The organism is Pseudomonas rubra, assembly GCF_028656935.1.
GTDB classification, from domain to species: Bacteria; Pseudomonadota; Gammaproteobacteria; order Pseudomonadales; family Pseudomonadaceae; genus Aquipseudomonas; species Aquipseudomonas rubra.
In genome coordinates, this window is record NZ_JAMDGZ010000034.1 from 1 (window position 1) to 57671 (window position 57671).

The window sequence follows — 57671 nt, forward strand, 5'->3', positions numbered from 1 at the left end:
GTGCCATGGCCTGTGAGAGCGGCGTTGTCAGCCTTGGTGCAAGGCTAGAGCGATTGTCGATAAATTAACGCAAGCGCGACCTGATCCGGTGGCACACATCCAGCACCTGCTCCACCTCCCCCTCGCCCAGGTCGATCTTGCAGGCCATGTTGCCGAATACCTGCGCTGCCAGTGCCTTGAGCTCGCGGCCCTTGTCAGTCAACAGCAAGTTGCGCCGGCGGCGGTCGCTGGGGTCGAGATAGACGGTGACAAAGCCGTTGTCAGCCAGGCGCTTGACGATCGGGGTCAGGGTGCCAAGGTCGAACAGGGTCAGCTCGCTCAGGACACTCATCGAGACATCGTCCTGGCCCCACAACCCGGCCATCACCAGCAGTTGCGGGTAGGTCACCCCACGCGCCTTCAGCGGTTCGGCATAGTCGCGGACCATGGCATTGGCGGTGGAGTACAGCGAAAAACACAGCATCCGGTCGAAATCAAAGGTCGGATCAAGCATGGGCACCTCCGCGCACGCGACTGAATTCATGCACCGCCTCGACCAGGGTCGTGACGGCCTCTGGCGAAGTTGCCGGGCAGATTCCGTGGCCCAGGTTGAAGACGTGGCCAAAACCCCGCGTCGCAGGGCCGAAGGCCTGCAAGGTGCGCTGCACTTCGCGGCGGATGCAGGTGGTATCGCCGAGCAGCACGCTGGGGTCAAGGTTACCCTGCAAGGCCACGCTGTGGCCAACCAGATGCCGGGCCATGCCCAGGTCACAGGTCGGGTCAAGGCTCAGGGCGTCGGCGCCACTATCGGCCATTTGCGCAAGCCAGGGGCTGCCGCCCTTGGTGTAGAGGATCGATGGCACCCGCTGGCCCTGATGGGTCTTGTGCAAACGTGCCAGTACTTCACGCATGTAGAACAGCGAGAAACGCTGGTAGGCGCCGTCGGCCAGGGCGCCACCGCAGGTGTCAAAGATCATCAGCGCCTGGGCACCGGACTCGATCTGCGCATTGAGGCTGGCCGCCACCGCTAGGCTTGTGACCTGGAGAATGTGCGTGAGCAACTCCGGGCGGCGGTAGAGCATTTTCTTGATCAGTTGAAAGTCACCCGGCGGCCCGCCTTCGACCATGTAGCAAGCCAGGGTCCAGGGGCTGCCGGCAAAACCGATCAAGGCAGTCTTGGGGTCCAGCGCGCGGCGCGTCTGAGCCACGGTCTGGTACAGGTACTCCAGAGCTTCGGGCGCGGGCACGCGCAGGCGCATGATGGCCTGTTCGTCACGCAACGGGTGGCGAAAGCGCGGCACCTCGCCGCGCCCAAAATACAGGCCCAGGCCCATGGCATCGGGCACGCTGAGGATGTCGGAGAACACGATGGCCGCATCCAGGTTGAAGCGGCGCAAGGGCTGCAATGTGGCTTCAGTGGCGTAATCGGGGTTTCTCGCCAGGCTCAGCAACGATCCGGCCCGGGCCCGCAGTTCGCGGTATTCGGGCAGGTATCGCCCGGCCTGGCGCATGAGCCAGACCGGCGTGTGCGCGGTCGGCTGACGCAGCAAGGCCTTGATGAAGGTTGTAGTGTGCAAGGACAGGTAACTCGTACAGGATTCGCGAGAATCGTTGGAAAGACCGCCTATCAGTGGCGGTTGGGCACAGCTTGGGCAATCTCGCGGCGCAAAGCCTCGATGGTAGCGCGGTAATCGCTCTGGGCAAAAATCGCTGTTCCGGCGACGAACATATCGGCGCCTGCGGCGGCCACCTGGCCGATGGTTTCAAGGTTGACGCCACCGTCCACCTCAAGGCGGATCGCCCGGCCACTGTCATCGATCAGCTTGCGCGCTGCAGCAATCTTGGGCAATACCGAGTGGATGAACTTCTGCCCGCCAAAGCCCGGGTTGACCGACATCAGCAGGATCAGGTCGAGCTTGTCGAGCACGTATTGCGCAGCATCGAGGGTGCTGGCCGGGTTGAACACCAGGCCCGCCTTGCAGCCCAGGTCCTTGATCAGCTGCAGCGAGCGATCCAGGTGCAAGGTGGCTTCGGGGTGAATCGAAATATAGTCGGCACCGGCCTCGGCAAAGGCCTGGATCATCCCATCCACCGGGGTGACCATCAGGTGTACATCGATGGGCGCGGTGATGCCATGGTTGCGCAGGGCCTTGCAGAACTGCGGGCCCATGGTCAGGTTGGGCACATAGTGGTTGTCCATCACATCGACATGGATGACATCGGCACCGGCGGCCAGTACCTGCTCGGCTTCAGCGCCAAGGCGGGCGAAATCGGCGGCCAGAATCGACGGTGCAATCCAGAACTCTTTCACGGGTGTACTCCATTACTCATTGACTAATCGTTGTCGCGGCCCGGCCTCACGCTGGAGCAGCGCGGCGTTGATCTGCTCGATCAAGGCCGCGCTGGGGGTTTCCAGGTGAAAATGGTGGCCGCCGTCATGCCAGTGCACCTGAGTAGCCCAGGGCAAGGCGTGTTTTCTTTTGTCGAACTGGGCGCCGGCAAACAGGCCCTGGCGCCCGAGCATCAGGTGCAAGGGGCAACTGATCTGGCGTAAAAAGTCGCACGCCTGGCGCTCGGTCAGTTGCATGGCCTCCGGCAGCACCAGGCGCGGGTCGTGGCGCCAGCGATAGCCATCGCCAACGCTGAGCAGGTCGCGCATGGCCAGCAATCGCGCACCCTCGGCACACAGGGTGCCGTCAATGCTGTTGCGTCGCTCGTTGATGGCCGCTTCCAGGCTGTCGAACTGCGCCGTTTGCGGCGCCGAAAAGCCATGCAGACGGGTGCGCAAAGCCAGACGCAGCAGGCGCTGGGATTTTTTCAGGTGCTCGACGGTGTCTTCTTCGGCAATGGTGAACGGCGCACCCATGCCGTCGACAAACACCATGCTGTCGATCGACTTGTTCAGCGCCGCCAGAATCGAGGCCACGCCACTGCCCATGGAATGGCCAAGCACGGAAAAACGTTTCCAGCCCAAGCACTCGACCAGGGCGTTCATGTCATCGGCGTGCTCCCACAGGTAATAGCCGCTGTCACCGCGACGATGCTCGGAGCGCCCGTGCCCGGCAAGGTCCGGGGCGACCACAAAGCAATCCTTGAGCAGCGGCGCGATGCGCTCGAACGAGGCGGCGTTGTCGAGCCAGCCATGCACCGCGAGCACCGGGTGGCCGTTCTCGTTGCCCCAGATCCGCAGGGCAACATGGTTGCCATTGACGTCCAGCGATTGATCGCGCCCTCTGTTGACCAGGCTCATATGCGCACATCCCGTATGACTGACTCACCCATCGAAGGCAACACTTAACCGGCCACGGCCAGTTGTGCGTTGCGCGCCGTCTGTTGCAACTGTTGCAGGTCGAACTTGCCATTGGCGGTGCGCGGCAAGGTGCCTTCGACACTGATCGACAGTGGCACCTTGTGCGCCTCCAGGCCGTGCCGGCAACGCTCGAGCAACTGCCCAGCCGTCAGGCCCACACCTTGGCCCAAGGTCACGAAGGCCCATAGCCCCTCGCCGACCGAGGCATGTTCGACACCGACCACCGCCGCAGCCTCGACACCGTCGATGGCATAGAGAAAGCTCTCGACCTCGCTGGGGCTAACTTTCATGCCCCGGGACTTGATCACGTGGTCCATGCGCCCCTGGAAGTACAGGTAGCCGTCCTGATCGAGGCTGCAGTAATCACCGGTGTACAGCACGCTCTCGCCCGGGTAGGGGCCAGGCTTGAGTTTCTGCGCGGTGGCCTGAGGGTTGCGCCAATAGCCGGCCATCACCGTGGCCCCGCGAATCACCAACTGGCCGACCTGATGCGGCTGGTCGATTCGCCGGCCTTCGTCGTCCACCAGCCACAACTCGGTATTGGGAATGGCAATACCGACACTGCCCGGTTTGTCGTCAATGTCTTCGGGAGGCAGGTAGGTGCAGCGCTTGCATTCAGTCAGGCCATACATGGAGAAGATCTGCGCCTGGGGGAACAAGCCCTTCATCTGCGCGATATGGGTCGGTTTCAGGGCCGCGCCGGTGTTGGTCACCATGCGCACCTGCGGAAAGTTGGCCTCGCGCTTGTGCGCATACTCGTGCAGCAACATGAGCATGGTCGGCACGAACGGAATCACCGTGACCTGGTACTGGCGAATCTTCTTGATCAGAAAGATCGGCCAAGTGAATTCCTTTTCCAGCACCAGGGTCGCGCCCGCGCTCAGGGCCATGATCATCTGGTACAGGCCGTAGTCGAACGACAGCGGCAATGAGCACAGCACGTTGTCGCTCGCCTGGTAGCCCAGGTACGTGTGCAGGGAGTTGAGCGCCGCCAGCATGTTGCGGTGGGTGAGCATCACGCCCTTGGGCGCCCCGGTTGAACCTGAGGTATAGATGATCGCCGCCAGGTCCAGGTCGAGGTTGCCGCACGGCAGCGGAATGCCGGCGCCCTGCCCCAGCAGGCTTTCGAAAGTCTGAGTCACCGCCGAGTCGGCTTCGCCATCGAGCAGCACGATGGCCTTGAGGTAACTCAGCTCGGCGGTGCTGGACGACAGGCTGGCGAATTTCTCCGAGGTGGTGATCAGCACCGAGGCTTCGGCATCGCGAATGATGTAATCAAGGCTGTCGGCCGGGGTTTCCAGGCCGACATTGACCATCACCCCACCGGCCCGCAGCACGCCCCAGAACGCGCAGACGGTTTCAACCCGGTTGCCCAGGCACACCACCACCCGCTCCTGGCGCTGTAAACCATTGACCTGCAGGCCTGCGGCCAAACGCCCGCTGGCATCTTCAAGCTGGGCATAGGTGTAGGTTTCATCGGCATAGATGATCGCGGCCTTGTCCGGATCCAGGCCGTTGGGGCCTTCCAGCACTTGCTGCAAAAGGACGTCAGACGCCTTCATGCTGCACCTCGTGACGTGCCCGGCGCGGTGCGCTCGGCAGACGATGGGCGTCGATATAGCCGGCCAGGCTCGCAACGGTATTGAAGTGGCCGGGGACGATAGTGTCGGGGTTGACGAAGAACCCTTCGATATCGTCTTCGAGGTTGACCAGCAGCTCCATGGAGGTCAGCGAGTCCAGCCCCAGGTCATCGCGCAGGTGCGAGTCGGCATTGATCACCGTGCTTTCCGGCAGCTTGAGCACCACCCGCAGGATCTCGCTGAGCTGGCGCTGGGTCGCGGCCTGGGCGATCGGCGTTGGTTCGGCCACCGCTGGCGCGCCACCGAGCATGGCCGCCAGCGGTACGTCGGCATGGCTGTCGCGGATGTCCAGGGCCGTCTGGCGGGCGCGAGCGAGGAACAACTGGCCGTTGCTGACGATCACTTCGGCCGGGTGGCCGTGGCTGTGAAACAGGGTGGGTGATGCCGATGGGCCGTAGGCGCCCGAAGCGGTGACGGCAAGGATATCGCCTTCGGCCAGGGTTTCGATCTGCAGGTCACGGGCCAACAGGTCATCGGGGCTACAGAGCGGCCCGGAGATATGGTACTCGCGCAGCGCAGCGCCGGTACTGCCGGTGGCATGCACGATACGAAAGTTGCGTTTGAGTACCTGGCCGCTGCCGGCGGCGGCGCCGTGGCAGTTGGTGCCGCCGTCGGTGACGGCAAAGGTCTTGCCGTGGTTTTCCTTGATGTTGTCGACGGTCACCAGCAAGGCGCCGCACTTGCCGGCAATGAAGCGCCCGGACTCGACAATGATGCGGGTCTGCGGAAATTGCTGGTTGAACGCCTCGAACAGGGGCACCAGCAGTTGCTTGAGCTGGCGGGTGTCGAGCTCGCTTTCGTTCTCGTAGTACTTGATGCCCAGGCCGCCGCCGACGTCGACCATGCGCATGTCCAGGTTGTAGCGCCGGCTCAGGTTGCGGTACAGGCCGAGGATGTACTTGGCGTTGTCGTAGACCGACTGCGCGTCGAGGATCTTGGTCCCGTTATAGACGTGGATGCCCTTGATCTGCAGGTTTGGCAGCGCCGCGTAATCGCCGAAGTTGGCCACTGCGGTGTCTTCCTGGATACCGAAATGGGTCGGCCGACCGCCCATTTTCCACGGCGAACCGGAGGCAGAGAAATTCGGGTTGATGCGGATCGCCACCGGGGCCACGCAGCCAAGCTCGCCGGCCAGTGCCGACAGCTTGCGCAGCTCGGTCTCGGACTCGACGACGATGGCGAACACCCCGACTTCCAGGGCGCGCCGATGTTCCTCGGGCTTTTTGTACGGGCCAAGGAAAATGATGTCCTGGGCATCGACCCCGGCCTTGAGGGCGATTTCCAGCTCGCCCAACGAGCAGACTTCGGTATTGCCGCCATAAGAGCGGATCAGTTTCACCAGGGACAGGTTCGGGTTGACCTTCAGCGCATAGAAGATATCCACGCAGTCCGGCAATGCGTCGCGCAATTCGTTGAAACTGCTGCGTAGCACGGCTTCATCGTAGAGGTAGGTCGGTGTCCCGAACGTCGCTTTTGCCTGGAGGACCAGTTCCTTGGAAAGCTTCATCTGTTGCTCCCTTCGTTCTTATAGTGTGCCGCCGCTGCGCGCGTACCCCGTCCCGGCTGGAGAACACCGTCACAGGGGCGTATAGCGGGATGGCGTCAAGGTTGGTTGCGCACCACTGCCGGGTTTGAGAAGGTCCCGGCATAAAACTTTGCGCGCAAAGTTTGAGAAATTCTGCGGCCGCATTTACCGTGATGTCAAGATAATTCCACGGGGTATAGTCTGCGACACAGCGCCACGTGGTTTGCCCGATTTTTCACAGCAGCACAGAGGTAAATCGCCGCACTTGATTCATAACAGCTTCGATATAAGCCAATGAATACGGGGGTTCTATCTGATCCGGTATTAACGTCTGTTTCTGAGTCTGTTTTGTATGCCAGCAGCTTTCTAGAGTCTGCGCCTGTGCCCCTGCCCCACGGCAGGGCGAGCCATACAGGAACTGTGGAAACTAGCCATGAGCACACATCAACAGGCGCAGGCCTATAACTACAAGGTGGTCCGACAATTCGTCGTCATGACGGTGGTCTGGGGGATCGTCGGCATGGCCATGGGCGTCTGGATCGCCTCGCAACTGGTCTGGCCCGAACTCAACCTCGACCTGCCGTGGACGTCGTTCGGCCGCCTGCGCCCGCTGCACACCAGCCTTGTGATCTTCGGCTTTGCCGGTAGCGCGCAATTTGCCGCCAGTTACTACGCGGTACAGCGCACCTGCCAGGTGCGGCTGTTCAGCGACAAGCTCGCCGCCTTTACCTTCTGGGGCTGGCAGGCGACCATCGTGATCATGCTGGTCAGCTTGCCCTTGGGCCTGACCACCACCAAGGAATACGCCGAGATCGAGTTCACCGGCGCGGTGTGGATGGCCATTGTCTGGGTCGCCTACGGCATCGTCTTCTTCGCCACCTTGATGCGCCGCAAAGCCAAGCACATCTATGTCGGCAACTGGTTCTTCGGCGCCTTCATCGTAGTGATCGCCATGCTGCACGTGGTCAACCACCTGTCGATCCCGGTGAGCTGGTTCAAGTCCTACCCGGTGTACTCCGGCGCCACCGACGCCATGGTCCAGTGGTGGTACGGCCACAACGCCGTAGGGTTCTTCCTGACCACCGGCTTTCTGGGCATGATGTACTACTTCGTGCCCAAGCAGGTCGGCCGCCCGGTGTATTCCTATCGGCTGTCAATCGTGCACTTCTGGGCACTGATTACCCTGTACATCTGGGCCGGCCCTCACCACCTGCACTACACCGCCCTGCCCGACTGGGCACAGTCGCTGGGCATGGCCATGTCGCTGATCCTCCTGGCGCCCAGCTGGGGCGGCATGATCAACGGCATGATGACCCTCTCCGGTGCCTGGCATAAGCTGCGCAGCGACCCGATCCTGCGCTTTCTAGTGCTGTCGCTGGCGTTCTACGGCATGTCGACCTTCGAAGGCCCGATGATGGCGATCAAGACCGTCAACGCCCTGTCCCACTACACCGACTGGACCATCGGCCACGTCCACGCGGGCGCCCTGGGCTGGGTGGCGATGATCACCTTCGGCTCGCTCTACCACATGATTCCGAAAGTGTTTGGCCGCGAGCAGATGCACAGCATCGGCATGATCAACGCGCACTTCTGGCTGGCGACCATCGGCACCGTGCTGTACATCGCCTCGATGTGGGTCAACGGCATCGCCCAGGGCCTGATGTGGCGCGCCACCAACGACGACGGCACGCTGACCTACGCCTTCGTCGAGGCGCTGGTGGCCAGCCACCCGGGCTTTATCGTGCGCTTTGTCGGCGGTGTGTGCTTCTTGAGCGGCATGCTGCTGATGGCCTACAACACCTGGCGCACTGTGCGCGTAGCCGATGAAAAACTGGCGCTGAACAACGCCAGCCTGGCCTAGGAGGCACGCACATGGATGACTGGCTGTATGCACTGTATTGCCTGAGCGGCGTACTGTTCTTCTACCTGGTCACCAGCGCCTGCCTGCAGCGCCACAGCAGCGAAGTGGACGATCAGGCCAGCCTGATCCCCTTCGCTGACGACCCGGCGGTTGCACGCCGGGTCGAGGCTGCCACCGGCAAACCGGTGCCGGCGGTGGCGCCGGATGCGGCGCTGAAGGCGTGAACGGGCCTCATCGCGGGATAAGTATCTACACATCTCGCGATTGCGTGTGAGCCGCCAGACTTTTTGGCCTCGATACGCACTCTCGCCTGGCACCAGGCTGACAACGCCGATCTCACAGGCCATGGCACGTGGCGCTCGATCTCAAGGGCGCAGCAAATCTCAAGGCGGTACACCTAGCAGGCTTTACCCCTTCTCAAAGCCTGCGCCTTTGAACCACTACACACCTTGCGATTGCGTGATGACGGTGAGGTGTGAGGCTTGAGATGAGGTGAGGGCTAGTAGGTGTACGCCTTAGGGGTTGTGGCGTCCTTGAGATCGAGCGCCGCCCGCGCGGCGCATCGCCGGCAAGGCCGGCTCCCACATTGGTTGCAACGTGCCATGGCCTGTGAAAGCGGCGTTGTCAGCCTTGGTGCATGGCGGGAGTGCTTCGCGCGAATCAACTACCAACCCCCTCCCGCTCATCCTCGAAGAACGCCTTGCGCCCATCCACCTGGCTTGAGGCCCGTGGCAGGTTGGCCGCCTCTGCCGTGGGCTTCTCGACGTACCAGTAGCAGTGCCTGGCAGCGCGGGTAATAGCCACGTAGGCCAGGCGCAGCACCTCATCCTTTTGCGCATTGTCGAACGCCTGGGCGTCACCGTCGCGACCCAGCCCCGCCTGGCGATACACCTGGTTCTTGTAGGGTGAGTGGGTCAGGTACTGGCAGTCGCCGAGCATGAACACCGCGTCGGCCTGCAGGCCCTTGGCGCTGTGATAGGTCAACTGGCGCAGGCGCCGTTGCGCTGCCGGCAAGCCGGCCTCATGGTTGACCAGCGCCTGCAGGTGCTCGGCGATCGCCGCCTTGTCGCTGCTCTTGCGGTACAGCAGCATCACCGACTCGCCGTTGCGGTAATGCTCCAGCAAGGTCTGGGCCAGGCTCGCCTCGTCACGCTCAAGCACCTTGACCGGCAGCGGTGTCTCGGCCGCCGGGCCACAGGCCTTGGCCTTCTTGCCGCTGATGGCCGGTGCCGACTTAACGATATGCTCGGCGGCATCGATAATGTGCTGGTGGCTACGGTAGTTGTCGGCGAGCATAACCCGGGTGTTGCTCGGCGCCGGGAATTCCTTGCTGAACTCCATGAAGTACTTAGGCGAACTGCCACGCCAGCCGTAGATCGACTGCCAGTCATCGCCCACGCACAGCAACGAAGAATGCTGTGCCACCCGCCCGATCTGCATGGCCGGGCCGCGGCGACGGATCTCGCGCAGGCAGGCACGCAGCCAGGAAACGATCTGCGGTGAGACGTCCTGGAACTCGTCGATCATCAGGTGCGCCAGCGGCCGCAGCAGCGGATCAGGTAACAGTTGCAGGTTCTGCGGGTTGTTCTCGCCGAACAAGGCGAACATGCGGTTGTAGCTCATGATCGGCGGCGACTGGCTGAGCAGGTGAGCTTCCAGGGCTTTCCAGTACAGGGCCAGGGCCTCGAAGAACAGCGCGTCGCTGTCACCAGCCGGGAAGCTCATGGCGCCGACCGCCTTGTTGACCTCAAGGCCGAGGTTTTCGATAAAGCCGGCAGCGCCAACAAAGGCATCCAGCAGCGGTGCTGCGCCCAGCTCGCCCTTGACCTTGTAATCAAAGCCCGGCCCAGCCACGGCATCACCGGCCAGGGACGAGACCAGGCGCTTGGCGGCTGAATAATTTTCCATCCAAATCACAGGCTTATCGCAGAAAGCTTGAAACAGGGTGCGCTTTATCACCCACTCCGCCCACACCGGAAGCTTTGCCCCCGGACGCTTGTACTGCTGGTTTTCCTTGGGGTCGAAACCCAGTACCACGTAAGCGTCCAGCTCGGCGATATGGCCATGAAAATGAAAACGGCTGCCGTTGATCTCGACCGTTTCGCGGCTCGGCTCGATACCCTTGATCGGCCAGGCACCGGCGGCAAACCACAGGTCTTCGAGGGTGTCGCAGAGTTCTTCGTCGCGACTGGCCGACAACTGGGTCACCGCCACGCGCTTTTGCACATCGGGGTGATCACGGTCCAGTGCCTTGAGCTGCAGGGCTTCGCGGCGCAGGCTGGCGATCAGCTGGGCAAAACGCGGGCTGCTGCCCAGCAGGTCGCGGTAACACAGGTTCAGTTGCTGGCGTTGGGCGTCATTGATGCGCAGGTCGAACGGGTTGCTCTCGGCGTTGGCTTCACTGCCGCCGGGCAGTTCGCTGCCAAGGGTCTCGAACGCGCGCACCTGGCTGAAGCCCGGCAGGCTGCGCACCAGCGGCAGGATGCGCGAATGGAAGGTACGCACCAACTCGCGGGCCTGGACCTGGCCCAGATCCACCTGCCACAAGGCAAACACCTGCAGCAGGCGGCTGATGAAGTCCTTGCGCGACTCACGGGTAAAGGTCACCACGGTCATGGCGTCCAGCTCGTAGCCCAGGTAATGCCGTAGCAACAGGATACGCAGCACCAGCGAAGTCGACTTGCCAGCACCGGCGCCGGCCACCACGCAGGTCGACGGGGTATCGCTGAAGATCATCTTCCACTGCGCCGCACTTGGCTGCGCATGGGGCGCCAGGTGCTGGGCGACATCGGCCTTGAAGCGTTTTTTAAGTTCCGCGCTCAGCGGCAGGCGCCAGTCATCGAACAGGCTGTCGTCGATACCCGGCACACCATGGCCGTCGGGGCGGGTGTCGTGGATCACCAGCACCTGGCGCCCGGCCTCATAGCCGTCGATCCGCCCTTCTTCATAGCCTTCGCGCAGGCCGTCGGCATGGCCAGTGCGCTGGCCGCTGGCGTGGCCCTGGAACCACGAGTCGCGGTGTTGCGCCTGCAAACGGCTCAGGCCGCGTCCGAGCATGCGCGCCGCCAGGCGCCTGAACCACGGTAATTGCGCCGGCGCAGTCAACTCCAGGGGTAGCTTGGGACGCTCTTCAGACACACCGACTCCAACAAAATGAAAACCAGCGACCATGTTCGCTCCATCAGCCAGAAATCACCAGTCGATTGCTTGCAGATCAGTCAATTAGGCGATGAAGCGCACAAATTACCCTAGCTCTATATATCGATTTACATGATCAAAATAAGTCGAAATTTACGCTTATTTTCGATCAGTTCTTGAGGGATGATTTGCCCATCCACTCACTGTCGAGGACAGCCATCATGCTGCAACTGCGCCCCTTCAACAGCCTTGGCCACGCCAATCACGGCTGGCTCGATGCCCATCATCACTTCTCGTTTGCCGAATACCATGACCCGGCGCGCATGCACTGGGGCAACCTGCGGGTCTGGAACGATGACCTGATTGCCGCCGGCAGTGGTTTCCCGCCGCACCCGCACCGCGACATGGAAATCATCACCTATGTACGTGAAGGCGCTATCAGCCATCAGGACAACCTTGGCAACAAGGGCCGTACCGAAGCCGGTGACGTCCAGGTGATGAGCGCCGGCACCGGCATCACCCACAGTGAATACAACCTGGAAAAGGTCGATACACGCATCTTCCAGATCTGGATCATTCCTGAGCGTGTCGGCCAGGCGCCCTCCTGGGGCACCCGACCGTTCCCCACGGGCGAACGCGGCGAAGGCTTCGTGACCCTGGCCAGTGGTCGTGAGGGCGATGAGGATGCCTTGCAGATTCGTGCCGATGCACGGCTGCTGGCAGCGACCTTGCGCGCCGGGGAAACTGCCGAGTACCGCTTCGCAGCCGGGCGTCGTGGCTACCTGGTGCCGGCCAAGGGGCTGGTTGAAGTCAACGGCTTGCGCGCCGAGGCCCGGGACGGGGTGGCGATCGAGGATGAGCAGGTGCTCAGGGTGACGGCGGTGCAGGACAGCGAGGTGGTGCTGGTCGATGTAGTGTGAACGCCATCGCGGGGCAAGCCCGCTCCCACCCTGTGGGAGCGGGCTTGCCCCGCGATGCTTTCAGCGATCAGGCAATCGCCGCATCCACCAGTTCCTGGGCTTCTGCCACCAGGCGCTGCAGGTGCGCTTCATCGATAAAGCTTTCGGCGTAGATCTTGTAGATATCCTCGGTACCCGACGGCCGCGCGGCGAACCAGCCGTTGGCAGTCATGACCTTCAGGCCGCCGATGGCCTGGTTGTTGCCCGGCGCATGGCTGAGGATCTGCTCGATCGGCTCACCGGCAAGCATCGTCGACTTCACCTGCTCGGGTGCCAGTTTGCTCAGCAGGGCCTTTTGCTGCGGGTTGGCCTTGGCCTCGACGCGGGTGGCAAACGGCTCGCCCAGCTTGGCGGTGAGTTCGGCGTAGGCCTGGCTCGGATCACGACCGGTGCGGGCAGTGATTTCCGCCGCCAGCAGCGCCGGAATCAGGCCGTCCTTGTCGGTGGTCCAGACGCTGCCGTCTTTGCGCAGGAACGACGCACCGGCGCTCTCCTCGCCACCAAAGCCCAGGGAGCCATCGAACAGCCCGTCGGCGAAGAACTTGAAGCCTACCGGCACCTCATACAGGCGCCGCCCCAGAGCAGCCGTCACACGGTCGATCAGGCCACTGCTGACCACCGTCTTGCCGACGGCGGCATCGCTGCGCCACTGCGGGCGATGCTGGTACAGATAGTCGATGGCCACCGCCAGATAGTTGTTCGGTGCCAGTAGGCCATTCGGGGTGACGATACCGTGCCGGTCGTGGTCCGGATCGCAAGCAAAAGCCACGTCGAATCGCTCGCGCAGGCCGATCAGGCCCTGCATGGCGTACGGCGAGGATGGGTCCATGCGGATCTGCCCGTCCCAGTCAACCGACATGAAGCGGAAGGTCGGGTCGACCTCGGTATTGACCACTTCCAGGTTCAGCTTGTAGTGCTCGGCAATCGCCGACCAGTAACGCACCCCTGCCCCGCCCAGCGGATCGACGCCCAGGCGCAGGTTGGCGCTGCGGATAACGTCGAAGTCGATGACGTTTTCCAGGTCGGCAACATAGTTACCCAGGTAGTCATGTCGGTGGGTGGTGCTGGCCGCCAGCGCCTGCTCATGGGCAATCTGCTTGATGTCGTCCAGGTTCGCCGCCAGCAGTTCGTTGGCCTTGGCCTCGATCCACTTGGTGACGTCGCTGTCGGCAGGGCCGCCGTTGGGTGGGTTGTACTTGAAGCCACCGCTTTGCGGCGGGTTGTGCGACGGGGTGATGACGATGCCGTCGGCAAGGCCGCTGCTGCGCCCGCGGTTGTAGCAGATGATTGCGTGAGACACCGCCGGGGTCGGGGTGTACTCGTCATCCTTGGACAGCATCACCTCAACGCCGTTGGCCGCCAGCACCTGCAGGGCACTGGCCGCTGCAGGAGTCGACAGCGCGTGGGTGTCGGCGCCGATGAACAACGGGCCGCTGATACCTTTGCTCTGACGGTACAGGCAGATGGCCTGGGTGATGGCCAGCACGTGGTGCTCGTTGAAGCTCAGGTCCAGGGAGCTGCCGCGATGCCCGGAGGTGCCGAAGGCAACCCGCTGGGTGGCGATGCTGGCATCAGGCTGGCCAGTGTAATAGGCGGTCAACAATTTCGGGATATCCACCAGCACGGAGGCCGGGGCCAGTTTGCCCGCCAAAGGACTGAGCTTCATGCAAAACCTCAAGAAAGGATGTTCGGGGTGATAAAAACACGCAGTTTACTGGCAGTTTGACCAGCAAGCGACCGTCGCTATCCCCAACCCCGCGATTATTTCTGCTGCGGCGCCCACCAGGCCGGAAACATGCGCTGTACACGAGCTTCGGCAAAACGCTCATCTATCAGCAACACCGTGCCCCGGTCCTGGGTACCACGGATCACCCGACCTGCCGCCTGGATGACTTTCTGCACTCCGGGATACAGGTAGGTGTAGTCGAAACCTGCGCTGAACAGCCTGGCCATGCGCAGCTTGATCTGCTCGTTGACGGGATTGACCTGGGGCAATCCGAGGGTGGCGACAAAGGCGCCGATCAAGCGCGTACCGGGCAAGTCGACACCCTCGGCAAAGGCGCCGCCGAGCACGGCAAAACCCACGCCCTGCCCGGCAGCGACGAAACGTTCAAGAAAGCCCTGGCGCTGTCCTTCATCCATGCCTGGCGCCTGGCGCCATTGCTCAATGGCCGGATAACGCGATGCCAACAGGTTCGAGACCTGTTGCAGGTATTCAAAGCTGCTAAAGAACGCCAGGTAGTTGCCCGGCACGCGGCCAAATTGCTCGGCAATCAACTCGACAATCGGCGCCAGCGAGGCCTCGCGATGCTGGTAACGGGTCGAGACACTGCTGACCAGCCGCACCTGCAGTTGCTCGGCGGCAAAAGGTGACGCTACCTCAAGCCAGGCCGTGTCGGCCGGCATGCCCAGCAGGTCGGTGTAGTAGCGTTGCGGGCTGAGGGTGGCGGAGAACAGCGTGACACTGCGCGCGGCGCTCATGCGCGGGCCGATCAGCGCCGCCGGCACCACATTGCGCAGGCACAGGGTCGACAAGGCCCGCTTGCCCGGGCCCGGGCGCTTGCTGATATCGAACAGGAAGTGCTCATCGAACAGGTCGCTGACCCGGATGAACTGCAACGCCTGAAAGAAGAACTGCAACACCGCAGGATCAATGCCGGTCGGCGCCTGGTTGAGCTGCTCCTGGATCACTGAAACACAGTGCTGCAGCGCCTTGAGCAGGGCTTCAGGCAAACCTTCGACCACCCGGTACGGCGCCAATTGATCTTTGTGCAGGGCGTTCCACTGGCGGTTCAGGCGCTCCAGGGCGCTGACCAGGCCCGCCGGTTTGAGCTTGCGCAAGGCCAGCAACTGGCCCTGGTCGAGGCTTGCGCTGTACATCTGCCGGGCTCGCTCGACCAGGTTGTGGGCTTCGTCCACCAGCACGGCCAGGCGCCACTGGTTGGCCTGGGCCAGGCCATAGAGCAAGGCGCTCTGATCAAAGTAGTAGTTGTAGTCGGCCACCAGCACATCGACCCAACGGGCCATTTCCTGGCCCAGGTAGTACGGGCAGACCTGATGGGCCAGGGCCACTTCGCGCAAGGCGGCCTTGTCGAGCATTGCCACCGCCTGGGCGGCCTGGCGTGCTGCGGGCAGTCGGTCGTAAAAGCCCTTGGCCAACGGACAGGCATCGCCATGGCAGGCCGTGCCCGGGTATTCACAAGACTTTTCGCGGGCGACCAATTCAAGGCTGCGCAAGGCGCCCTGGGTGCCAGCGGCCATTATCTGCTGCAGCGCCTCCAGAGCCAGGGCACGCCCGGGGGTCTTGGCGGTCAGGAAAACAACCTTGTCCAGTTGCTGCGGGACCATGGCCTTGAGCAACGGGAACAGGGTGCCGAGGGTCTTGCCGATGCCAGTGGTGGCCTGGGCCATCAGGCAACGCCCGGTGCTGACCGCCTTGTACACGGTTTCGGCCAGCTCCCGCTGGCCCTGACGAAACGGCCCATGGGGGAATGTCAGGACCTGCAAACCCTGGTCGCGCAAGGCCTGGCGCTGCAACTGCTGCTCGGCCCAGTGCAGGAAGAGTGCGCATTGCGCATTGAAAAATTGCTCCAGCGCCTCGGCGCTCCAACGCTGTTCAATCAGTGTTTGTTCATCGCTGTCGACATTCAGGTAGACCAGCGCCAGGCGCAGATGCGAAAGCTTGCGCTGCTGGCACAGCAACCAGCCGTACACCTGGGCCTGGGCCCAATGCAGCTGGCGATGGTTAGCAGGCTGGCGAGCCAGGTCGCCACGGTAGGTCTTGATTTCTTCCAGGCGATTGAGCTGCGGATGATAGCCATCGGCGCGGCCACGCACATGCAGCGTGGCGTAGTGCCCCTCTAGGCTGACTTCCGTTTCGTAGCCCTCGCCGCGCCCGGCCATGACCCGCCGATGGCCGCTGATGCCCTCCTGGGCAGTGGGCGACGGGGTAAAACGCAGGTCAAGGTCACCGACCTTGGCGCTGAACTCGCACAACGCCCGGACCGCCACGTTGTAACTCATGTTGACCACTGCACATGGCAGACGTCGACCGGCAGGCCGTGCTCGGCGCAGAACTCGATCCAGCGCAACTGGCTGTCTTGCAGACGATCGCCCGGGCCCTTGACTTCGATCATCCGGTAGCGCTGCTGCTCAGGCCAGAACTGGATCAGGTCGGGCATGCCCGAACGGTTGCCTTGAAGATCCTCGAGCAGGCGTTCAAAGCAGCGTTTCAGGTGCGCCGCCGGCAGGCAGGCCAGGGCCTGCTCAAGCAGTTTTTCGCTGAGCACCTGCCAGTAAACGAAAGGTGATTGCAGACCCTGCTTGCCAAGGAAATGACGGCGTATGGTGTGAAGGTAGCGCCCATCGTCCAGTTGCCCAAGGCACTGCGCGAACAGCGCGCGGCGGCGCGGGTAAAACTCGGCGTCGTGCAGGTCCTGTGGTGCACTCTGGAACGGGTGGAAGAAGGCACCGGGCAACGGCGCAAAAATCGCTTCCCAGCACAACAGGCCGAACAGGCTGTTGAACAAGGTGTTCTCGACGTAGTGCACATGCCCGCCGTCCTGCTCCAGGTGCTGCTGCACCGCCTGCTCCACCCCCAGGGCCGCCCACTGCGCGGGCAGCGTCAGGTCGATCAGGTTGACCTTGGGCTTGGCCCGCCGTGGCTGCGGCGGGCCGCCGAGCTTGCGCTGCAAACGCGGCAACATCCGCGCCAAGGCTTGCACCTCGACTGCGTTGGCCGGTTGCCGGGCGACTTGCGAGGCCAGTTCGAAGGCCGCCGCCCATTGCTCGCTGCGTTCGAGCACGCGAATGTGGCGAATCCGTGCTTGCGGATGCTGGCTGCGCGGGTAGATGCGCAGGGCCAGTGGCCAGTCCGCCAGGCGCTCACTGTGCTGGCCAAGCTGATACAGAAGGCGCGAACGCCGCCGCTGCAGCCAGGGGTTGTCGCTGTCCAGGGCGTCAACCTCAGCCACCACCTGCTCCAGGGCAACGCCCTGCTCAAGCCATTCGCCGCACTCATGCAGGGCCAGCGCCACCTCGATATCAGAGCGCTGGCGCAACGCCCGGGAGTCGTCGCTGAAGGCGACCTGTTCATAGCGCATCAGGCCAAGGTCGGCCAACACGAACTCTGACCAGTCCTTGTACAAATTGCCAAAAAACAACAGCCGCAGACGGTCGCACAGTGCCTGCAAGCGCAACTCGATAACCGGCTCGGCAAAGCCCGGCAACCATTCATGCAAGGGCCGGGCTGGCAACTCAAGGGCTTGCAACTGCGCCAGCAACTCGCTCTTGGCCGCCCGTGGGCGGCTCAGCAACGGGCTAAAACCTGTGGCCAGTTCATCCTTGCGCAGCAGGTCAAACAACTGCTCAAGGCTCAGCGGGCTGTCGTCCACGACCCAGCCCATGGCCAGCAGCGGTTCAAGCGCCGCCTGGGGCGAGCCGATTTCGGCATACACCAGCTTGCTCGGGCGAAACAGCAGGCCCTTGCGCATCACCATGCGCACCAGCAAGGCCTGCGCAGCCCGGGGCTGCTGGCGGAACTGCTGAATGAACGCCCGTTCTTGCGCGTCGAGCAGATCGGCGTAGCGCAACTCGATCCAGCCAAGCACTTGCTGGAAGTTGTGCAGGTAATAAAACGGCTCGTCGACGGAATGGGCGATCACAGGTCACTAGGCGCTGGCGACAGGAGCACTGGTTATACATACAGATACGCCCTTCTGGCAACCTGTGGGCGACCTGCGGACGACTTTAGCCGGTCTGTACTGGCATTGGCCGTTGCCAGTTGTAGCACCGGATTAAAAACCGTCCGATTTCCTGCTGTGGAACCGCGGCTGCACTAATCTACCAGGGGTAGCAAGGAGGGTTGACGATGCGCGTGGTCATTGTGCTGATACTGCTGTGCTTGGCAGGTTGCGCCAAGGATCTTACCGGGATGGAACCCACCACCGACAAACACAACCTGACCGGAGCAAAGATCACCTACCTCGGAGTTGGCGGCTGGTTGTTGTACTGGCACGGCGAAGGCCTGCTGCTTGCACCGTCCTTTAGCAATCCGAGCATACCGCCGATTTTCGTCCGCGCGGATAAGCAGCGCATCGCCGATCACATGCCGGAGGCAAAGGACGTCAGAGTGATGCTCATTGGCCATGCGCACTATGACCATTTGCTTGATGTTCCATGGATCATGCAACACTACGCTCAGAATGCGATTGCCTACGGTAACAGGACCGCCGGCCACATCCTTGCCGTTCCGAGCCTTAACTTGAAGCATAGATTTGTCAACGTGGAGCAGAAGATGTACCGCGTGGCCTGCAGCACGCCGGAGTGCTACCAGGCAAACCCTACACAGTGGACCAAGGTGGGCCATATGCGCTTCATGGCAATCCAGAGCCAGCATGCACCCCACTTTGCGGGGCAAGATTTCCTCGAAGGAAGCTATTACGAGGACCTGGATAAGCTGCCAGTCTATGTCCGCAATTGGAAAGAGGGCACCACCTTAGCGTTTCTGATTGACCTGCTCGATGACAGTGACAGGCCTGTCTACCGCATCCATTACCAGGATTCGGCGAGTAATCCACCTTTTGGTTTCCCTCCCCTGATTCCGGATGGTAAGCGGGTTGACGTCATGATCATGTGCGCAGCCTCGACCACTCAGGTCACGCAATACCCAGACGCATTACTGCGCTACCTGCGACCGCGCCAGTTGCTCATCGGGCATTGGGAGGATTTCTTCGGCAATGACTTGAACAAGAAACCGCGGCTGCTCAGAGCCCAAAAAGAAAACGAGATGCTCATCCGAGTTAGTAATGCGTTCAAACCCATCCAGATGGTCATGCCGTACCCTCTGAGCGAAGTAGCGCTGCCAACCCCCGAGCCATGACCAATGCCGACCGGACGCGGCCACCTGTTGCCACCGACGGCTTCGACCCATTGCGGCCAAACGTGAAAGGTAGCAATCGGCCATAACTGGACAGGTCATCCAGGCAATACTAGCGTTATGCCATGCATGCACACAAATGCCGTATCCATCCATTAAGGACGTGGAAAGATGGCGAACAACTGGCAAAGTCAAATCAAGCACGTCGTTGTGCTGATGATGGAAAACCGTTCTTTTGACCACCTGCTGGGTGATTACAAGCATCTCGATCCGAACTGCGACGGCGTGGACCGCAAAGCCTTGCTCAGTAACGTTCTGGCGCCGGCAAGCGGTGGGCAAGCCACCACGATCACCCAGGCCGCAGAGCGGCCCGATGACTTCAGCCTTTGGGTGCCGCCACCTTATCTGGACATAGCGCCAGGCTTGAAGCGCGAGGGCGTCGATCTGGGCCATGAATACGAAGATGTGGTGAAACAGCTGACCGACGGCCACTCGACCAGCCTGGCGGACCCGATCATGGGCGGGTTCGCCCAGAACGCCTATGAAAAGGCCAGGAAGGATCTCAAGGCGCATAAAGTCCACGCGCTATCCATTGCCCAACGGGCGATGAGTTTCGTGCCTTTCGAAGCCAATCCGGCACACGACCCGTTACCCGCCATCCAGGGCCTCGCCCGGCACTTTACTGTCTGCGACCGGTGGTTTTGCTCGGTGCCTGGGCCGACCTGGCCCAATCGCTTCTTCGCTATGCTTGGCAGCAGTCATGGGCGCGTACTCATGCCGGGCGAAGGGACCATGCTTGCGGGCATCAAGAGCCTGATCGCCCAGTTCGGCAAGGAGAGCATCTTCTCATTGCTCAAGGCCAATGGGCACGACGCGCGTATCTACTCAGACGGCAAGGTCCCTCTTGCCACCTTGGTCAAGGAAGGGTTACGGCACTCCTCTATCGAAAAATTCAAGGAAGAGGTCGTAGCGAACGAGTTGCCAGCGTTGGCTTGGATAGAGCCAAGCTACGGACTTCTGTATGACACTCTCGGGCCGAACAACTCGCATCACCCCTCGGAAGACCTGCGGGTTGGCGACCACTTCATCGGGGAAGTCTTCAATTCGCTGATGGTCAATCCTGATGTATGGAAAAAGACGCTGTTCGTGCTGCTGTATGACGAACACGGCGGCTTCTACGACCATGTGATACCGCCACAGACTCTGGCGCCGGACACACGATCAGCCGATGTCACCTGGACAGGTGCAGCCCCATTCACTCGCCTGGGAGTTCGCGTGCCGGCCATCCTGGCCTCCCCCTGGCTGCAACCGGGGCTGGTCACATGGAGCGACAGCATCCAGAACGAACACTACGACCACACCAGCTTGCTGGCTTTTCTGTGTGACCACTTCAGGTTGCCGCGATACAAATTGGGAGGACGGGTCGAACAGGCGAAACACTTCGGCGAAGCACCCATCTGGCGAACCACTCCGGAGCTCAACAAATCGTTCCGGCTCGCCACCACCCCGTCACCGACTTACACCGCCATCCACAGGGTGGAGACAGGCCTGGCCACCAGTATCCGCCAAGTGCTGGATACCTCACTGGCATACTTCGATGGCCATAACCTGGAGCAGGCCTGGAAGGACAGCGCCAAGCAGGTCAGGCCGGCCCCTACCCCAGGCGAACGCGCGGTCGCAAGCCCCGACAAGCTGGAAGCCAAGCTTCGCCGCCTGCAGGACCTGATGCTCAATGCCAGCAACCCGTCTACCGCGCCGACGGTACTGCGTGGCGACCGGGATACGCTTTCCAAGACCCAGACAGAGCGTTTGCGCGTGCTCTGCCTGCATGGTGTCGGTCATGGTGATGCCAGCCAGGATGAGTGGAGTTCCGAGCACAGCTGGCAGGCGCAATGGCGCTCCGCGATTAGCAGCAACCTGGAACGTAACGGTCGCGACATCGCGCCAGAAGACATTGTGTTTCTGCGCTATGACGACCTGTTCGGCGATGGGCCGGACTTCGCCCAGATTGCCCGCGGGCTCGCCATGTTGCTGGACGAGACCAGCGAACGGAGTGAGGCAGGCACGCGTTCCTGGGGAGTCCCCGTCGACCAGATACTGCGCTGGACCGTCGGCATGACGGTTCAGTGGCTGGAAGACCCCGTGCTTCGAACACAACTCTGCGAACGGTTGATGGCCTGCATCAAGGATTTCCAACCCCAGATCATCCTCGCCCATAGCCTGGGCAGCCTGATCTGCTACGACGCTTTCCGGCGTGCCGTGGCCAAACCTGGTGCGGCGCTGGAAATCATCGACGGTCGGGTATTGGCAAGCTTCGGTTCGCAGATCGCCCATCCAATCGTCATGCGCGAGGTCTGGGGCGGCCGCGTCATGCGCCTGCATGAAAACGGTCGAGGTATCCGCCGCTGGTACCACCTATACAACCCCAACGATCGTGTATTTACCCGCCCCATCACCTCGCCGGACTCTGCGCGTGTCGATCTAACCACCCTGTTCGAAATGCCCCTGCGCGAAGACTTGTTGGACCTCGACCACTCCGGCGCGGCGTATCTGGCGGATGACACCAGCCGGGCGGATCTATGGCCCCAGCTTGCCCGTGGCGCCGTAGCGAATCGAGCCCTGGAAGTGCCAGCGTTCCTGTCCCGCAGTGGGCAACGCAAGCGTCGGGCCCTGATCGTGGGCATCAATGAGTACCCGGACCCCCAGATGCGCCTCAATGGCTGCATCAACGACACCTACCTGATCAGCCGCATGCTCCAGGAGAGCGGTTATGATGCCGCCGATATCCGTCTGTTACATGACGCTCGGGCTACCCGCGCCAATCTCGAGGAGCGCCTGGAGTGGCTGATCGAAGGTACCCGGTCCGCAGATGAACGTCTCATCTTCTACTCCGGTCACGGCGCGCGTCTGCCGGCTAGCAACAACAGCCGCGAAGCGGACTGCATGGATGAAACGCTTGTGCTGTACGATTTCAACTGGAATGACACCTCTAGCCACTTCACCGACAAGCTCTTCCGTCAGTTCTATAGTCACCTGCCCTTCTCGCCTGATGGGCCCGGGGCCAGGCTAAGCGTGATTCTCGACTGTTGCTACGCCAGCGGAATGACCCGCGGCAACGGGCGCGTGCGTGGCATAACGGCGCCCAACGACATTCGTCACCGTGCACTGCAGTGGGACGAAGAGTCCCGTGAATGGGAGGAACGCCTCTATGCCCAATGCGAAGCCCATCGAGACTTCACGCGAGGAACTGACCAAGGCAAACACCTGCCCCAGCGCCACCGGCGCACCCAGGGCAGTGCCATCGAACTGCGCCCAGACGATGTAAGGCAACTCCAGCGCCAGGGGCGTCTCTATGGGCATCACGGCCCCTACCTGCCCTTACTGCTCTTTGCAGCAAGGGAAAACCAGAAGGCGAGTGAATACGAGGCCGGTGCGACCAGCTATGGCGCCTTCACCTATTCACTAGTCGAACAGTTACGAAAGGCCAGGAAGGCGCAAAGCCCCCTGAGCTTTGATGAGCTGATCACCAACGTCTGCATGGCACTGGCCGAAAGATCTCCGGGGCAAACTCCCGAGCTGGTTGGTCCGCAGAGTGTTCGCCATTCGATCTGTCCATGGCGAGTACGGTAGTGATGACCTGATCTGCGATTTCAGCAATGCATTTCTTGCAGCGCCTGACGTACTCTTCAAGTCTGTCACCTGAGCTCAAGGAAACCCGATGCGCATTGTGTTGCTCTGCCTGATCGGCCTGCTGGCGGCCTGCCAATCCCATCAGGTGCTACCACCACCGGCGCCGATTGCGCCGCAAGGGCGCGATCACCCTGACCTTGGGGTGATCCGCGACTTGGCCAGCGGCCGCAACCTCACCCCACAGCAGTTGGTCGAGCGCCTGGCCGGGGTACCCAGGGTGCTGGTCGGCGAGCAGCATGACAACCCCGACCACCATGCCGTGCAACTGTGGTTGCTGCGCGAACTGGCAAGGCAACGCCCGCAAGGCAGCCTGCTGATGGAAATGCTCACCCCGGACCAGCAGCCAAGGATCGATGCGCTGCATGCCGAGATTGCCGGCGGTGCACCTGCGACCGATTTGATCCAGGCGCTGGCCTGGCAACCCAGCTGGGGCTGGAGCCTGTACGGGCCGCTGGTGACCTACGCGCTACACCAGCCCTACCCGCTCATGGCGGCCAACCTTGAGCGAGCGCAGATCATGCAAATCTACACCCAGCGCCCAACACTTGAAGGCAAGGCCTCGACCACCCGCCAGGTACAAAACACCTTGCTCGACGATATCCGCCAGTCCCATTGCGGCCTGCTGCCCGAAGCGCAAATGCCGGCAATGCTGGCAGTGCAGCAGCAACGCGACCGGCGCATGGCCGAACGCCTGCTGGCCGCGCCTCGCCCTGCCCTGTTGCTGGCCGGGGCTTTTCATGTGCGCAAGGACCTCGGGGTGCCCCTGCACTTGGACGACCTGGGCTCGGCCCAGGGCAACGCCGTGTTGATTCTGGCCGAGGTCGGCAAAACCGTCGGGGCCGAGCGCGCGGATTTCGTCTGGTTCACCGCCGCGCAACCGGAGCAGGATTACTGCGCGAGCTTGCGCCGCTAAGCGAGTCGCTCGATCAGCCCATCTGCAGGGTACGGCGCAGCTCATCACGAAGCAGACTCAAGCCGTACTGCAGGTCATCCTGTTGCCCCGCTGGCCAGCCAAGGCGCAGATACTGGTGAAAGTCGCCGCGCAGGCTGAACAGCTCGCCCGGGGCAATCACCAGGCCCTGCTGCAGCAAGCGATGGAACAGTGGCCGGGTGTCCATCGGAGCACGCACCCGCGCCCAGATGCAGCTACCCCCTGCGGGCATCTGGAACGTAAGCTGGCTACCCAATTGCAACTGCATCAGCTGGTACAGGTGGCTCAGGCGCTCTTGCAAATGCGCACGTAGCTGCTGCAGGTGCAGGTCAATGCGGCCCTTGCTGTACAGCCGCGCTACCGCCTGCTGGCGCAAGGGTGGCAAGGTAAAGCCACGCAACAGGAACTCGCGATGCAAAGGCCCTTGCCAGTGCCGGGAAAGCAGGTAGGCATAGGGCGCTTCCACGCCGATGCTGCGCTCCAGGGAAGAAAACACCATCACCCGCCGAGGGTCGACCAGCTCACGCAAGCAGGGGGCAGGCGTCGCTTGCACGCACAAGTCGGCATCCTGGTCGTTTTCCAGCAGCCACACCCCGTGCCGGTTCAGCAGTCGGGCCACGGCCTGGCGGCACGCCTCGGGCATCAGGCTGCCATGGGGGACGCTCAAGCGTGAGGCGAGCATGGCCAGGCGTACCGGCTCAGTTGCCAGCAACTGGGCAAAGCGCGCAAGGTCCAGGCCTCCGTCAGCCGCCAACGGCATTTCTATGACCCGCAGGCGCGCCGCCTGGAACACCCGCAACAGGCGCCAGGAACAAGGCGTGACGACCAGTACGGCGCTGTTGCGCAGGTCCAGGGCGGCCAGGGTGGTCTCCAGCAGTGCTCGCACGTCCGGCGCCAGGTAGACATCCTCGGCGCTCCAGTACAACTGCGCCGAGCGGGTATAGCGCGCCGCCAGCGCGGTGCGCAGCTCCAGCTCGCCACAGGGCTGAGGCGACCCGGCAAGGCGCGGGTACTGGCGTAGCAATTGGCGCTCGATACCCAGCAGCGAAGCCTCCAGCGATTGCAGGGTTTGCACCTGCCCGCCACTGAGCACCAGCATTCGTGATGAGCGGGCATGCTGCTGCAGGTCCTGGAGCAGATCACCACCACTGCTCGACGCAACCTGAGCGGGCAGCGCCTTGGCGAAATACCCGGACTTGGGCACCGGCTGCACCCGCCCTTCATGCTCAAGCAATGAGTAGGCGCATTGCACGGTGGAGATCGACACGTTCAGACGCTGGGCAAGGTCGCGCAATGACGGCAGCCTATTGTAGCTGCCTGGCGCCATCTGCTCGATCAACTCGACCAGGTAGCGGTACACCGCCCGATAAGCGAACTCGCCGTTGTGCGTGGTTTTCATCAGTGCGTGCCAGGCTGCCCGGCCTTGAGCCAGGCCCATGCCGTGGCTGGCAGACGCAGCTGGCGCAAGTCTGCCCCGCGACGCTGGATCTGCGCCAGCAATGAACGGGGCCGGGCGCAGGCTTGTGGCTCGCGTTGGTAGAGCATCTGTAGCAGCGGCAGACTCAAGCCGCTAATGTCGACCATCCATTGCACCACCGGCTCAGGGGCAGGCAACTGCTGCAAAGCCTTGTGCAGGTAAGGCAAGGCCACCAGCATGCCGGGATGGCAGCGGCGCAGGAACACCTCCAGACGCAGGCCGCGCGAGACAAAAGGCGCGAACAATTTGCACACCAATTGCGCTTCACTCAGGCCGTAAGCCTGCGAAGCAACGTCGTTGGCCTGGGCACGGCGCTGCTGCACTTGCTCGCCGCTCTGCCAGCGCCCCAACGAGCGATTCTGCAGGGCCCGCGGCAGGCCCTGGCTTTGCATCTGCAGGCGCGCCCGCCGCAGATAGGCATCAACGCCCTCACGGTACTCGCTGTCTTCGATGAACTGCGCGTGCAACCCGCTCAGGTGCGCCAATAACAGCGGGTTGGCCGTGCCTGATCGGTCACCGGCAAAATACTGCTCGTCGAACCGGCAACCGAGGAATCGGTTCAAGCGTTCATCGTGGGGCACATCGGGGTCGTGCACCAAATCGTCAATGGTGATGAAACGCATCGCTGGCGCACAGTAGTCACCGGTGAGTGCCGAAGGGACGGTACGGGTCTGGCCAAACAACTGCTCCAGATAGCGCTGGCGCAACTCGCTCATGCCCGCGCACAGCGAAGCTGCGCAACTATGGATCGGGCGGGTACTGAGCACGTCTTCCTCACGCAGGGCGCGTCGGCTCCAAGCCAGGTAACGCCTGCGCTCGGGCAGTGGCTGGGCACTGATGATGGCATCGATGCCGCCGCGCCAGCCGAGGGCCTGCCAACACAACTCGGCCAGACGCAGATAACCATGGCTGCCGAAGCCTGCACGCGGCAGCCCTGCCAGCAAGTGCCCGAACAGCAGAAATTCGTTGCGCTCCGCCTGCTGCTGGCTGGCGGACACCGGGTGCCGACTGTCGAAAGGTCGCAACTGCTGATCATCGAGCATCAGCAGTTCAACCCGTGGGTCATCATGTAGAAACAGCGCCGAGAAGCCCTGCTCGAGATTGCTCAACGCCGTAGTGCTCATGCCGGGCTGGCGCACCACGCCTATGCGCAACTGAAAAGTGCCGGGGGAACGGGCGGCAAGACTCAACTGCGCCGCCCGCAGGCACGCCAGCGCATGGCTGGCGGCCTGGCTGCCATCGTGGGCGGTCAGCAGCCTGAAACCGGCAATCCGCTCAATGCCACCTGCGGCGACGATCAAGCGTTGAATCAGCAACTGCAAGGACGCCCGCTGTGCTTGCGACAAGTGTTCGAGCAAACGCTGGAGCACTTGCTGGTAGATGTACTGCATGGCTTGGTCGTGAATGCTACCCATAACGCGTACCCAATTTACAGAAACGGCGAGCTGAAAAAAGATCTTCTATTGAAGAGCTTTCGATCATCAAAGGAGGATGAAACAATATTCACCCAAAGAAACTTCCTACAACTTCTTAGGAATACATCTTATGAGGCCTTTGCCCATAAAGTGCCTCCCCTCCTTCCGCACCGCTACACGACGCCTTGCCCCTGAGCTACGACCTTTCATGCCTCACTCCTTGAGACGACAGTTGACGAACTATTATCGGCTGCTGCCTGACGAATAGAAGATACAGATCAGTGTAAAAAAACCATTCAGATTCGCCATGGCCGAGGTCACTAATCAGACAATCAATGACTGTTTTTCCTCATGGATAAACATAACGCACGGATGCGCTTAGCAGTGTGAAAAGTTAACCGGGAAATATCCCAAACAGCGCGAAGAAAATGCTTACGAGAAACTTGGTTTTGAGCTTTTCGTAGGCAGCCGATCGCGGGCCATAACTACGGCAAGGCGCAGGTCTTGAAATGGGGTGAAGCCTACAGGGTGTACGCCGCAAGGCTTGTGGCGTCACTGAGATCGAGCGCCGCCCGCGCGGCGCATCGCGGGCAAGACCCGCTCCCACATTTGTTGCAACGTGCCATGGCCTGTGAGAGCGGTGTTGTCAGCCCGCGAGGGAAAGGTCCAGCACCAGCCGCCCACCGCAGGGACACTCGTCCATGTAACGATGCGCCGCGACCACCTGGTCGAACGGGTAGGTCTTGATGATCAGCGGGGTCAGCAGCTTGTCGGCAGTGAACTGGTTGATATCGCGCAAGGCGCGCTGCAGGGCCACCTGGTCCTGGCTGATACCCAGCTCCGGCTTGCCGGTGAAGTTACCGATGCAATGGACGAAGAACTGGATGTTCTTCTGGAACGCCGCGCACGCCGGGAACGGCGTCTGGTTGCCACCCTGCAGGCCATACAGCACCAGGCTGCCGCGTGGCGCCAGGGCATCGCCGAGCAGCGCCATTTGCGGGCCACCTAGGCCATCGAGGACCATGTCGACACCGCGGTTGTCGGTGTACTTGTTGATCTGCATGAGCAGGTCCTGCTCTTCGGTGACGATCACCTTGTCGGCACCGAGCTTGATCAGGTAGTCGCGCTGATCAGCCTCTTTGGTCGCAGCGAACACCTTCAGGCCCAGGGCCTTGCCCAACTGGACGAAGGCGGGGCCGGCGCAATGACTGGCGTCGGTGATCAGCGCGGTTTGCCCGGCCTTGGCCCGCGCCAGGTCGACGAAGGCGAAATAGGCAATCAGCAGCGGCGTGTAGTGCACGCTGGCCTCGACCGGCGAGAGAATCTCCGGGTAACGGGTCAGGGCGTTGCGCGGCATGACGATGACTTCACCGTAGACCGGGTGCTCGTTGGCACTGCTGGCCGGGAAGCTGGCGACCTTGTCGCCGATCGCCAGGTCATCGACGCCCTCGCCCACGGCCGTGACCACACCCGCCATCTCGTGTCCGATACCAGCAGGCAGACGCGCCTGGGACGGTGCCAGGTTCTGCCGCCAGAGCACGTCGTACCAACTGATGCCGATCGCCTCAACGCGAATCTGCACCTCGCCGGCAGCGGGCTGCGCCTGGGCCTGCTCTTCGATCTTGAGCACATCGGCCGGGCCGAACTTGTGGAAACGGATCATGCGGGACATCGCAAACCTCGCCAATTAAACCTCTAATGCCCTGAACTCTATCCGGGCTTTGATGGTTAGACCATCAGTGGCCATTAATAGTCAACATGCTTGTCATTGATTGATGGTAATACCGCGTCCATCAAATTATGCGGTGCAGGGTAGCAGCCTTTACCCGTAAGATTCACCCCTGCCCCAATCGCATTGTGAAGCCGAGCCGATGAACCGTAACGACTTGCGTCGCGTCGACCTGAACCTGCTGATCGTCTTCGAGACCCTCATGCACGAACGCAGCGTGACCCGCGCAGCCGAGAAACTGTTCCTCGGCCAGCCGGCGATCAGCGCCGCCCTGTCACGCTTGCGCAACCTGTTCGACGACCCGTTGTTCGTACGCACCGGGCGCAGCATGGAACCGTCGGCGCGGGCGGTGGAGATCTTCGCCCTGCTCTCGCCGGCGCTGGATTCGATCTCCACCGCGGTGAGCCGCGCTGCCGACTTCGACCCGGCCACCAGCACCGCGGTGTTTCGCATCGGCCTGTCGGACGACGCCGAGTTCGCCCTGCTGCCGCAACTACTCAAACGCGTGCGCGCCGAAGCCCCGGGCATCGTTTTGGTGGTGCGCCGGGTCAACTACCTGCTGATGCCGGCGCTGCTGGCTTCGGGGGAAATCTCCGTGGGCGTGAGCTGGACCAACGACCTGCCGGCCAACGCCAAGCGCAAGGTACTGCGGCGCAGCAAACCCAAGGTGCTGCGCGCCGACAGCATGCCGGGCAGCCTGAGCCTCGACGACTTCTGCGCCCGCCCCCACGCGCTGGTGTCGTTTGCCGGCGACCTGGGCGGGTTCATGGACGAGATCCTGGAAAAAGTCGGGCGCAAGCGCCACGTGGTCCTCGCCGTACCGCAGTTCAACGGCCTGGGCAGCCTGCTGACCGGCACCGACATCATCGCCACCGTGCCCGACTACACCGCCGAGGTCCTGACCGCCGCCGGCGGCCTGCGCGCCGAGGATCCGCCGCTGGAAGTGCAGACCTTCGAGCTGCACATGGCCTGGCGTGGGTCGCAGGATAATGACCCGGGGGAGCGCTGGTTGCGGTCTAGGATTCAGATGTTTTTTGGCGACCCCGAGAGTCTCTAGGCGTCGTCGGGTAGGCTGTTCATCTGATCATTTTTGCCTTTCCACAAATCATGGAGTTCCATTCACTTCCAGTGGATTGCTACATTGGGGGCATATCTGAGGGCATGCTTTGGATGGTTTGAAAAGGATGCCCCCTGCCTAAGGCCAAGCACGCTATTGATGAGGATAGTTCCGACCGGACTCTCTGCGAGTCAATAGACCGGCCTGAGGCTTTAAGCGGAACAGTGCAGGATGGACAAAACCGCCGGCATCGTGGCTACTCAAAGCGCCCGAGACGCCAAACCAGCTAACGCGGTGAAGGGCCTGATTGAGCACACGACCAAGCGCCTGAAGAAGCACCAGAAAATGCCGAAGTCGATAGCACTCCACGACACCGGCACTGTCGTCAGCGGCGCGTAGATCAATAGACGCGCCGTGGCGAGCGTCGGTGATCAAATCAGCTGCGTCGCTGTCATCCTGACCGACGCGCCCGGCACCATCATCGAAGGCCAGCCCGCAGCGCGCCAAGGTAATAGCACCAGCCACGCCGGCACCCTGGTGGAAGGCGAGCCGGGCTGGTAGTGGCGTAAGTGATGGAAGCGAAAAAACTCAGTGTCTGCCAAGTTAAGCAGGGACCTCCTTAGAGAAGGCCGGTGAGAGCAAAGCACGCCGTATCTGAAGATTTCCAGCTGCCGGCCAATGCAATGGCTCGCCGATTCAGCAGAAAGAGATTGGGCAAAGCCACGAAATCACCTGTACGGAAGCTCGTCTGAAAGTTGCACGCCCCACCACCAGCAAGGCATCAACCCAAGCAACACGCACTGCAACACCTCCTTTACCGGTTCAACTTAACTTCAACACCCTCAGGTCGCTATCTGCCGTTGCCGAAACCTGCAAGAACTTCGCCTGCGAATCAGCTGGCACGTTCACGGGCCCGTGCCAGTTCGCCAGCCACCACTGATAACAGGTTTCAGGACTGTTTGGCACCTCGGTCGAATCGCGCATGAGCTGCAAGCGTAGTACCGTCGCGGCAAACACATCGTTATCGCGCGCCAAACCGATGAACGCTGAATCTGCGGGAAAGCCTGCCCTAACGGGCAACCCGGCCGCAGCCGCGAGCAATGCCTTGCTATCGGCGAAGGCCTTTTGAGTGGCGTGCAGTTTCTCGATCCGGTCTTTTCGACCGGCAACATTGCCCCGATCCATCACATCCGCCTGCGCGACGATATCCTTGAGCGTCCCGCACTGTAACTGCAGCAGTCCTTTCGCCGGCCCTCCGAACTGGTCACGGTACAGCCCGAAGTGGCTTTCCATGCCACCGATGTACAGCAGCAGCCGCTTGATGCGCTGGGCTTTCTCGTCGGCATCACCCATATTTTTGAGCATCTGGTTGAACGCTGTCCAGAAACCCTTGATCCGTGTCCGCCGTGCATCGTCCGTATCACCCGCCAACGCAAGCAGTTCCAGCGTGCCGGCTTTGGCCAGTAGCTCAACAATGCGCTGTGGGGCGATGAAATCACTGTCGATGGACTGGGCACCCGGCAGGTAGGTCTGGCCATTACGGTCGGCTTTGACGATATGCACGCCACGCTGTGCAGTTTCGTCCGCCGGACGCGCCAGGGTCCACATGAACCGAGCGCTACGCCGCAACAAGCCGGCCCGGAAGCCTGCCGCAGCATCGATCAGATCGACCCGCCATGGCAACGGCGACTGCGCGTACAGCGGCAAGGAGAGCTGGGCCCGGTTGCCGTGCACGGTGCGTGAGAGCGCGGCATAAAGCCCCGGTGGCGGTTCCGCCACCGGCTCGTCGGTAAGCATCAGGGTCAGTTGCAAAGTAGCGTTGTCAGGGAACGTTACGGCGAGTTCAAGCAGGTCGCCCGCGGCCATGTCTGCTGGCTTGCCGTCCGACGTCAGCAGGCGCCCGAGTGACAGCTCGTGAATCTGTTCCAGCACCAGACTGGCCGGCAACGTATTGGCTGCACTCGCCAGCGTCAGGTCGCGCATTTCACCGCTGCGCCGCAGCAACCTCAGCGCCAATGGGAGTTTGTCGATGTTGCCTGAAATCAGCGGTTGGGTATAAGCCATCAAGGTCACTGAGCCCTGTCGATTGACCCGCTGACGATCTGCCGCAAACACCTTGATATGCTGCTCGCCACGCTGTGTCACCTGGTGCGGCGGTGCACTGAGCCCGGCATCGTAGGCCGGGTCGATGAACAGCAACGAGGTGGGCTCCAGAGCCAACGCGCCGCGTTCGCGCAGCAGCGGCCAGAGTGAGAAACGCAGCATGACCGGTGCGTTCGAATCACCTCCCGGCAATGCTTGGTCGTCAGCAGCCAAGACAAACGGGCCTAACGTTTGTTTGTCGTCCCGTACCACCGCGGCCGGGTGCACCGTCAACTTCAGCTGTGCGCTGGGGGTTGCATCAGCGATCACCAGCAGCTCAGCGATGGTCGCCAGCGCCGGGCCCGGTACGGTATTGGCCGGGTCGGCTTCGCGCATATCCAGGACGATGCTGGCATACCCGCGCTGTACGCCATTTGGCAGATGCCGCTGCCCCTGCAGTGGTAGTACATGCAGACTACGGAAGGGTAGCGAGTGACCATTGATTTCCAGGCTGGCCGAGGCTTGCAGGCGATACGGTGGTTTGGCCGGCAGCGCCGGTGCGCCGAAAAGCAGCTGTAACAGTTCATCGGCCCATGAGCCCGGCCCGGCGGTATTGTCACTCGGTTTTTCGTCGATCTCGGCAATAAGGCGCAGACTGCCATCCCATGAAGAGGTGATGGTGCCCGAGGTTTCTGGTGCAGCAACCAACGTCACCGTCCAGTCGAAGACCGCGCCGTTCGCGCGCCTCGATCGGCCGCCGAGGCTGTCCGCCGGGCCGACCCAGGCCCGATGATTCAGGGTTGGCAACAGCGGCGAGGCACAGGGCCGCCGATCAAAGGTCTGATTGCCTTTATTCTCTGCGAATGGTCCGGGGCGTGGTGTGCGCTCCACCCGCGCCAGCGCGGCACTGGCTTGCGCCGGCGCACCAAAGCGTGGGAACAACGCGTCGAACGCTTCGACGGCGTTTACGCCCTGCTCGGCGCCCACCTCCAGGCGCAGATGGCGCGCCAGCAGGATTCCCGGGCGCTCGGAAACAGCGGCGAGCATGGCCTGGCTCGCGAGCAGCGGCTGCCAGATGTCCACCCGCTCCGGCGTGCCAAGGCGCTTGAGATGCTCGTCGAGCACGCGTACAACCGGCACCCTCGAGCGTGGCGCAGCCGGCACCAGCCAAGGAATCGGCTCACAGGTAAAGCGCGACTGTATCGGTAGATACAAGGGGGTACGCTGTTGTGCCAGCCACACAGCGTTCTCGGCACAAAACCGGCTGCCAAGGGAAGTGGCAAGGGCCGGCAGATTGACCCGCCGCGACAGAGCGGCGATGCCACTACCGCCCGTTTTGTCGTCACGCAGCGCGGCACTGAAGCCCTCCTCTACGCCGGCCATCTCCTCCCCTGTATGCACTGGCAGCAGGTAGCCACGACCGGCATCGGCGAACTGCTGTTCGAGCGCTACGCGCGCCCGCGGTTGCAAGGTGGGCTGCGGCAAAGACACCGTGCGGAACTCGCCATGACGGTCGCGCAGCAATGCCGCCCTGGGCCGTGATAGCAGGGTATGGGCTTTCATTGCCACCTGGGCATCGAAGCCATCGTCAGCCTGGTCCGAGAAGTCCAGCCCTGGCCACGGCTGGACCAGCACCCTGTCCCCGGCCACCAGCAGTTCGCCACGATCTTTGGCCGCCGGCGCGCTGTCAATCAACTGATCCCAGTTGCCGCTGGTCAGCAACGCCGCGGCACGCCGCTGCGGGTTTTGTTCTTTGCTGTCGCAATGTACCTGCGAGACCACCGACAGCACCCTTGGCGCAGCAGCCGTTGCTTTGTGGTCATTTAAAACCCGGCTCAACGCCGCCGCCGAAGCAAAGAAGTACGGCGTCTGCTCCAGAGACTGCGCCTTGAAATCGGTGGCAAAGCTTTGCTCGACCAACAGCGCCCCCGCCAACCGGCTGCGCGCGCCGGAATCGCCTTGCAGTGGCCGGGCACCAATGCTTACGGCAACTTCCAGATCGCGTTCGTTGGCGGTTGCCGGTGAAGCGGCGCAGCTGAATGTAGGCGATATCGGCAAGGCGGCCAGGCTGTCGGGCCAGGCCACGTCGATATCGATGTGCTTGTTAACCTCGCTCTGCATCAGCAGCGGTTTTTCGCTGCCATTGCCAAGGTAGCTCGCCGACAGCCCCATCAGTGCCGGCAGGCGCAGCAATGGCGCGACATCACTGCCGGCCTGCTCGATCAGGCCGACAAAGCCTCCAATCACGACGACATTGCCCGGCTGCTCGCCTTTGCTGTAGATCGCCTGGCGAAATGCCGCACCCTGCGCGCCGTGCAGCACCGAGCCAAGACCGCCGCGTCCCGGCCAGGTGATACCGAGGTCGCCGTGCCGGTAGCGGGCGGCAAAAGTACTGCGTGCGTTGCGCTCCAGTTTTTCCGCGTCAGCACCATTTGGCCACGGCGGGATCAGCGCTGCCATCGCACCCAGAGCGATGCTGTCGACGGCGGTGAAACGCAACGGTACCTCCCCGTCCCTGGTCAGCGAATGCCGAGACATCACGGTCGCGGTCCAGATCCCTTGTCGGGAATCCGCACGGTTGATGCAACCGGCCGTATACATCGACATTCGATGCCCATCCAGCAGCCACTCGACCTCATGCGTGTGGCCTGGACCATTCTCGATGCGTAGCTTGCGGCGGCCGTTGGACGCATTTTCGGGGAACGGAACCTGTTCGTCGGAGGCCGTCAACGGGCTCACCTGTGGCCAGCCGATAATGCTCTGACCGGCGAGTTTTCCGTGCAGGGTCAACTCGCCGTACCAATCGTCCGGTGTCCCGCCGCCCTCGATCAGTACGCGGTCGAGCGACAAACTGCAGCGAGACTTTTTGCGCAGCTTGTCGCTCGCGCTGAACACGCCGCAAAAGTGCACCGACTGCAAAGGCGCATTGCTATCGCTAAACGCCGCGATACAGGCAATCAGACCAAAGTTGATGCTCCCGGTTTCAGGAAAACCTTTGACCAGGGCCGTGCTGAACCGGCTTCCCCGCATGCTGGTAAGGGATAACGCGCCGCGTGCCAGAGCGACCTGCACGGCCACCTCGCTATCGAGCAGAAACAGCGTTGCGTCATGCTGATCGCTCTCTAGCTCGCCACTTGCCTTGACCCGCAGCACCGTCACTCCCTTATCTGCCGGGCCAGGGGCAATCGCCAGTTCATGTTCGACGTTGAGACGGGACCTGCTGCCCTGGCCTGAGCCAGACTGATTGACCATCAGCTTCGCCGCCGTGATCACCAGTTTGCCTGACTGCGCATTGCCGTCACTCCAGGTGAAGGTCGGCCCTGCGCTCTGCTTCGCACCCGGCAACTGCACCGGCTGCCCGGCGAAGTCAAACACCAGGCATGGCGCCACCAAAGCCAATTGCCCGTTGACCAGCGCCACCGCGTTGGCCTGCAGCGTGACCAATCGGCTGCCGACCATGATCGGAAAGCGCAGTGGCGCGTCGCCGTGCAGCCCCACTGTCTTGAGTAACAAGTGCCCCGCTGGCGAGGCGGTGAAATCGAGGTTGAGCAGATTACCACCGTCGTCTACGTCTTCGCGCTCGGTGCCGATATGCAGACGCGCCACGACGGTCAGGCTTTGTGGCACCGGATCGCTGGGTGCGCCGGCCTTGAAATGCGCCTGCAACGCGGCCAGCCGCAACGGTTCGATGAACATATCGCCCAGAGCAATCCGTTCCGACCCCGAGGCAAAACCGGGACTCGTCGCGCTTGCAGGTAGCAAGCGCCACTCGAAACCTCCCTGCTGCAGTTGGCCGTCCTGCCATGCGAACGTATCGACATCCGAGCGGCCCTTGAAGCGTCCGTCACGGTTCAGTGGAAGATCTTTGAACCAGAAACGCAGAAGATTGTGCGCGTCGCCGTCGTGCTCCTTTACCTCAAGCATGTGTTGGCTGGAAAAACGCCCGACAGTCTGCGCATCTGCCGGGCCCAAGCCCGACAGCGCCCGCCACCAGCCGTGACTCAGATCCAGCGGCCGGGCGCCAACCCCGCGGGCATCCGTAAGAAAGCCATTGCGCAGGAATGAACTCGGGCTGTTGCCCAATACCTGCACGGCGATCTCACTCGACGCAACGCCGTCGATCGTGAGTTGGCCCGAGGACACCGAGAAGGTTTTTTCCAACCCGAGCAGCGCCTCGTTCCCCGCCAGCGGCTGTTGATTACCCAGTTGCATCCAGCCGTAAGGCAGCATGCTGTTCGGGTCCAGGCCAAAGCCAGTGGTGGGTGCGTTCCAGCGCAGGCCGCCGACCAGCGAGTCGATGCCGACCGTGGCGAAATCGTTCAGCGCTTTGTAGCCGCCAATATAGCTGTGCGCCACCCGAGCCAGTTGCAGGCGCCTTTCCTGTTCCTGCCAGAACTGCTCCAGGGCATTCCAGTCGAGCGCTGTTGCAGTTGGCGGGGCATCCAGCGGTTCTGGCACGAGAGCACCGGTGCCCGGCGCTTCGGTCGCACGCGGCAACGAGGCCATGGCAAAGGCTTCATCCAGCACCGGCAGGTCGTAGCGCAAAGCCGCGCGCAAGCTTTGCCAGCGCTGCCCTTCCCAGCGTTCTACCCACGGCGCCAGCTCCGCACCGGGCACTCCGAAGGCGATCAGGCCAATTCCTCGCGCTTGCAACGGATCAAGCGGTTCTTTCTGTGGCTGTGGCGGCAATGGCCAACGCGTGGGCAGCTTGTATTGCCAACTGCCCTGCAATTGAGCGAACACCTGCTCGCCCGACCAGGACAGCTCTGCGACGCGGTAGGCCGGCTTGCCGTCATACCGCATTTCGAGCGGCAGCAGATCGCGACTTTCAAGTGGCCGGACCGCGGCACTGACCATCCGCGTCATTGGCATCTGCGCGGCAAGCGGCATCTGTGGATGGCGTGACCAGTAATAGACCTTGGGCATCGTCGACAATCTTGAGGCGGCGCCCCAAGCAACGCTGGCGGTATCGAAATCGATGCTCAAGGCCAGGCTGTCACGCGTCACAGTCACCCGCTGTCCGTGCAGCTTCGAGGTCAGACTGAGCTGGTTGATCGCGATGGATACAACCGACTGTTCCTGCTCGCGCCGTTCCAGCGCAATGTCGATGAACGCGCCAGGGCCGGCACCCAGGCGCGCAATGGCTTCATAGGCATCAGGCCGGTCGCTGGACAGCCACAACAGGCCGCGGGTGGACAAGTCCGGTTGATCGACCACGGCGTGGCCGCGCAGCGGTGTACGACCGGCAGTACCGGTCTCTGCGCGCAGGGCCAACGCTACCCGCAACCGACCGGCCCCCTCCAGCGTTACCGACCAGGGCGCTTGTTTGATCAGTAGCCCCGGTGCCGGGCGCGGTTCGAACGCCGAAAGCACTTGCGGCATATCGTCAGCCGGCATGAAGCGCAGGAAACCATCCAGTGCATTGGTCTGGGCGGGAGATACATTGCTCAACAACTCGCTATCGAGTTCCAGGTTCAGTGGCGGCAAATTGGGAAATGGCAATTGCAGCCAGCCGTCGCTCATCGGGAGGAAGCCTGGCAATAGAAGACGCGTGTTGTCGAATTGGCCAGCGGCCAGTGGCGACAGCCCATAAGCGCGGCGTAACGCATCCGCCAGGCGGTGTTCGTCCAGCGACACGGCATAGGGTTTATCAGCGGTGGTCACCAGATCAATCTTCAACTCTGGCGGGGCAGTGTCCAGATGCGACTCCAGCTTCAGGTACGGCGCAACCGCCCCTTCGGCGACAGATTGCGGGCGCGCCGACGCCCAGGCCAGAACCAGAGTCCTGTCCGCGTTCAGCCCAGCGACAAACGAGCGATACAGATCGTCGCTGCCAAAATAGCGCTCGGCCTGGTTTTTCAGTGCAGCCGGAGTCGCCAATATGAAGTAGTCGCCCCCGCCGCAGTTGACTACCCCATCCACCCGCTGGTCACTGGATGGGCTGAGTAGGTTCAGCCGCAGGTGACGGCCGGGAATCTCAACCGGCAGATCGCGGGTCTCGCTGCTGATCACCAGGCCCGGCCAGTTACCGTCTCTGCCCGCAAGCCTGGCGACCGAGAGACTGTAACGAAACGCCGGAACCTCCTGGGCATCGCCGCTGAGCCGAAAACCGTGCAGCGCTTCTTCCTGGCTACCGCCCGGCAACACCGAAGCCCAGGCTGACAGCCAGTGCTGCCGTTGATCCGGAGACAGGCGATGCGGTTGCAGGGTCAGCACCAGGCGCCGGTCTTCCGTGGACAACAGAAAAGGTCCGTTCAGGGTGCCGGTCACGCCGGGAAAACCAACCGCGCATTGCAGTTCGATGCCTTCCGGTGTGAGCGTCAATGGATAGCGACAGATATTCCCCCGCGTCGACTCGGGCACCGCGTTGGGTTGCAACGCCCCTAACCAGGGAAAGGCACCATCGGCCACTGCCAGGTCGATGCGCCCGGCAACCAAGGCGAATGATGGAACCTTGATAGCTTTGCTCACCTCGCCCGGCCAAGGCTCACCGGGGTTCAGGCAAGGCTCGGCGAGCACATGCTGGAAAGCGGCCGCGGCAGGTGTGCGGGAGCTCTCGGGACTGGCAGGGACCGGCCCGGTGATGAAATAGGCCGAAGTGGTCAGTGTCGCGCCGTCGCTCGGCTTGACGAACTGCCAGCGACGTTTGCTCGGCAGTACTTGCGTCAGTAGCCCGCCGGTTGCGTCGAAGGCGCTCACACTTAGCCCTTCTTCGCACGCCTTGATGTAGCTTTTCTCCCAGTCGTTCGCCGGCAGCCGTGCGAAGCCAACAGGATGAACGCGACTTGAAGCCTTGAGGTCCGGTGGACCCTTTTCGCTATCGAACTGAGTGCAGTATTTGCCGCTGCCGTGCCCGGCGATCAGGTGCAGTGACACCAGGTGCGGGTAACGGAAACCGTCCTGCCCATCGGTCCCGCCGGCATCGATCAGCAGCGCGCGCAACGGATGGGTGTCGTCTTGCGCCAGGTGTGCATGATTGTCCAGAAAAGCATCCGGCGCTGCAGCCCTGAGCTCCCAGAGTGGTTGACCCGAGGTCAGCAGCGGCCCGCGAAGCAGGACATGGCGAAGCGTTGTGTTGTCCATCATCAGGCACCCTTAACTGATCATCGTGACGAGCTTCGGCCATTGCACCGCAACGGACGTAACCCCTGGGTGTTGTGTCTGCGTCTCGCCCGGCCATGTCGCCCGTGCGTCGACTGCCCGCAGCTCCAGGCGACCAGCATTGCCGCGCAAGCGTTGCACCAGCAGTTGCCAGAAGCGCGAGTTGACCTTGGTCAGTTCATGGCCGCTGGCGAGCAGAGCGTCGATTTCACTGTCGATCGGGATATCCCACAGAATCAGGACCTCGGGCATGCCCGCCGGGGTTGGCACCGGCGTCAGTTGCAACGGTCCGGCCTCCCAGGCTGGCAGCCCGGAAGCGGAACGCGGCCAGTAACGCAACGGCTTGATGGCGGTCAGGTCGATCAGGTTGCCGGTGCGGATAGCCTGGGTGAAACGTGCAGCCAGATCAGCGCCGGTGCCGTTGTCTTTCAGCCATTGCTCAACCCGTTCCCCCACCATGAGGCAATCGCCGAGCAGCTCGCTGGTATCGAATTTCCCGTGGAATTTGAACCACACCGCCTGCTGCCCGAACTGGCTGGGGAAGCCTAGGATCCGCGCTTCATAGTCAGATTCACTTTCCAATGCCCTCTGCTCCAGGCCGAAGCTTCGTTCATGCGCCGCCAGCACCCTGCCAATGCGAGAAATGGCGCGTTCGAATAGCAGGTTGCTGGAATAAGCCGGGAGCCATTGCATGCTCATGAGGTCAGTCAAGATCGGCGCATAGGTTACCGTCAGGCTGAAGGTGCCCTGGTCGGGGCTGCTCAGGACCAGATCCGGCTCGCCAATCGACGTCCAGCGTGTGCCACGGCAGCGAACCGCTACGGCAGCGGTTGCCGGGTCTTCGGCGACCAAACCGGTGTTCGACAGTTCTTCGCTGAGCAGCGTTGCGCCGCTGGGGGCGTGGTAAAGCAACTGATAGCTGATATCCGGATCGGGCCACCAGCGCACATCCCGCGGATCCTCGCTATCCCATTCGCGGGCAGCCTGCGGCGTCAGGTCGTGGTGCGACAACAGCCGATGGCTGAGCAGATACAGTGTTTCGTTGTTCTTTCCGACCTTCAGGCTAAGTATCGGCGCTAACTTTTTAGCGTTGTCCAGCGTCCGTAAGGCGCGCCGCGGCAGATCGTCCTGAAGCACCGAGACCAGTTCGGACACCACAATTCCGGCGCGCGCCGCGGCAACCGCCAGCACTTTGTAATGCGGCGCCACAGCTGGGAAATTCACCACATCGGCGCCCTTCCACAGCCCCGATTGACTCTCGGCCATCTCGGCCAGGCGCGCCGGGGTCAAACGGCGCAGTTCGCCCGGTGCCGGTGGCTGGTCGTCGCGCGAGCGCTCCCAGGCCGGTTGTTGCTGCGGATGCACGGCCTTGCGCTGCGGGTACAGGTTGGGCACGGCGAAGTTGTGGCGTTGAGTGAGTTTTTCCGGCCAGCCAGGACTTCGGTAGGCGCGCAACTGCGTGAGCAGCACGTCAGGTTTGCCCAGCCGGGCGAACAACGAGCGGTTGGATGCGGCCAGTGACTCTTCGCCGTGGCGCGCCAACATGAGCTCCCAGGTTTCGTGCTGGATCGAACTGCCGAGAATCACCGGTGGCTCGATGCGTTCGGTGCGTGGCACCACCGCGATGGCGTGGCCGATCGGCTGTTGCAGCATATCGGCCGTAACCAGCCGCTCGCGCTCATCCGGTGGCAGCACCTTGACGCTGGCCATCAGGTGCGCATAACGCGACACCGGTCGCAACGCATAGGCGCGGGCGTGTCCCCAGCGGTCATCGCTGGGAATGTACAGGCGCACGCAGCCAGCAGCATCCGCGGCCAGCCGCAACGGGTTGGTCTTGCTCGGCGCCGCAAGCGCCAGGTTCACCACGGCTGGCCCGGTCAGGTGCGGCTCGGGCGCGGCGGCGTAATCGAGCAAGCGCTGCGACCATGGTGCGTATTGCTCCATGAGTGAGGTATAGGCGTCGGGTTCTGGATCGGCAAAGTCCGGTGTGACGGCGTGCAGGTGCGCGAGCAAGGTGGTGAAACGGCTATTTTTTTTCATTTGCCGCGCCCAGGCCTCGGCCTTGTGCACCGCGAACAGCTCGAAGACCTCAATGCCAGCCGAGAAGGCGCCTGGGTCGCGCAGTGGCCTGCCACGCCTGACCGCCGTCGTCGGGATTTTTACATTGACAGTCTTCTGCGCCGGCTTGCCATCCGCGGGAGAAATCGTCACCTGCAACTCGTACCACATCTCTATCCCGGCGAAATCATTCCGCCCGTCCGGATAACGCTCCCAAAGCCGATGCTTGACCAGTCTGGCCTGGGCGAGCTGCAGCTTGACCTGTTCGTCCTGTTTGCCAAGCGTGACGCCATAGCCCGTCGCCGGATCGACCAGATCGATTACCTCGCGGACGTTATCGTTGCTCACTCGTTTCAGGCACAAGGAGATGCGCTCCACGGTCCAATCGTTGCCCGCTTCGCCCTCAAGCGCTTTGAGGCAAGCCTCGACGTTATCGAACGTCAGTCGCCGATACTTCCAGACCATCTCTGGTGTCGGACGCAACGACAGCTGAATCATCGCCAGGCCGTCGTCGTCCACCTGGAAAGCTTTGCTGCCGGTGGTCGCCGTGCTAGTCGCGTCGAACGGCCGGACCACTCGATTGCCACCGGGTTTGAGCAGCACTTCGGCGAACGCCTGGCACGAGTTGCCGAGCCGCCGCTGCCAGCGTGCGAGTACGCCGCTGAACACAGCGTCAACCCGCGCCGCGAGTTCCGATGGCCGCAGGAAGCGGCCCTTGCCAAGGTCATACAGGCGCAGTGTCGCTGCCAGCCCCAGTCCTTGCAGGACGCCCCAGCCGTACGGGTCGCTAGAGGCCGGGCTGGCCGCCAGATAGCCGTTGAGCTCACGGGCATCGACCTGCGGTGCCGGCTGCAGCATGACGTTGTAGGCGCGATAGACCTGAGGTACGAACTTGCCCGTCTGATTGCCCGGCTGCCGATCGCGCAGGGCCAGCTCGGCCAGTGTTTCCTCGAGCAGCGGGTGCAACGGCGATCTGAAATCCAGCGCCACTTGCACACTGGCCAACTGCGTCAGACGGAGGCCGTCCGTCCCGTCGATGTAAGCCGAAAGCTCAAGGTTCAGGCCATCGAGCGCTCCCGGATCACGTCTCCACAACGCCAGCACGTCGGTTTGACTGTCCAGCCCCTCCAGGCACAAACTCAGCAACAGGTAGCGCAAGACGCTGGCGCTGAACTTGTCTCCCTGCTCTTTGCGCAAACACTGATACTGGTCAAAGACGAAGAAATGCTGCTGCGGAGCAACGCCGGCATTTTCAACGATGGGCACACACTGTTTGATTTCCAGCGTCGACAGCTTGCCATCGAGGGTGCGCGCGGCCGGCGAACCGACGGTGATGGCAAACTTCGCCATGATCGAATCGGGTACGCCATTGCGCAGCAGTTCAATAATCGCCGACTCTGGCGCCTGCAACAGAAGGCGCTGGCGCGGCAAACGCTCGGGGAAGCAAGGCGTCGTCTCGCGTGCCGAATACCAGGCACGCCGCGGCGCTGAAACCTGGTTCTGAGCGCAGGGCTTCGCTCGCCAGGATTCGCTTGGGTAATGGGCCTGCCAGCCCAGCCAGTCGGCATTGTTCGACGGTACCAGGCTGGCCTCCTCCGGCGCCAGCAGTTCGATATGCGCGACGCGACGCGCTCGCTTCCACGTATCCGGGCTGTTCTCAAGGGCCGTCGCCCGGGTGTCCAGCGGTGCCAGGTCGTCAAGGTCCAGTTCATGCAGATCAAATCCGGCAACGCTGGTCAGGTGCAGCGGCTCGACAGTCTTCGAATCCCAGTTCGGCACCACATCGAATTCCAGATGCACCGCGCTGCGACGGGCGCTGTCACGCTGCACTTCGATGCACTGTTCATTGTTGCCCGCCCATTGCTCCAGTCTGGCACCCGGCACCGGCATGCGCAGATGCAGGAATCCGCTGCGCACCCTCACCTGCCGCTGTGGCAGCGGCGGCAAACGCAGATGAACAGGCCACTCGAAAACTTCCGGACGGGTGCTGTTCAGCTCTACGTCTTGCGACTCTTTATCATTGATCCGCTGACGGTGGTCCATGGTCAGTTCACACGCGACCGGCACCAGGTGTGAAGTCAACGGTGGGTTGTCTCCTTGCTGGCCGTCGTCGGGAAGCGTGATGTTGGTGCGCAGCCAGAACCGGGTGGCGACCCGCTGTCCATCCGCGCTTATCCAGAGTGCATCCAGCAAGCGCGACAGTTGCGCGCTGCTCAACAGCGCTTTGTCCCATCCAGGTTCGCCACTCAAAGCCCCCCAGCGATCAAAGCGCCGCAGTGTGTCCTGATCTGGCTCCAGAGCCTGCACGCGTGCACGCAACGCTTTCTCGCGCTCTAAAGGATGCGCCTCGAACGACAGTTGGGACAGATCATTGGACTGAATCTCGAAATGCAACTGCACCGGTACGGCTTGTGCGCCGGCGCTGCCCAGGCCGCGAACCTTGTCGGTAGCGCCACCGGCGGCATAAGAGCCTGCGGGCAGAATCTGCTCCTGTTCGACTATCAGGGTGTAGGAACGCTTCGCCTTGAGACCGTCCTTGTGCTTCCAGGCCGGGTCGTGCACCGCGATGTACAACGCAAGGTCGTTCGGTCGATTGTGCCGGGTTTGCCAGCACAGACCGCTGTCCGCCGGGCTCGCTCGCTGGTCGCTGTAAAGCGTCTGCACCACGCGGATCTCGGCCTCGGCCGAGCGCACCGGTGCACGCGGCATTTCAAAGGTATAGAGGAAGCTCTTGCTCAGGCCACGGGTGCCGGCAATGTCCACCGGGGTGACCGAGTAGGTGAATGTCACATCGCTGGGCAGCGTGAGCTGCGTCCAGGCTCGCGCGGCCAACAGTGCGTCGGACTCATTGGTCGAGGGCAACAACGCCCGGCGCCAGTCGGCAGGCAGGTCGGCAAAGTCGTCGATATACTGCCAGTCGGTGGGATATAGCGCGACCCGGCTCAGGCCTTTACCTTCCTGCGACTCGCCAAGGGTCGCGGCGGGCTTGATCTGCATCATCCGGGGTTGATACTCGCGGCCTTCAATGGTTCGGCGGATTTCGTAGTGATGCAGGAACTGATCGGGATCCTCATGGATATTCCGCAACCAGGGCAACGACAGGTCCCAGTTCATGCACAGGCCATTGGCGCCAAGTTCCAGCTTCGAGCGGTCGAAGATCGGGTCCTGACGCTGGAACCAGCCCTGCGCCGGATTGAACACTTCGACGCTACCCGGTACGTCGTCGGTCTGGTCGTGCTTGTACACGGTCAGCGATTGCGCGAGTTTTTCCAGCTGCTCTACCGGGCCATAGAACATCATCCCCAGGTCGAGCACGTGGGCCTCGTCGGGATTCGTTCGCCCGGCGCCGCTGGCGAAAGCGACGAATTGTTCGAGGAACATGCTCATGGCGGTGGAGCGCGCCTGATGGGCCCGATCATCGGCCGGATACTGCACAGCGTCGGCGGCATGCTGGCGTTGCGCGTGATCGCGCTGCGCCGCGCGAGCGGCTTCGTCGCGGGTGTCCTGCGGTGTCTGACGTTGATGTTGCCGTGCGCGTTTCGGTTCTTGACGGTTCAGCGACAGGCGCCAGGGCTCAGCATCCTTGACTGCCTGCCAGGCAGTACTGGTCAGGAAACACTCGTCGAACAGTTGGTCGAGCCAGAAATCCACTTGCGGGGTGTCGACGGGGATTTTCGAGGTCCAGCGGCTGAACACGTACTCAACTTCAGTCTTGAGCGCCAGCAATTCGCCCAGCGTGCCCAGGCGAACGGTATCCACCAACTGCCCCAGGTTGCTGTAATCCAGCCGGTAAGAGAATCCCGGCAACGGGTTGTTCTGGCATGGCGGAGAGGCATAAAAGCCGCCCTCCGCTTCCTGGCGAACCTCACGCGGTACCAACAACCCATAGGCATAAGTGACGCCCGTGTGCGCAAGGCTGGCAGGGGCAGCCGCTTCATGCAACACCAGCCAGAAATTCGTTTTGCCGATAGATCGCCCGGCCCCCGGCGGGTAGATCAGGTCAGGTTTCGGCACGCTGCCAGACTGCGCCGTTGTGGGTGTCGGCAACGCCTGCTGCGGCTGTGCTTTGCGGGTCTCCAACTGCGCACCGGCGTCAATCCGCTGGTCACCGTCCTTGCTCGCCACGGCGGGCGGCAGGTCTGGCTGATCGGCGCTGATCGACATGGCCAGAAAGCGCTGTACCTGGGCCCGCGCCGCATCCAGGGTGGCGGAATTGAAGGCGAAGCCAACGCCCACGCTCAAGGTGCAGCCAAATACCGAGATCGCCAGTCGGGCATTGCCCCGACCGCCCACGCCGGAAGTGGTCACCGCCATCTCGATGGCGGCGCTGAATTGCACGGAATAAGAGAAACCGATGCGGATGGTGAAGCTCTTGAACCCTAGATCGATCTCCATCCAGGCGCGAACCCGGAAGGTCAGAGAGGCATCGAGCATGACCAGACCGTAGACCATCGAGCCACTGAAGCGCCAACTCAAATAAGCGATCAGGCGGGCGACGAAGCGCGCCTGCAAAGTGGCTTCGACGGCGACACCGACCGAGCCACCGCTGCTGCCGCCGAATGCCAGCCAGGCGTCCGCTTCAATGTTGTAGCCCCACAACAGACCATCGTCGGCGGCGCGGAAAATCATCCCGCCGCGCAAGGTAACTTTCATGTTCGGACTGTCGACCAGGCGCACCGCCAATTGGTCAGGCCAGCCCAACTCGTAGTGAAACAGCCCCGGACGGATGTACAGCGTTGCCGACCAATCGACCGACTCCACCGCGCGACGCAGCACCTCGCCCGTGCGCAGACCCTCGAAGCGCTCGCCAATGAAACCCTTGGAGTCGCCGACCATTCGCGCCAGCAACTCCGAACGCGGTGCGCTGATGTACAGGTAACCACGCAAGCCAGGCCGCTCGCGGAAGCTGTCCTTGTTGGCGCGAAAGTCCGCGTAGTTCACTCCGAGCCAGCCGCGCAGCGAAGCCAGCAGGGTCAGGTCGGAGCGCAAGGCGACGATCATGTCGAAGAAGAACGGGTTCTGTGCGACCTCTTCTTCCTTGTCGATGTAGGTTTTCTTCGCTGGGTAAGCCTGCAGCGCCGCGCGCAGCGCCAGGGTAAAGCGATCACCCTCGGGGTCGGGAGTCCAGGCGCCAAAGCGCGCCAGATCGCCCTGGCGTTTGGACACGTCGTCGAGTACCCGGATCAATTGCGCCGGGGTTTTCGCCTCGTCGGCGGCGCGAATGCCGGTCAGTGTGTAGCGAAAGCCGAAACCCATGCCGGCTTCGCGCATGTAGAAGTTCCAGAAGCCGGTGGGCACTTCCACCGCCAACTTGTCTTTCTGCAAGTAGACGAAGAACGCCTTGCGCCGTGTACCGGGCACATCTTTGCGCTCCACTTCGAGGAAGCCGAGGCTCGCCTGCATGGTGCCCCAGCCAGGGATCTCCACCTCGCCTTCGCCAAGGAAACCATAGGTGTTGTAGCCGACCGGAGCGAACTGTTTGCCTTCGACCGTTCGGGTCGACGGGTCGACTGCGAGCACCGCTCCCCGCACCTTCACCGAACCGGCCAGTTGCAGGTCCAGACCCAGACCTTCGGCACTGATCCGCGGTAGTGCTTCGCCCTTCCTGGCGGGGGCGATCCACAAACCATGGAAGTCGATTTTCGGCTGCATCACGTCACCGATCTCAGCGAACTTGATCTGCCCGGAGAGATTGATCGCAGGTGCGCCATCGAAACGATCCGAAGACGGGTGGAAGCCGAAACCGCGCAGTTCGAAGGTGAACAGGTTGAACAGCGAGAAACTTTTCTTCGGGTTCAGCGCCTTCTGGAACGATATATGTCGGGCCAGCACCCGCGCATCGCCGGTTAGCGGGGTGCGCTCCAGGCTGATTTCAATGTCCTTGAGAAAACCCAGCAAGCCACCCTCGAATTCGCCGGCCTTGGGCGTGAAGCGCAACGATCCGGTGACCAGCAAGTAGAGGTGATAACCGCCGTCCAACTGAATACCGATATCCAGGTCGGTGATGTTCAGGGTGAAACGGGTAGCGTGGCAGACGATGGCCTCGCCCTTCTTGTCGATGGCCACCTTGCCCGACTGCAGCACGATACCGCTGGCATCCTGACCGAAGGCCAGATCCAGCGTGCACTCGGCATCCCCGATCAGCGCCGGCGGCAGCGTGCCGCGCCCGCAGATCGTCGCCTCCACCAGTTTGCTCGCGGCCATCTTGAAGCGCCCCGTGTGGAAACGGAACGGCACATCCAGGCCATTGATCCGCACAGCGCGGTCGTCAACGGTCGCGCTGATGTCGATGCCGCGCCGACCGATAAAGAAATTCGACACCTTGAACACGATACCGTCGTCGTTCGCCGACAATCCGTTGAAACGCAATTCCATGCGTGCTTTGTCCGGATTGAGGCCAAGTCCGGACTCACCGTCGAGGAAACTCAAGGTAAACATCTCGACTTCGTCGTTGCGTTTGCGCGCGTCGTCGTCGAGCTGTTCGATGACCCAGGTCAGGCCAAGCGCCTGCTCAAAAATGCGACGCGACTTCAGGCCTACTCCAGTGGGAGCCTGCAGTTTCACCCGCAAGGTTTCCAGGGCGAGAGTCAGAGCGAGCTTGACCTGGCTCTGAATCCCGGCCGCCTTGACCCCTAGGGTCAGTTCGCCGTTCACCTCGCGCTTCGCGGAGTTGTAATTGGAGGAAAAATTCTCGACCCAGACCACCTGAGCGAAACTGTCCTTGAGCTTTTTGAGGAAGTCGTCTTTCGGCGGCGGGTCTGCCGCGATGCCAGGCTCACCCATCCCCAGCAGTGGCAACAGACGATCCTTGGCGAACGCGACATCCACGTCCAGATCCAGTGGTTCCAGTTGTAAACGGCCTTTGACCTCGACCCCGGCCGGCACCGGCGTAATGGTGTGCAAGCTGCCTTTGAGCTGTTTGAAGAATACCGCCTGGCCGCGTCCGACACCGACCAGAACGATGTCCAGGCGCTGGCTGGTGCTGCTGGCGCTGACGCTGGTCTTCAAGGCGATGATCCGCGTGCTTGCGCGCTGGCCATCGTTCTCGGCGGCGTCCGGCATATGGCTGGCGCTGTGCTCGTCGGAGTTCTCCAGCCACAAGTCGGTGCCCAGCTCGGCAATCGGCGTGGACCTGGCTGGCTGCGGATGACTGAGCAGCAGGTAAGCGCCAGGGTTGTCGATAAAATCCAGCAACAGACCCGGCTGCCAGCCCTGATGCAGTTTCAACTCAAGCCCGGCGACCACACAGTTGCGCTCGCCGGACAGCGGGGTCTTGCGCAGGATCAGGATCTGTCGTAACTGCAGCGGCGCCAGACCGACCCGCACCTCGAACTGCAGCGCCGGCAGGTCGGGTTCGTCCAGGCCAAAGGGATTTTTCAGCTGTGTCAGGATCGCGCAGATGCCCTGGGCCAGGGCATCCAGAGCGTGGCCGAGCATCGCTAGCGCATCGGCCAGCACCTTGCCGACAAACAGCACCGCTTTTGCCAGCGCAGCGGCAAAGCGACCGAGGATTTCCAGTAGCCGGGTCAGGCGGGGTGCAGTGGCTTCGGGGCCTTCCAGGCTGGCGAGGAAAGCGACAACACTTCTCGCGCCGCGCAGCAAGGCGGCGCCAGCGTTATCGAGCAGCGCAAGCGGATAAGGCTCGACCAGCTCCAGGGCAATGATGCGCGAAGCCGAGGTGGTGAACTGCACCTGCCCCTTGAGCGTGATGAACGTTTGCGGGTCGTCGGCCAGGCGAATTTGCAAGCGTTCGAACGTCACGTCGGCCAGCAGGCAGCGATCCTGATTCTGGGCGAGCCAGGCAAGGCTGACTGACAAACCGCTGACCTGGACTTCCAGCGGCCCGAGCCGGCCGTTATGGACGTGATCTTTCAGCACCTCAAGCGTGCCTTGGGGGGGCTGATGCTTCAACCACAGACCGCTGCCGGTATTGGCGACCGTGAGGCGACTGATGGAAACCTCACCGACGACTGCCTTGAAACTGATCTCGAACTGGGCAAGCTGCGGCTCTATATCGACCCAGTTGACGGGGTCGGCAGACGCCACCAGTGCCCAGCGCAAAACGCCGCCCGACAGATCGATAGCCAGCAGAGGTTGGGCTGGCGTTGCCTTCAGGCTCACATTGACGTGGCTGGCGAAGACCGCGTCGAGCCGGTCGAGCAAGCGTGACGAGCCGATATCACCTGGCCAGACCAGCGTGGTAGTGGCGCTCAGGTCGGGGAACTCGAACTCCGGGAAGGAAAAGTTCAGGTCGTCCAGGTCCACGCGCAATAGCGCTGGACGGTTAAGGTGCAGCGCGCAGCAGAAGCTGCTGCTGACCTGAACGTTCGGCAGGGCCGGTTTGACCGCCAGGGCCAGGGTGGAGTGCAGCGAAAACTCGGCAATGCGCTCGCTTTTTTCCAGCAGCCAGTCGGCCAACAGCAGCTTGATCTCGCCGCTCGTTGCCGTGGTCAGGCCGAGGAATGCGTTGCTGCTGTCCCACGTGACATGCACCGACTCCAGCGCTCGGAGTGCATCGACCAGCTCAGCCTTTGCCTGCGCCTCGCGCAAGTCGACTTCTCGCTTCACGGCTGCAACCGAAAGGGCCCGCGTGCCATCGCCGGCGGGCTCCGAGGCCCACTCGGGCACGCTGACCGCCGACGGCATCTTCGCACTGATCCGCACCACGCCCGCCTGCTCCAGCAACAGCCTTTGCCAGCCCGCGCCTTGCTGCGGATCGCGCTCCAGGTACAACACCAGCTCGTTGTCGAACTGCGCGATGATCATCCGTTCCACAGCACTCCCTCCCCTTACCTCGGCTTCCTGCGGCGCGTCTAAAGGTTTAGGCGCAATCGGTCATGCTGAAACGGTTTCCGGCATTTGCTTGTCGGGGCCTTCGGGAACGCCGGCCCCCGCGCCCAGCCGGCGGATCGTCGACTTGGGCAGCGTTGGCGCATCGACCAGGATCGCATCTGCGAGCAGGATGCCCCGCGCCCGCAACGCGACCACCAGGGTGGAAAGGCAACCCTTGTGCCTGAGCACCTGGATCCACAGCTCTGCCCGATCGATACCCAGTTCGGTCGAACTGGTGTCCAGGTCGTCAGCGCTCAGATTCAGCTTTTCACGTCCCACACGAATTTGCGTCAGCGCTTCGACAGCTTGCGGGTAGGTATCAGGGTCGCGAAGGATGCGTTCGACATCTTGGTCATTGAACGTCAGTTCAGGTAGAGCTTCATCCGGGACAGGCATTTCACGCCGAGCCTCCAGCACGCACAGTAGCAATCCAGCCAGAACGCAACGCGAACATCGGCGCGACCCGGACCTGGTGTTTCTCGGCTCCTTCCCTACTGCGGCAACGCTAGCGACGAGCGACAACCGAGGGCACTGCGGATGAGGTTACTAAGCAATAGCACAATGCAACTGCAGGCGCGAAAAATATTGCCTTCAGCTTGCAATCCGTGAGCAACGGCAGTTCGTTCAGCCCTCCCCAAACAACTGAAGAGCAAAAAACACTGACAGGAATTATTTTGCAAGGGTACTTTCTCGAGCTCAATATTTGAAAAATGAATATAATAATCAGTGATATGGACGCTTTGGTGCCGAAGTTTCCAGCTCGAAAAACGACGCGACGCCACGCCAGTGCTGAAAGATTGCTCAACCCGCTTTGCAACACCGAATCGCACTCGCCAAGGCGGCGATTCGCCAGGACCTGCGGCACGTACACCGACAAAAACCGCGACCCTGCGACGCTTGTCTTTGGGAGACTGGGCAATGGCCAGAAATGCGATTTGATCCGGCGGAACGCGCATGTTGCGTTCTCCTTAGCAGCTCGAAAGGAAGGTCGATTGATACAACCAAGCGATTACCGGACTAAGTTCTTTGGCAGCACATCGCGCGCGACCACGATGACAAGGATCTATTGTTCAAATTGCAACAACGAAATCTACGATAGCGCGCTCAGCAAAGCGGCCTACATAAATCTCACGTTCAAACGGCAACAACGGGTCATTAGGGTTCGCCTGTCTAATGCTCCCGCTCGCCACAATGCGATAAATTTTGCTGGTTTCCAGAGTGCTACCACCGGAAGACGGCAAACGCATCGGGTCAGCAAAAAACACATTCTTCAAACGCGACCACAGATGAGGAGTCCCGCCGATAACACCAGTAATCGGCGGACTCATATGAGGTGGAGGAACGGCTATTTCCTCAAGATGAATCCTCACATCCCCCACGGCCTGATTTCGAATGATCCTGATCGAAACCCATGCACTGCCACTTGCAGGTTTCGGCTTGTCTTGTACAGCCTCAACTGGCGGTCGTAATCCTAATGTCTTGAGAAGCTGATAGATGGCCGAACTTCCCCCTGCCAGGACACAAGCAGAGAGAAACCTGGATAACGACCCAGCGTTACTTTGACCGCCGGCCATTGAGACGATTTTGTTAAATATGTCGTAATCAAACTGTCTGACGACGGCATAGCCGACTGCAATCATGATGAGTGTCTTTACGGCGCGCTTATTGAAAAACTCCAGGTACAGACGCCATTGAAACAACGTGCTGAGGGCCGACTCCAGGACAGCGGCAACCACAAAGGCGCCCACCAGCAACGGAATCAAAACATTGAGATCAGTCATCAGTTCTCTCCATCGAAAAGAGATCCGCTCACACAAACTTCAGCCTTGATCTTTGATTCAGGATACGGGTAACGGGATCGTATCTACTCTGCACCCCTGCCCCGCAAAACCCGCATTCAATAACTGGAGGAGAAAGCGTCTCGCCTCAAAGGCCGAGGCTCGGTATTTGCGATAGGAATCAGCATTGACTAACACCGGGTCAAAGAGTGTCTTCATTTTCTCCAACTCGCCGACCGCGGCTTCAAGATCGGATTTGGCTTGTGCCACAGTGGAGGCAGTGCTAGACAGGGTTCGGGCAGCTCTTACTGCTGCACTCATCGCACGCGCTGCAGACTGGGCCGGCGTCTTTGGAGCAACTGCGCCAATGACCCCCTTGAACAACGCTACGCGCCCTTTCCCAAACGCAACAACCGCTTCAGCCTTTTCCTGCGGCGTCCTTGCGTCATACAACTGGATCCCGAATTCCGCAGTTTCGTAAAGTATTTTCACTCCATACGCAGAGCCGATACAGACCGGATTACGTGTGAGGACGCAAGTCTCGACAGTAAGGTCGACGGTGACGCCAATCGCCTCAAGAGCCAACTTCTTGTTGCCCTTGGCTACAGCCTCCGACGCCTTGCTCACAGCAATTTGGCGACGGTCCAAAGCAGCTATGATCGTGATGACTTCTGAATCGAGTTCGGTCTGGAGCATCGACGCACTTCTAGACGCTTCCTTGGCCAGAGCAGCATCGAACTGCCCAAGCGCCAAGCAGTCTGCCACGCTATATCCAGCAATTTGCGCATCAATCAAAGAGGTGCATTGATAGGGCATGGTGTGTCCTCAGAAATAATGCCGCGTCTTCCTGTCCCTATCGTTCCTGGCGACGCCCGCCGCGAACGTTATCTTCGAAGGTTTAGGGGGTTGACCTACAAACTGTAGCTACTACCCGCCAAATTGCTCTGGATTTTTCATGGCACTATGCCTTTTTCCTTTTAGTATTCGTGTAGACGACTTATCCCTCGCTGACAGTGCCCAGAAGGGCTTGATGGCTCCTGCCACAGCAGCCGATTGGCAAACGCCGTCCTTCATCGCGGAAAATGACTTCATGAGCATGCGTTCAGGAAAACTTTATGACCGAGTACTGCGATCTTGTGATGAAGGGAGGGATCACCAACTGAGTTGTGTACCCCACTCAGCCAGTAGCCGCGTCGAGTCAGACCCTGATTACGCATCATCCCGCAGGGTGAACGTGGGGGCACACTGAGAACCACCAAACGCCATACTTGAACTCAGGCTGACTCTCCATTCGAGTTGGGTGCCCTCCCAGCAGCCATCTCAGCTAAGTTGGCAGGCGAATAGATCCTGCCAGGATTTTTCGCCTCATTTTTCCAAAAATTATTTCTGGCGGTACTCCAGCACTCCCACCCCCATGGATCAATCCAGCCGGCACCAGATGCACCGCGAAATCATGCGCTGTCGCCCCGATATCCATGCGACCGTGCACCTGCATCCCGATGATGTCATTGCATTTTCTCCGTCATGCAATGGCGGCAGATGAGGTACGTGTCGAACGACACCGCGCTCGTCATGGGCAAGCTGCCATGCATTCTTGGCGAGGGCGTGAATGTCGAGCTCGACGTCAGCGCAATCGGTCCATGCAAATGGACTCGCTATCAGACGCGCCCTGCCCTGTTTCCGGCCATCACGGCGTGGATTAATCGTGATGTAAGCAGTGATCAAAATCTCGCAGAAAGTTCCCCTCGCCCTATTCGACTTTGACAGTACACATCAACTTTAGTCATGAGCATACACGCTACTCATGAACCGACTTATCAAGAATTTACGGCGCAAAAACGCAAACAGACAGCAACTTTATACGCGAATCAATACCCTTTCGGCACGTCTTCGGAGTATCGAGAGAGCTGTATGTTCCTGTACGTCAATACCTTCATTCGCCCTGCCAAACCCACCTCGTTCGCTCATGCCAGCAAGGCCAGGTCCCTTGCCTTCCTGCCTGTCCACGCAAGCCTCGCGACGTTGTTGTTGGTAGGGCCGGCACTCGCTGCACCACTGCCGTCCCCCGTCGTCGCCAACACCTTGCCAGCCAACCCCAACCCTTTTGCCGTGGATACGGGACTTCTGGGCAAAGTCTACGTCAGCGGCCAATTGACCGGACTCGGCCTCTGGCAGAACCACGTGGTCGACACCCCCGGCAATGGCAATGAAAACGTCCGTGCCGACCTCAGCAATGCGCAGGTCGAGATCCAGACCACCGACGGGCCGTTGCAGTTTTACATACAGGCTGGTAGCTACTCGCTGCCCTCACTAGGCAGCGCCTACATGAAGTCGAGCAAGGCCGCCGATGAACTCTACGGCAACCTGCCCGTGGGCTACCTAAAGGCCCCGATCGGCGAGCACTTATCCATCATTGCCGGCTCCCTGCCGACACTGGTCGGCGCGGAGTCTACTTTCACCTTCCAGAACATCAACATCCAACGTGGACTGCTGTGGAACCAGGAACCCGCGATCAGCCGCGGGGTGCAGCTGAACTTCGCGGGTGATCGGCTCAGCGCCAGCTTGTCGGTGAACGATGGCTTCTACTCAGGGAAGTACAACTGGGTCAGCACCAGCCTTGCCTACGGATTTGATGCCAGCAACACCATCGCGTTCATTGGCGCAGGCAACTTCTCGAGCAACTCGAAGTCCACCACCGCAACGCCCATGGTGCAGAACAACAGCCAGATCTACAACCTGATCTACACCCACTCCAAGGGTGACTTCACCCTCAGTCCCTATCTGCAATACACCCGAGTCGACAAGGACGCCGCCAGCGGTATCGGCGCCGCAGCCGAGAGCTACGGCGCGGCGGTACTGGGCAAGTACAACTTTGATAACCACTGGGCTCTGGGTGTGCGTGCCGAGTACATCGACAGCCAAGGTGGAAGCTGTAGCCTGGACGACGATTGTGCATCGACCAACTTGCTCTATGGCCCAGGATCCGGCGCATGGTCGTTTACCGCCACGCCCACCTACCGAGATGGACCCTTCTTCGTCCGTGGCGAGCTGGCCTACGTCAGGGCATTGGGCGCCGACGAGAGTTCAGCCTTCGGCGGTGCAGGTGAGGAGCATGACCAAGTGCGCATGCTCGCCGAAACCGGCCTGATGTTCTGAACCGCAGGCCCTGCGGCAACGTGCTGACTGGCCCGTTCCCGCGGGGCCTGGCTGGCGCTTCAAGGATAGAACGATGAAACTTGCGAGGCCTCTATGAACACCCCCGCCGATCAACTGAAAAAACAGCTCAAGCAACAAGGCATCACCGAAGTCGAATGCATGATCAGCGACTTTTGCGGCATTGCCCGCGGCAAGATTGCCGCTACCGGGAAGTTCCTCGAAGAAGGCGGCATGCGCCTGCCGGAAAGCGTCCTGCTGCAAACCGTGACCGGCGATTACGTCGACGACCAGGTATTCCATGCCCTGCTCGACGAGGCAGGCGCCGACATGTTCTGCCGGCCTGCCCCACACGCCGTATTCGTCTTGCCCTGGCTGGCGGAACCCACCGCCATGGTCATCCACGATTCCCTCGACAAGTTCGGCAAGCCTATCGAATTGTCACCGCGCAACGCGCTCAAGCGGGTGCTCGATCTCTATGCCGATAACGGTTGGAGGCCGGTGGTGGCGCCGGAGCTTGAGTTCTATCTGACCAGACGCAGCCATGACCCAGACCTGCCACTGGAGGCACCCAACGGCCGCTCCGGCCGTCCGGAACGGGGGCGGCAGAGCTTCTCTATCGATGCCACCCACGAGTTCGCTGCACTGTTCGAGGACCTCTACCAGTGGTGCGACGTACAGCAACTGGACCTGGACACCCTGAGCCACGAAAGCGGCCCCGCGCAGATGGAAGTCAACTTTCGTCATGGCGACGCATTGCGCCTGGCCGATCAGCTCATTGTGTTCAAGCGCACCCTGCATGAAGCGGCGCTCAAGCATGGGGTCAGCGCGACCTTCATGGCCAAGCCCATCGCCTTCCAGCCCGGAAGCGCGATGCACATCCACCAGAGCGTGCAAAACGTGGCCACCGGCAAGAACCTGTTCGCCACCGACGACGGCGCCATGAGCAAACAGTTCCTGCACTACATCGGCGGTCTGCAGCGCTATATCCCACAAATGCTGCCCCTGTTCGCCCCCAACGTGAACTCTTTCCGCCGTTTCCTGCCGGACAACTGCGCACCGGTGAACGTCGCCTGGGGTCATGAGAACCGTACCGTTGGCCTGCGTGTGCCGACTGCGCCAGCAGCGGGCCTGCGCGTGGAAAACCGCCTGCCCGGCGCCGATGCCAATCCGTATCTCGCCATGGCCGCGACCCTGCTGTGCGGTTATCTCGGCATACTCGAAGAGCTCAGCCCTTGCGACCCACTGCAGGGGCGAGCCTACGACCACTGCGGTCTGCTACTGCCAAATACGCTGGAGGATGCGCTGAGCCGGATGGAGGAATGCGATGTGCTCAAGCAGTATCTGGGCTGCCGGTTCGTGCAAGGCTATGTCGCCGTAAAACGCACCGAGCATGGGAACTACAGCCAAGTAATCAGCTCATGGGAGCGCGAATACCTGCAGTCAAACGTCTGAGCGCAGTGCCACGACTCGAGGCAAGTGACCTTTATGGGATCTTTATTCCTGATGCTGAGTGTAGGTCGGGAGCCGAAAGGTTTGGATAACGGTGCCAGTATCGGCTCAAGCCGTAACGCCAGGTAAAAACACAGAGAAAGGGTACGTGGGGTAATTTGAGGGGTGTATCCTGAACGTTTTGCTACGAAGCCACTGAGCCAAAGCCCTATCAAAATGTTTTTTGGCGAGCCTGACAGGCTCTAGCTTGGCATAACGCTGTGAAAATTTCTGAACAGCCTGGGCTGGGGAAACGCTTGAGGCTGCACCCACGCACGCTGGAGGCCATGCCCAAAAGCTATCCGCAGCACAATACACGCTCCAACGAGGTCCAGGATGTCCCGCCACCCGCTTAGCCCCGATTCTCTGCCCAACAACTGCAAGGCCGTGCTCTATGCACTGGTAACGGCGTTCCCTGGCAAAGGTAAAACCTCGCTGCTCAAACTGCTGCGGACCATGGGTATCTGTGACCCGGGCGGCAAACTGCTTGACGTCACTACGTTGCCCGGGCTGCTGCAACTGCTACAGGACCAAGGCTGGGTCGACGTGGAGCAGCGTAACGAAGGGCAGTATTTCGTTGTGGCTGCGCAGCGGCGTAACAGTGTGCTGCTGAGCCTGCTGGGCGCCGCCGACGGTTCCCTCCGGCTATACCAGATCAACGCGAGCTTGCCTGCACTTGTGCAATGGCAAGTGCCTGGAAAACCCCGAGTACTGCAAGAACTCTGGCTGAGCCTGCTGAGTGCTGACTGCCAGCTATTGCAGCAGTCGCTGCACCTGGCGGAAAGGTTACTTCCCGTAAGTCAATGGCCTGACCAGCACCCTATGCAACTGTTGCAGTCCGATCCGACCGGACTGGAGGTATTCGGCCAGCTAGACGAGACGGTGCGTGGGCTGCTGCTCGAGGATCACCTTCGCTTGAACAACAGCCTGCTGGGGCCGGTAGGTGGCAGCTATGCATTGGCCCAGCACGAGATGATGCTCAGGCCGTCCCCCGCGCTGGGCTTGCAATTGATGCAGCAGGCACTCTGGCGAGGCGACTGGAAAGCGCTGCAGCACTACGGCGGGCAGGACTTCCCGCTGACATTCCAGAGCCTGCAGTCAATGCTGCACGGCAAGGCCAGCGAGACCCTGCAACTGTTGAGGTCTTGGCTCACCGATCAGCGCAGGCTGACCAAAAAGCGCAAAATCGACCTGCCACCGCTGCTCAATGCACTGTATTGCCTTGCGCTTATCGCTGAAAACGACAGCCAGCACCACGCCGCGCTCAAGCAGGCACTGGTGCTGGGCGAAAAGCAAAACTACGGCAGGGCCTATTCAGTGCTCTCTCAGCTGTTCGAGCAACTGCAAGGCAATACGCCAGAGTTGTCGTACTTGCGGCCTGTCGCGCTCAATGGTCTGGATGGTCTACTGCTCGCCCTCGCACTCTACTGGCTGGATGCCCCCCTCGCGCGCGAACAGGATTGGCGCAAGACGCTGGAAGATTACCGGGGTGAGCTCGATCAACAGGGCTACACCTGGCTGGCGGCAGAGTTCGACGCCTTGATCGCGGTGCAATTTGGCGTGCCACGCAAGCTTCACGATCTGCATC

Annotated in this window: 32 protein-coding genes (1 of these 32 running past the window's edge); 13 read left to right on the forward strand and 19 right to left on the reverse strand. The window is 61.6% G+C overall.

Annotation, left to right across the window (positions count from 1 at the left end; all coding sequences use genetic code 11):
* Positions 1-64: 64 nt before the first annotated feature.
* From M5G17_RS15980 to M5G17_RS16005, 6 genes are read right to left on the reverse strand one after another with little or no spacing between them, the layout of a single operon-like run.
* Positions 65-493: a MarR family winged helix-turn-helix transcriptional regulator gene (locus M5G17_RS15980; protein ID WP_273893876.1), complete on the reverse strand. Its 429-nt coding sequence runs from the start codon at positions 491-493 to the stop codon at positions 65-67.
* Complete coding sequence (gene hemE / locus M5G17_RS15985) at positions 486-1562, reverse strand: uroporphyrinogen decarboxylase (RefSeq protein WP_420793352.1); 1077 nt, start codon at positions 1560-1562, stop codon at positions 486-488. The genes M5G17_RS15980 and hemE overlap by 8 nt, the downstream gene beginning before the upstream one ends.
* A 44-nt stretch (positions 1563-1606) precedes the next feature.
* The gene (gene rpe, locus M5G17_RS15990) at positions 1607-2290 is read right to left on the reverse strand and encodes a ribulose-phosphate 3-epimerase (RefSeq protein ID WP_130264489.1); all 684 of its coding nucleotides are present in this window, start codon (positions 2288-2290) and stop codon (positions 1607-1609) included.
* Between the two features lie 12 nt (positions 2291-2302).
* Positions 2303-3229 (reverse strand): alpha/beta fold hydrolase, encoded by a 927-nt coding sequence (locus tag M5G17_RS15995; RefSeq protein WP_273893878.1) that lies wholly within the window; start codon positions 3227-3229, stop codon positions 2303-2305.
* Between the two features lie 44 nt (positions 3230-3273).
* A complete protein-coding gene (locus M5G17_RS16000; RefSeq protein ID WP_273893879.1) occupies positions 3274-4851 on the reverse strand; it encodes a class I adenylate-forming enzyme family protein in 1578 nt (525 codons plus the stop codon).
* A complete protein-coding gene (locus M5G17_RS16005; protein WP_273893880.1) occupies positions 4838-6436 on the reverse strand; it encodes a phosphopantetheine-binding protein in 1599 nt (532 codons plus the stop codon). Before M5G17_RS16005 ends, M5G17_RS16000 begins: the two co-directional genes overlap by 14 nt.
* A 451-nt stretch (positions 6437-6887) precedes the next feature.
* Here M5G17_RS16005 and ccoN point away from each other — a divergent pair, with 451 nt between their 5' ends.
* Entirely contained in the window at positions 6888-8315 is a 1428-nt protein-coding gene (gene ccoN, locus M5G17_RS16010) for a cytochrome-c oxidase, cbb3-type subunit I (protein ID WP_273893881.1), read from the forward strand.
* An 11-nt stretch (positions 8316-8326) separates the two neighbouring features.
* Complete coding sequence (locus M5G17_RS16015; RefSeq protein ID WP_273893882.1) at positions 8327-8539, forward strand: cbb3-type cytochrome c oxidase subunit 3; 213 nt, start codon at positions 8327-8329, stop codon at positions 8537-8539.
* 436 nt (positions 8540-8975) lie between these two features.
* On the opposite strand, the gene M5G17_RS16020 is transcribed toward M5G17_RS16015, so the two are convergent.
* Positions 8976-11486, reverse strand: a complete 2511-nt coding sequence (locus M5G17_RS16020) for a UvrD-helicase domain-containing protein (RefSeq protein WP_273893884.1) — start codon at positions 11484-11486, stop codon at positions 8976-8978.
* A 188-nt stretch (positions 11487-11674) separates the two neighbouring features.
* Between M5G17_RS16020 and M5G17_RS16025 the strand changes: the two genes are divergently transcribed.
* A complete protein-coding gene (locus tag M5G17_RS16025; protein ID WP_273893885.1) occupies positions 11675-12373 on the forward strand; it encodes a pirin family protein in 699 nt (232 codons plus the stop codon).
* A 67-nt stretch (positions 12374-12440) separates the two neighbouring features.
* On the opposite strand, the gene pgm is transcribed toward M5G17_RS16025, so the two are convergent.
* From pgm to M5G17_RS16040, 3 genes are all read right to left on the reverse strand, one after another.
* Entirely contained in the window at positions 12441-14078 is a 1638-nt protein-coding gene (gene pgm / locus M5G17_RS16030) for a phosphoglucomutase (alpha-D-glucose-1,6-bisphosphate-dependent) (RefSeq protein WP_273893886.1), read from the reverse strand.
* A gap of 95 nt (positions 14079-14173) precedes the next feature.
* Complete coding sequence (locus M5G17_RS16035) at positions 14174-16435, reverse strand: ATP-dependent DNA helicase (RefSeq protein ID WP_273893887.1); 2262 nt, start codon at positions 16433-16435, stop codon at positions 14174-14176.
* The gene (locus M5G17_RS16040) at positions 16432-18075 is read right to left on the reverse strand and encodes a VRR-NUC domain-containing protein (protein WP_273893888.1); all 1644 of its coding nucleotides are present in this window, start codon (positions 18073-18075) and stop codon (positions 16432-16434) included. The genes M5G17_RS16035 and M5G17_RS16040 overlap by 4 nt, the downstream gene beginning before the upstream one ends.
* Before the next feature lie 206 nt (positions 18076-18281).
* Here M5G17_RS16040 and M5G17_RS16045 point away from each other — a divergent pair, with 206 nt between their 5' ends.
* From M5G17_RS16045 to M5G17_RS16055, 3 genes are all read left to right on the forward strand, one after another.
* Positions 18282-19292 (forward strand): MBL fold metallo-hydrolase, encoded by a 1011-nt coding sequence (locus M5G17_RS16045; RefSeq protein WP_273893889.1) that lies wholly within the window; start codon positions 18282-18284, stop codon positions 19290-19292.
* A gap of 168 nt (positions 19293-19460) precedes the next feature.
* A complete protein-coding gene (locus M5G17_RS16050; RefSeq protein WP_273893890.1) occupies positions 19461-22919 on the forward strand; it encodes an alkaline phosphatase family protein in 3459 nt (1152 codons plus the stop codon).
* A gap of 88 nt (positions 22920-23007) precedes the next feature.
* Positions 23008-23892 carry a ChaN family lipoprotein gene (locus M5G17_RS16055; RefSeq protein ID WP_273893891.1) on the forward strand — a complete coding sequence of 295 codons (885 nt, stop codon included), beginning with the start codon at positions 23008-23010 and terminating at the stop codon, positions 23890-23892.
* Between the two features lie 13 nt (positions 23893-23905).
* Here M5G17_RS16055 and M5G17_RS16060 read toward each other — a convergent pair whose 3' ends face one another.
* The 3 genes from M5G17_RS16060 to M5G17_RS16070 all read right to left on the reverse strand — a co-directional run bounded on the left by M5G17_RS16060 (position 23906) and on the right by M5G17_RS16070 (position 28474).
* A complete protein-coding gene (locus M5G17_RS16060; RefSeq protein ID WP_273893892.1) occupies positions 23906-25309 on the reverse strand; it encodes an aminotransferase-like domain-containing protein in 1404 nt (467 codons plus the stop codon).
* Complete coding sequence (locus M5G17_RS16065) at positions 25309-26802, reverse strand: hypothetical protein (RefSeq protein ID WP_273893893.1); 1494 nt, start codon at positions 26800-26802, stop codon at positions 25309-25311. The genes M5G17_RS16060 and M5G17_RS16065 overlap by 1 nt, the downstream gene beginning before the upstream one ends.
* 646 nt (positions 26803-27448) lie before the next feature.
* Positions 27449-28474 (reverse strand): zinc-dependent alcohol dehydrogenase family protein, encoded by a 1026-nt coding sequence (locus M5G17_RS16070; RefSeq protein ID WP_273893894.1) that lies wholly within the window; start codon positions 28472-28474, stop codon positions 27449-27451.
* 199 nt (positions 28475-28673) lie between these two features.
* Between M5G17_RS16070 and M5G17_RS16075 the strand changes: the two genes are divergently transcribed.
* The 3 genes from M5G17_RS16075 to M5G17_RS16085 all read left to right on the forward strand — a co-directional run bounded on the left by M5G17_RS16075 (position 28674) and on the right by M5G17_RS16085 (position 30149).
* Positions 28674-29588: a LysR family transcriptional regulator gene (locus M5G17_RS16075; protein WP_115086461.1), complete on the forward strand. Its 915-nt coding sequence runs from the start codon at positions 28674-28676 to the stop codon at positions 29586-29588.
* 231 nt (positions 29589-29819) lie between these two features.
* Entirely contained in the window at positions 29820-29987 is a 168-nt protein-coding gene (locus M5G17_RS16080; RefSeq protein WP_273893895.1) for a hypothetical protein, read from the forward strand.
* Positions 29988-30149 carry a PAAR domain-containing protein gene (locus tag M5G17_RS16085; RefSeq protein ID WP_337993342.1) on the forward strand — a complete coding sequence of 54 codons (162 nt, stop codon included), beginning with the start codon at positions 29988-29990 and terminating at the stop codon, positions 30147-30149.
* 261 nt (positions 30150-30410) lie between these two features.
* Here the strand turns inward: M5G17_RS16085 and M5G17_RS16090 are convergent, their stop codons facing one another.
* From M5G17_RS16090 to M5G17_RS16115, 6 genes are all read right to left on the reverse strand, one after another.
* A complete protein-coding gene (locus M5G17_RS16090) occupies positions 30411-38756 on the reverse strand; it encodes a hypothetical protein (RefSeq protein ID WP_273893897.1) in 8346 nt (2781 codons plus the stop codon).
* A gap of 9 nt (positions 38757-38765) precedes the next feature.
* Entirely contained in the window at positions 38766-49604 is a 10839-nt protein-coding gene (locus tag M5G17_RS16095) for a hypothetical protein (protein WP_273893898.1), read from the reverse strand.
* Between the two features lie 60 nt (positions 49605-49664).
* Positions 49665-50057, reverse strand: a complete 393-nt coding sequence (locus M5G17_RS16100; protein ID WP_273893899.1) for a hypothetical protein — start codon at positions 50055-50057, stop codon at positions 49665-49667.
* Positions 50058-50152: 95 nt separating this feature from the next.
* Positions 50153-50617, reverse strand: a complete 465-nt coding sequence (locus M5G17_RS16105) for a hypothetical protein (protein WP_273893901.1) — start codon at positions 50615-50617, stop codon at positions 50153-50155.
* Between the two features lie 114 nt (positions 50618-50731).
* Positions 50732-51442, reverse strand: a complete 711-nt coding sequence (locus M5G17_RS16110; protein WP_273893903.1) for a hypothetical protein — start codon at positions 51440-51442, stop codon at positions 50732-50734.
* 57 nt (positions 51443-51499) lie between these two features.
* A complete protein-coding gene (locus tag M5G17_RS16115) occupies positions 51500-52255 on the reverse strand; it encodes a hypothetical protein (protein ID WP_273893904.1) in 756 nt (251 codons plus the stop codon).
* 637 nt (positions 52256-52892) lie between these two features.
* Between M5G17_RS16115 and M5G17_RS16120 the strand changes: the two genes are divergently transcribed.
* The 4 genes from M5G17_RS16120 to M5G17_RS16135 form a co-directional block, all read left to right on the forward strand.
* Positions 52893-52982: a hypothetical protein gene (locus tag M5G17_RS16120; RefSeq protein ID WP_273893941.1), complete on the forward strand. Its 90-nt coding sequence runs from the start codon at positions 52893-52895 to the stop codon at positions 52980-52982.
* Positions 52983-53350: 368 nt separating this feature from the next.
* Positions 53351-54595 (forward strand): outer membrane beta-barrel protein, encoded by a 1245-nt coding sequence (locus M5G17_RS16125; RefSeq protein ID WP_273893905.1) that lies wholly within the window; start codon positions 53351-53353, stop codon positions 54593-54595.
* A 93-nt stretch (positions 54596-54688) separates the two neighbouring features.
* Positions 54689-56047 (forward strand): glutamine synthetase family protein, encoded by a 1359-nt coding sequence (locus M5G17_RS16130; RefSeq protein WP_273893906.1) that lies wholly within the window; start codon positions 54689-54691, stop codon positions 56045-56047.
* A 372-nt stretch (positions 56048-56419) separates the two neighbouring features.
* Positions 56420-57671, forward strand: partial view of a DEAD/DEAH box helicase gene (locus M5G17_RS16135; RefSeq protein ID WP_273893907.1) — the beginning only. Its footprint extends 2840 nt past the window's final position; the window shows 1252 of its 4092 coding nt (coding positions 1-1252); it begins with the start codon at positions 56420-56422; the stop codon falls past the right edge of the window.

Coding starts and splice junctions, on each gene's coding strand:
- M5G17_RS16110 (WP_273893903.1), bottom strand. CDS start 51,442: ATGACTGATCTCAATGTTTTGATTCCGTTGCTGGTGGGCGCCTTTGTG.
- M5G17_RS16020 (WP_273893884.1), bottom strand. CDS start 11,486: ATGGTCGCTGGTTTTCATTTTGTTGGAGTCGGTGTGTCTGAAGAGCGT.
- M5G17_RS16005 (WP_273893880.1), bottom strand. CDS start 6,436: ATGAAGCTTTCCAAGGAACTGGTCCTCCAGGCAAAAGCGACGTTCGGG.
- M5G17_RS16080 (WP_273893895.1), top strand. CDS start 29,820: ATGGACAAAACCGCCGGCATCGTGGCTACTCAAAGCGCCCGAGACGCC.
- M5G17_RS16065 (WP_273893893.1), bottom strand. CDS start 26,802: ATGGGTAGCATTCACGACCAAGCCATGCAGTACATCTACCAGCAAGTG.
- M5G17_RS16015 (WP_273893882.1), top strand. CDS start 8,327: ATGGATGACTGGCTGTATGCACTGTATTGCCTGAGCGGCGTACTGTTC.
- M5G17_RS16000 (WP_273893879.1), bottom strand. CDS start 4,851: ATGAAGGCGTCTGACGTCCTTTTGCAGCAAGTGCTGGAAGGCCCCAAC.
- M5G17_RS15995 (WP_273893878.1), bottom strand. CDS start 3,229: ATGAGCCTGGTCAACAGAGGGCGCGATCAATCGCTGGACGTCAATGGC.
- M5G17_RS16060 (WP_273893892.1), bottom strand. CDS start 25,309: ATGAAAACCACGCACAACGGCGAGTTCGCTTATCGGGCGGTGTACCGC.
- M5G17_RS16105 (WP_273893901.1), bottom strand. CDS start 50,617: ATGCGCGTTCCGCCGGATCAAATCGCATTTCTGGCCATTGCCCAGTCT.
- M5G17_RS16115 (WP_273893904.1), bottom strand. CDS start 52,255: ATGCCCTATCAATGCACCTCTTTGATTGATGCGCAAATTGCTGGATAT.
- M5G17_RS16075 (WP_115086461.1), top strand. CDS start 28,674: ATGAACCGTAACGACTTGCGTCGCGTCGACCTGAACCTGCTGATCGTC.
- M5G17_RS16100 (WP_273893899.1), bottom strand. CDS start 50,057: ATGCCTGTCCCGGATGAAGCTCTACCTGAACTGACGTTCAATGACCAA.
- ccoN (WP_273893881.1), top strand. CDS start 6,888: ATGAGCACACATCAACAGGCGCAGGCCTATAACTACAAGGTGGTCCGA.
- M5G17_RS16025 (WP_273893885.1), top strand. CDS start 11,675: ATGCTGCAACTGCGCCCCTTCAACAGCCTTGGCCACGCCAATCACGGC.
- M5G17_RS16070 (WP_273893894.1), bottom strand. CDS start 28,474: ATGTCCCGCATGATCCGTTTCCACAAGTTCGGCCCGGCCGATGTGCTC.
- M5G17_RS16050 (WP_273893890.1), top strand. CDS start 19,461: ATGGCGAACAACTGGCAAAGTCAAATCAAGCACGTCGTTGTGCTGATG.
- M5G17_RS16120 (WP_273893941.1), top strand. CDS start 52,893: ATGCGCTGTCGCCCCGATATCCATGCGACCGTGCACCTGCATCCCGAT.
- M5G17_RS16045 (WP_273893889.1), top strand. CDS start 18,282: ATGCGCGTGGTCATTGTGCTGATACTGCTGTGCTTGGCAGGTTGCGCC.
- M5G17_RS16055 (WP_273893891.1), top strand. CDS start 23,008: ATGCGCATTGTGTTGCTCTGCCTGATCGGCCTGCTGGCGGCCTGCCAA.
- M5G17_RS15980 (WP_273893876.1), bottom strand. CDS start 493: ATGCTTGATCCGACCTTTGATTTCGACCGGATGCTGTGTTTTTCGCTG.
- M5G17_RS16090 (WP_273893897.1), bottom strand. CDS start 38,756: ATGATGGACAACACAACGCTTCGCCATGTCCTGCTTCGCGGGCCGCTG.
- M5G17_RS16130 (WP_273893906.1), top strand. CDS start 54,689: ATGAACACCCCCGCCGATCAACTGAAAAAACAGCTCAAGCAACAAGGC.
- pgm (WP_273893886.1), bottom strand. CDS start 14,078: ATGAAGCTCAGTCCTTTGGCGGGCAAACTGGCCCCGGCCTCCGTGCTG.
- M5G17_RS16035 (WP_273893887.1), bottom strand. CDS start 16,435: ATGAGTTACAACGTGGCGGTCCGGGCGTTGTGCGAGTTCAGCGCCAAG.
- M5G17_RS16125 (WP_273893905.1), top strand. CDS start 53,351: ATGTTCCTGTACGTCAATACCTTCATTCGCCCTGCCAAACCCACCTCG.